The sequence below is a fragment of the Vibrio crassostreae genome, assembly GCF_041439375.1.
GTDB lineage: Bacteria > Pseudomonadota > Gammaproteobacteria > Enterobacterales > Vibrionaceae > Vibrio > Vibrio crassostreae_D.
The window spans coordinates 1-57671 of the sequence record NZ_JBGONY010000003.1 but is presented as its reverse complement, the minus strand read 5'-3'; the positions used below and the strand labels follow the sequence as shown (position 1 = coordinate 57671).

The 57671-nt window shown below is 44.0% G+C and carries 54 protein-coding genes (1 of these 54 running past the window's edge); 26 read left to right on the top strand and 28 right to left on the bottom strand.

Annotated features, from left to right (window positions below; translation table 11 throughout):
* The 7 genes from sucC to sdhC form a co-directional block, all read right to left on the bottom strand.
* Positions 1-1001, bottom strand: the 5' portion of a protein-coding gene (sucC, locus tag ACED45_RS02405) for an ADP-forming succinate--CoA ligase subunit beta (protein WP_010436793.1). The gene continues 166 nt to the left of window position 1, outside the view; only the first 1001 of its 1167 coding nucleotides appear in the window; it begins with the start codon at positions 999-1001; its stop codon lies beyond the left edge, outside the window.
* A gap of 206 nt (positions 1002-1207) precedes the next feature.
* Entirely contained in the window at positions 1208-2416 is a 1209-nt protein-coding gene (odhB, locus tag ACED45_RS02400; RefSeq protein ID WP_017056410.1) for a 2-oxoglutarate dehydrogenase complex dihydrolipoyllysine-residue succinyltransferase, read from the bottom strand.
* A 21-nt stretch (positions 2417-2437) separates the two neighbouring features.
* Complete coding sequence (sucA, locus tag ACED45_RS02395; RefSeq protein WP_017061946.1) at positions 2438-5254, bottom strand: 2-oxoglutarate dehydrogenase E1 component; 2817 nt, start codon at positions 5252-5254, stop codon at positions 2438-2440.
* A 97-nt stretch (positions 5255-5351) separates the two neighbouring features.
* The gene (locus tag ACED45_RS02390; protein ID WP_010436773.1) at positions 5352-6065 is read right to left on the bottom strand and encodes a succinate dehydrogenase iron-sulfur subunit; all 714 of its coding nucleotides are present in this window, start codon (positions 6063-6065) and stop codon (positions 5352-5354) included.
* Positions 6066-6077: 12 nt separating this feature from the next.
* Positions 6078-7844, bottom strand: a complete 1767-nt coding sequence (gene sdhA, locus ACED45_RS02385; protein WP_048606450.1) for a succinate dehydrogenase flavoprotein subunit — start codon at positions 7842-7844, stop codon at positions 6078-6080.
* Complete coding sequence (gene sdhD, locus ACED45_RS02380) at positions 7845-8192, bottom strand: succinate dehydrogenase, hydrophobic membrane anchor protein (protein ID WP_010436768.1); 348 nt, start codon at positions 8190-8192, stop codon at positions 7845-7847.
* A complete protein-coding gene (gene sdhC, locus ACED45_RS02375; RefSeq protein WP_019820486.1) occupies positions 8186-8578 on the bottom strand; it encodes a succinate dehydrogenase cytochrome b556 subunit in 393 nt (130 codons plus the stop codon). Before sdhC ends, sdhD begins: the two co-directional genes overlap by 7 nt.
* A gap of 417 nt (positions 8579-8995) precedes the next feature.
* Here sdhC and ACED45_RS02370 point away from each other — a divergent pair, with 417 nt between their 5' ends.
* A complete protein-coding gene (locus ACED45_RS02370) occupies positions 8996-10285 on the top strand; it encodes a citrate synthase (protein ID WP_019820487.1) in 1290 nt (429 codons plus the stop codon).
* 103 nt (positions 10286-10388) lie between these two features.
* Here ACED45_RS02370 and ACED45_RS02365 read toward each other — a convergent pair whose 3' ends face one another.
* Positions 10389-11147 (bottom strand): Nif3-like dinuclear metal center hexameric protein, encoded by a 759-nt coding sequence (locus ACED45_RS02365; RefSeq protein ID WP_371713255.1) that lies wholly within the window; start codon positions 11145-11147, stop codon positions 10389-10391.
* 90 nt (positions 11148-11237) lie between these two features.
* Here ACED45_RS02365 and ACED45_RS02360 point away from each other — a divergent pair, with 90 nt between their 5' ends.
* Positions 11238-11996: a DUF1853 family protein gene (locus tag ACED45_RS02360; RefSeq protein WP_371713254.1), complete on the top strand. Its 759-nt coding sequence runs from the start codon at positions 11238-11240 to the stop codon at positions 11994-11996.
* Between the two features lie 126 nt (positions 11997-12122).
* On the opposite strand, the gene pgm is transcribed toward ACED45_RS02360, so the two are convergent.
* Positions 12123-13769 (bottom strand): phosphoglucomutase (alpha-D-glucose-1,6-bisphosphate-dependent), encoded by a 1647-nt coding sequence (pgm, locus tag ACED45_RS02355; RefSeq protein WP_019820492.1) that lies wholly within the window; start codon positions 13767-13769, stop codon positions 12123-12125.
* 91 nt (positions 13770-13860) lie between these two features.
* A complete protein-coding gene (seqA, locus tag ACED45_RS02350) occupies positions 13861-14400 on the bottom strand; it encodes a replication initiation negative regulator SeqA (RefSeq protein ID WP_019820493.1) in 540 nt (179 codons plus the stop codon).
* Positions 14401-14493: 93 nt separating this feature from the next.
* On the opposite strand from seqA, the gene ACED45_RS02345 reads away from it, so the two are divergent.
* The 3 genes from ACED45_RS02345 (at position 14494) to fldA (ending at position 16174) form a co-directional block, all read left to right on the top strand.
* Positions 14494-15255, top strand: a complete 762-nt coding sequence (locus ACED45_RS02345; RefSeq protein WP_048660854.1) for an alpha/beta fold hydrolase — start codon at positions 14494-14496, stop codon at positions 15253-15255.
* Between the two features lie 108 nt (positions 15256-15363).
* A complete protein-coding gene (locus ACED45_RS02340; RefSeq protein ID WP_004737900.1) occupies positions 15364-15582 on the top strand; it encodes a DUF2788 domain-containing protein in 219 nt (72 codons plus the stop codon).
* A gap of 58 nt (positions 15583-15640) precedes the next feature.
* A complete protein-coding gene (gene fldA, locus ACED45_RS02335; protein ID WP_010436745.1) occupies positions 15641-16174 on the top strand; it encodes a flavodoxin FldA in 534 nt (177 codons plus the stop codon).
* 96 nt (positions 16175-16270) lie between these two features.
* On the opposite strand, the gene ACED45_RS02330 is transcribed toward fldA, so the two are convergent.
* Entirely contained in the window at positions 16271-16777 is a 507-nt protein-coding gene (locus tag ACED45_RS02330) for a DUF4442 domain-containing protein (RefSeq protein ID WP_019820496.1), read from the bottom strand.
* Between the two features lie 207 nt (positions 16778-16984).
* On the opposite strand from ACED45_RS02330, the gene fcrX reads away from it, so the two are divergent.
* Together fcrX and ACED45_RS02320 are read left to right on the top strand one after the other, a co-directional pair.
* Positions 16985-17434 (top strand): ferric iron uptake transcriptional regulator FcrX, encoded by a 450-nt coding sequence (gene fcrX / locus ACED45_RS02325; protein ID WP_048606469.1) that lies wholly within the window; start codon positions 16985-16987, stop codon positions 17432-17434.
* A gap of 54 nt (positions 17435-17488) precedes the next feature.
* Positions 17489-18106: a prepilin-type N-terminal cleavage/methylation domain-containing protein gene (locus ACED45_RS02320; RefSeq protein ID WP_102432779.1), complete on the top strand. Its 618-nt coding sequence runs from the start codon at positions 17489-17491 to the stop codon at positions 18104-18106.
* Between the two features lie 119 nt (positions 18107-18225).
* Here the strand turns inward: ACED45_RS02320 and glnS are convergent, their stop codons facing one another.
* Both glnS and nagE read right to left on the bottom strand, forming a co-directional pair.
* Positions 18226-19893, bottom strand: a complete 1668-nt coding sequence (gene glnS, locus ACED45_RS02315) for a glutamine--tRNA ligase (RefSeq protein WP_108082620.1) — start codon at positions 19891-19893, stop codon at positions 18226-18228.
* 302 nt (positions 19894-20195) lie between these two features.
* A complete protein-coding gene (gene nagE / locus ACED45_RS02310; protein ID WP_048612171.1) occupies positions 20196-21755 on the bottom strand; it encodes an N-acetylglucosamine-specific PTS transporter subunit IIBC in 1560 nt (519 codons plus the stop codon).
* 475 nt (positions 21756-22230) lie between these two features.
* On the opposite strand from nagE, the gene nagA reads away from it, so the two are divergent.
* The 4 genes from nagA to asnB all read left to right on the top strand — a co-directional run bounded on the left by nagA (position 22231) and on the right by asnB (position 28161).
* The gene (gene nagA, locus ACED45_RS02305; RefSeq protein ID WP_019820501.1) at positions 22231-23367 is read left to right on the top strand and encodes an N-acetylglucosamine-6-phosphate deacetylase; all 1137 of its coding nucleotides are present in this window, start codon (positions 22231-22233) and stop codon (positions 23365-23367) included.
* A gap of 2 nt (positions 23368-23369) precedes the next feature.
* The gene (gene nagC / locus ACED45_RS02300) at positions 23370-24584 is read left to right on the top strand and encodes a DNA-binding transcriptional regulator NagC (RefSeq protein ID WP_061019534.1); all 1215 of its coding nucleotides are present in this window, start codon (positions 23370-23372) and stop codon (positions 24582-24584) included.
* 84 nt (positions 24585-24668) lie between these two features.
* Positions 24669-26255 (top strand): cation:proton antiporter family protein, encoded by a 1587-nt coding sequence (locus tag ACED45_RS02295; protein ID WP_065675885.1) that lies wholly within the window; start codon positions 24669-24671, stop codon positions 26253-26255.
* 235 nt (positions 26256-26490) lie between these two features.
* A complete protein-coding gene (asnB, locus tag ACED45_RS02290) occupies positions 26491-28161 on the top strand; it encodes an asparagine synthase B (protein ID WP_017062196.1) in 1671 nt (556 codons plus the stop codon).
* Positions 28162-28242: 81 nt separating this feature from the next.
* On the opposite strand, the gene rfaH is transcribed toward asnB, so the two are convergent.
* Positions 28243-28749: a transcription/translation regulatory transformer protein RfaH gene (rfaH, locus tag ACED45_RS02285; RefSeq protein WP_371713253.1), complete on the bottom strand. Its 507-nt coding sequence runs from the start codon at positions 28747-28749 to the stop codon at positions 28243-28245.
* Positions 28750-29250: 501 nt separating this feature from the next.
* Between rfaH and ACED45_RS02280 the strand changes: the two genes are divergently transcribed.
* On the top strand, positions 29251-30645 hold the full coding sequence (locus tag ACED45_RS02280) for a peptide MFS transporter (protein WP_123311293.1): 1395 nt from the start codon (positions 29251-29253) through the stop codon (positions 30643-30645).
* Positions 30646-30750: 105 nt separating this feature from the next.
* On the opposite strand, the gene hemH is transcribed toward ACED45_RS02280, so the two are convergent.
* The 3 genes from hemH to htpG all read right to left on the bottom strand — a co-directional run bounded on the left by hemH (position 30751) and on the right by htpG (position 34930).
* Complete coding sequence (gene hemH, locus ACED45_RS02275) at positions 30751-31713, bottom strand: ferrochelatase (protein WP_048660859.1); 963 nt, start codon at positions 31711-31713, stop codon at positions 30751-30753.
* A 279-nt stretch (positions 31714-31992) separates the two neighbouring features.
* The gene (gene adk / locus ACED45_RS02270; protein WP_048660860.1) at positions 31993-32637 is read right to left on the bottom strand and encodes an adenylate kinase; all 645 of its coding nucleotides are present in this window, start codon (positions 32635-32637) and stop codon (positions 31993-31995) included.
* Between the two features lie 388 nt (positions 32638-33025).
* On the bottom strand, positions 33026-34930 hold the full coding sequence (gene htpG / locus ACED45_RS02265) for a molecular chaperone HtpG (protein ID WP_371713252.1): 1905 nt from the start codon (positions 34928-34930) through the stop codon (positions 33026-33028).
* A gap of 272 nt (positions 34931-35202) precedes the next feature.
* Here htpG and ACED45_RS02260 point away from each other — a divergent pair, with 272 nt between their 5' ends.
* From ACED45_RS02260 to ACED45_RS02250, 3 genes are all read left to right on the top strand, one after another.
* On the top strand, positions 35203-36114 hold the full coding sequence (locus ACED45_RS02260; protein WP_048660862.1) for a transcriptional regulator: 912 nt from the start codon (positions 35203-35205) through the stop codon (positions 36112-36114).
* 1 nt (position 36115) lies between these two features.
* Positions 36116-36631 carry a regulatory protein ToxS gene (locus tag ACED45_RS02255; RefSeq protein ID WP_017066005.1) on the top strand — a complete coding sequence of 172 codons (516 nt, stop codon included), beginning with the start codon at positions 36116-36118 and terminating at the stop codon, positions 36629-36631.
* A 134-nt stretch (positions 36632-36765) separates the two neighbouring features.
* Positions 36766-37077 (top strand): SelT/SelW/SelH family protein, encoded by a 312-nt coding sequence (locus ACED45_RS02250; protein ID WP_165886706.1) that lies wholly within the window; start codon positions 36766-36768, stop codon positions 37075-37077.
* A 25-nt stretch (positions 37078-37102) separates the two neighbouring features.
* Here the strand turns inward: ACED45_RS02250 and yfcE are convergent, their stop codons facing one another.
* Genes yfcE through ACED45_RS02225 form a run of 5 tightly spaced genes read right to left on the bottom strand, consistent with a single transcriptional unit; the run spans position 37103 to position 39965 of the window.
* Positions 37103-37648, bottom strand: coding sequence for a phosphodiesterase (gene yfcE, locus ACED45_RS02245; RefSeq protein ID WP_371713251.1), 546 nt, complete (start codon positions 37646-37648; stop codon positions 37103-37105).
* 47 nt (positions 37649-37695) lie between these two features.
* Complete coding sequence (locus ACED45_RS02240) at positions 37696-38103, bottom strand: CBS domain-containing protein (RefSeq protein ID WP_048660865.1); 408 nt, start codon at positions 38101-38103, stop codon at positions 37696-37698.
* Entirely contained in the window at positions 38100-38450 is a 351-nt protein-coding gene (locus tag ACED45_RS02235) for a P-II family nitrogen regulator (protein WP_048660866.1), read from the bottom strand. Before ACED45_RS02235 ends, ACED45_RS02240 begins: the two co-directional genes overlap by 4 nt.
* Complete coding sequence (locus ACED45_RS02230; RefSeq protein ID WP_371713250.1) at positions 38440-39234, bottom strand: DUF1538 domain-containing protein; 795 nt, start codon at positions 39232-39234, stop codon at positions 38440-38442. Before ACED45_RS02230 ends, ACED45_RS02235 begins: the two co-directional genes overlap by 11 nt.
* Positions 39231-39965: a DUF1538 domain-containing protein gene (locus ACED45_RS02225; protein ID WP_048660868.1), complete on the bottom strand. Its 735-nt coding sequence runs from the start codon at positions 39963-39965 to the stop codon at positions 39231-39233. Before ACED45_RS02225 ends, ACED45_RS02230 begins: the two co-directional genes overlap by 4 nt.
* A 288-nt stretch (positions 39966-40253) precedes the next feature.
* On the opposite strand from ACED45_RS02225, the gene ACED45_RS02220 reads away from it, so the two are divergent.
* The 6 genes from ACED45_RS02220 to ACED45_RS02195 all read left to right on the top strand — a co-directional run bounded on the left by ACED45_RS02220 (position 40254) and on the right by ACED45_RS02195 (position 45384).
* Positions 40254-41168 (top strand): TIGR01777 family oxidoreductase, encoded by a 915-nt coding sequence (locus ACED45_RS02220; RefSeq protein WP_048660869.1) that lies wholly within the window; start codon positions 40254-40256, stop codon positions 41166-41168.
* A gap of 43 nt (positions 41169-41211) precedes the next feature.
* Positions 41212-42039, top strand: a complete 828-nt coding sequence (locus ACED45_RS02215) for an SDR family oxidoreductase (protein ID WP_123961864.1) — start codon at positions 41212-41214, stop codon at positions 42037-42039.
* Between the two features lie 398 nt (positions 42040-42437).
* Entirely contained in the window at positions 42438-43292 is an 855-nt protein-coding gene (locus tag ACED45_RS02210) for a co-chaperone YbbN (RefSeq protein WP_371713248.1), read from the top strand.
* A 210-nt stretch (positions 43293-43502) separates the two neighbouring features.
* Positions 43503-44432 carry an SPFH domain-containing protein gene (locus ACED45_RS02205; protein WP_017063395.1) on the top strand — a complete coding sequence of 310 codons (930 nt, stop codon included), beginning with the start codon at positions 43503-43505 and terminating at the stop codon, positions 44430-44432.
* A 3-nt stretch (positions 44433-44435) separates the two neighbouring features.
* On the top strand, positions 44436-44885 hold the full coding sequence (locus ACED45_RS02200; RefSeq protein WP_048660872.1) for an NfeD family protein: 450 nt from the start codon (positions 44436-44438) through the stop codon (positions 44883-44885).
* Between the two features lie 319 nt (positions 44886-45204).
* Positions 45205-45384, top strand: a complete 180-nt coding sequence (locus tag ACED45_RS02195) for a hypothetical protein (protein WP_017061927.1) — start codon at positions 45205-45207, stop codon at positions 45382-45384.
* 64 nt (positions 45385-45448) lie between these two features.
* Here the strand turns inward: ACED45_RS02195 and cueR are convergent, their stop codons facing one another.
* From cueR to zipA, 5 genes are all read right to left on the bottom strand, one after another.
* A complete protein-coding gene (gene cueR / locus ACED45_RS02190) occupies positions 45449-45841 on the bottom strand; it encodes a Cu(I)-responsive transcriptional regulator (protein ID WP_048660873.1) in 393 nt (130 codons plus the stop codon).
* Between the two features lie 93 nt (positions 45842-45934).
* The gene (locus tag ACED45_RS02185; RefSeq protein ID WP_371713247.1) at positions 45935-46741 is read right to left on the bottom strand and encodes a DUF2057 domain-containing protein; all 807 of its coding nucleotides are present in this window, start codon (positions 46739-46741) and stop codon (positions 45935-45937) included.
* Positions 46742-46839: 98 nt separating this feature from the next.
* Positions 46840-47979: a porin gene (locus tag ACED45_RS02180; protein ID WP_048660875.1), complete on the bottom strand. Its 1140-nt coding sequence runs from the start codon at positions 47977-47979 to the stop codon at positions 46840-46842.
* Between the two features lie 525 nt (positions 47980-48504).
* Positions 48505-50517, bottom strand: coding sequence for an NAD-dependent DNA ligase LigA (gene ligA / locus ACED45_RS02175; protein ID WP_371713246.1), 2013 nt, complete (start codon positions 50515-50517; stop codon positions 48505-48507).
* 92 nt (positions 50518-50609) lie between these two features.
* Positions 50610-51653 carry a cell division protein ZipA gene (zipA, locus tag ACED45_RS02170; protein WP_102479244.1) on the bottom strand — a complete coding sequence of 348 codons (1044 nt, stop codon included), beginning with the start codon at positions 51651-51653 and terminating at the stop codon, positions 50610-50612.
* Between the two features lie 229 nt (positions 51654-51882).
* Here zipA and cysZ point away from each other — a divergent pair, with 229 nt between their 5' ends.
* The 5 genes from cysZ to crr all read left to right on the top strand — a co-directional run bounded on the left by cysZ (position 51883) and on the right by crr (position 56862).
* Positions 51883-52641, top strand: coding sequence for a sulfate transporter CysZ (gene cysZ, locus ACED45_RS02165; protein WP_371713245.1), 759 nt, complete (start codon positions 51883-51885; stop codon positions 52639-52641).
* A gap of 215 nt (positions 52642-52856) precedes the next feature.
* Positions 52857-53825 (top strand): cysteine synthase A, encoded by a 969-nt coding sequence (gene cysK / locus ACED45_RS02160; RefSeq protein WP_371713244.1) that lies wholly within the window; start codon positions 52857-52859, stop codon positions 53823-53825.
* A gap of 302 nt (positions 53826-54127) precedes the next feature.
* Positions 54128-54385 (top strand): HPr family phosphocarrier protein, encoded by a 258-nt coding sequence (locus ACED45_RS02155; RefSeq protein ID WP_004734263.1) that lies wholly within the window; start codon positions 54128-54130, stop codon positions 54383-54385.
* A gap of 136 nt (positions 54386-54521) precedes the next feature.
* Positions 54522-56246: a phosphoenolpyruvate-protein phosphotransferase PtsI gene (gene ptsI / locus ACED45_RS02150; protein ID WP_371713243.1), complete on the top strand. Its 1725-nt coding sequence runs from the start codon at positions 54522-54524 to the stop codon at positions 56244-56246.
* A gap of 106 nt (positions 56247-56352) precedes the next feature.
* Positions 56353-56862 carry a PTS glucose transporter subunit IIA gene (gene crr, locus ACED45_RS02145; RefSeq protein ID WP_004737851.1) on the top strand — a complete coding sequence of 170 codons (510 nt, stop codon included), beginning with the start codon at positions 56353-56355 and terminating at the stop codon, positions 56860-56862.
* Between the two features lie 575 nt (positions 56863-57437).
* Here crr and ACED45_RS02140 read toward each other — a convergent pair.
* The coding region (locus ACED45_RS02140) for a flagellin (RefSeq protein ID WP_371713242.1) at positions 57438-57671 on the bottom strand (234 nt) is incomplete at its 5' end.

Sequence of the window (57671 nt, the reverse complement as noted above, 5' to 3'; positions counted from 1 at the left end):
CCGATAATACCTTCAGCGATCATGTCACAACGAACGATGCCACCGAAAATGTTTACGAGTACTGCTTTAACATTGTCATCAGAAAGGATGATCTTGAATGCTTCAGCTACACGTTCTTTTGTCGCGCCGCCGCCTACATCAAGGAAGTTTGCTGGCTTGCCGCCGTGTAGGTTTACGATATCCATCGTACCCATCGCAAGGCCTGCACCGTTAACCATACAGCCAACGTTACCATCTAGTGCTACGTAGTTCAGTTCCCACTGTGCTGCGTGTGCTTCGCGCTCATCTTCTTGAGATGGATCGTGCATTTCACGTAGTTTAGGCTGACGGTACATCGCGTTTGAGTCGATGTTGATCTTGCCGTCTAGACAAAGCAGGTTGCCTTCGCCAGTAATTACAAGCGGGTTGATTTCTAGTAGAGCTAGGTCGTACTGAGAGAACATTTGGCCAAGACCCATGAAGATCTTAACGAACTGTTTGATTTGATCGCCAACTAGACCAAGTTTGAACGCCAGTTCACGGCCTTGGTAAGCTTGAGGGCCCACTAGAGGATCGATCGCAGATTGGTGAATCAACTCTGGAGTTTCTTCAGCGATTTTCTCAATGTCCACACCGCCTTCAGTTGACGCCATGAATACAATTTTACGCGTTGCGCGGTCAACAACAGCACCTAGGTAAAGTTCGTTAGCAATGTTTGATGCTTCTTCAACTAGGATCTTTGTTACAGGCTGACCATTAGCGTCTGTTTGGTAAGTCACTAGGTTTTTACCTAGCCACTTTTGTGCAAACTCTTTAACGCCTTCTTTGGTGTCATGTAGCTCTACGCCGCCCGCTTTACCGCGGCCACCAGCGTGTACTTGACACTTAACGACTTTCTTGGCTGTACTGATACGACCTGCAGCTTCGAAAGCTTCTTGTGCAGTATCACATGCGAAACCTTCTGGTACAGGCAAACCGAATTCTGCAAACAGCTGTTTGGCTTGGTATTCATGCAAATTCATTTTGATATTCCGTTTATTTTCCCTTAAGGGATTATTATTTCCATAACGACACAGTTTCCTGTGTTACGTCTGTAGGGTCTTCTCAAAACAACTGCTGTCCATTTTCTAATGGCTTTACAGTTCAATTGAAGGCCAGACGTTGAGCAGCCTAGCCTTTGAAACTTTTTACGTCTAGCTAACGGGGTTAACTAGACGTTTTAGCGATACTAAACGTCTAATAGCAGACGTGCAGGATCTTCTAGAAGCTCTTTGATGGTCACTAGGAAGCCAACTGATTCACGGCCATCGATTAGACGGTGGTCGTAAGAAAGCGCTAGGTACATCATTGGTAGAATCTCTACCTTGCCATCAACAGCCATTGGACGGTCTTGGATTTTGTGCATACCCAAAATTGCCGCTTGAGGCGGGTTGATGATTGGCGTAGACATTAGAGAACCAAATACACCACCGTTTGTGATAGTGAAGTTGCCGCCCATCAGTTCATCAACCGTTAGCTTGCCGTCACGACCTTTGATTGCTAGCTCTTTGATGCCTTTTTCGATATCAGCGAAACCTAGTGTGTCACAGTCTTTGAGTACTGGAGTCACTAGACCACGTGGCGTAGATACCGCCATGCTGATGTCGAAGTAGTTGTGGTAAACGATATCTGTACCATCAATAGAAGCGTTAACTTCTGGGAAACGCTTCAGTGCTTCTGTTACTGCTTTCACGTAGAAAGACATGAAGCCAAGACGCGTATCGTGACGTTTCTCGAATTGGTCTTTGTACTGCTTACGAAGGTCCATGATTGGCTTCATGTTCACTTCGTTGAAAGTAGTCAGCATTGCTGTGCTGTTTTTCGCTTCTAGAAGACGGTTTGCAACTGTCTTACGCAGGCGAGTCATAGGCACGCGTTTTTGGCTGCGAGCCGCTGCTGGCGCTTCAACTGCTGGTGCAGATGCTGCTGCCGGAGCCGCTTTCGCTGCTGCTAGGTGTGCGTCGATGTCTTCACGAGTAATACGACCACCAACACCAGTGCCTTTAACGTCAGCTGGTTGTAGGTTGTGCTCAGCAAGCAGGCGACGAACAGCTGGGCTTAGCGCGTCGTTGTTCTCTTCTGTTAGCGCAGCTTTATGGCGCTTATCAGGAGATGCTTCTGTATCTTCAGTGGTGTCTTTCGTTGGTTCACCAGCGACAGCACCCGGCTTGATTTTAGCCAGAAGCTGCTTAGAAAGTACCGTAGCACCCTCTTCTTCGATGATAGCTTCCAGAACACCCGCTTCAGGAGCTGGTACTTCTAGAACTACTTTATCTGTTTCGATATCTACAATGACTTCATCACGTGCAACCGCTTCGCCCGGTTTTTTGTGCCAAGTAGCAACTGTTGCATCAGCCACAGATTCAGGTAAATCTGGAACCAGAATTTCAATTGTCATGTGCGTATTTTCCTTTTACTTCTAGTTCTTAAGTAGGGTCAAAGCGTCGTCAACTAACGCTTTTTGTTGTTTCAAGTGTACCGACATATAGCCAACAGCTGGTGACGCTGATGCAGGGCGACCTGCGTATTGAATATCAGCACCCACTGGGATAGCAGCTCGGAAATTATGTTGGCTACTGTACCAAGCACCTTGGTTTTGTGGCTCTTCTTGACACCAAACGTAATCGACTACATTTGTGTACTGTGCGATGGCAGCTCTCACGTCCTCGTAAGGGAACGGGTAAAGTTGCTCGATACGCACAATAGCGACATCGTCTTGCTCGTTCTTACGTCGTTGGTCAAGCAGGTCAAAGTAAACCTTACCTGAACAGAACACAACGCGTTTTACGTTCTCAGGCGCCAGATCATCAATTTCTGCGATAGCTGGTTGGAACGTGCCTTCTGCCAAATCTTCAAGAGAAGAAGTACACAGAGGGTGACGAAGCAATGACTTAGGTGACATTACGATCAGTGGACGACGCATTGGTCGAACAACCTGACGGCGAATCATGTGGTAAACCTGCGCCGGTGTTGAAGGAACAACAACCTGCATGTTTTGTTCAGCACACAACTGAAGGTAACGCTCAAGACGTGCAGAAGAATGCTCTGGGCCTTGACCTTCATAACCGTGAGGAAGCAGCATAGTTAGACCACATAAACGTGCCCACTTTTGCTCACCTGATGAGATGAATTGGTCGATAACAACTTGTGCACCGTTTGCGAAGTCACCAAATTGTGCTTCCCAAAGGGTTAGACCGCTTGGTTCTGCTGTTGCATAACCATACTCAAATGCGAGTACCGCTTCTTCAGATAACACAGAGTCAAACACTTGGAATGGCCCTTGTTTATCATGAATGTTCGCAAGAGGAACATACGTGCTTGCATCTGATTGATTGTGCAGTACTGAGTGACGGTGGAAGAACGTACCACGACCTGAATCTTGGCCAGAGATACGAATACGCTTACCGTCGTCAACAAGCGTTGCGTAAGCCAGAGTTTCAGCCATACCCCAATCGACTTGTTTCTCACCATTCACCATGGCAGTACGATCGTTGTACAGTTTATTGACTCGGCTTTGCAGCTTGTGGCTGTCTGGGTATTGGCAAAGTTTAGTACCAAGCTCTTTTAGGCGCTCGATATCAATCTTGTTATCCCATTCGATGTTCCAGTCGTGACCTAAGTAAGGAGACCAGTCTACTGAGTGAAGTGCCATAGGGCGCCACTCTTTAACCACAACTTCACCGTGATCAAGTGCATCACGATATTCGTTAACGAGTTGAGTTGCCGTATCAATACCAAACTCACCGCGCTCCATTAGCACATCAGCATAAAGCTTACGTGGTGTTGGATGCTTCTTGATTTTTTGGTACATCAAAGGCTGTGTTGCATTCGGCTCATCGGCTTCGTTGTGACCGTGGCGACGGTAACAAACCAAATCAATAACAACATCACGCTTAAACGTATTACGGTAATCCAATGCCAAACGAGCGACGAAAGCGACCGCTTCTGGGTCATCAGAGTTAACGTGGAAAATCGGAGCCTGAACCATCTTCGCGATATCAGTACAGTACATCGTAGAACGAGTATCGCGTGGGTTAGACGTTGTAAAACCAACTTGGTTATTTACAACGATACGAACCGTACCACCCACACAGAAACCACGCGCTTGAGACATGTTAAACGTCTCTTGTACTACACCCTGACCAGCGATAGCTGAGTCACCGTGGATAGTAATTGGAAGTACACGGCTACCGTCATTATCACCAAGGCGATCTTGACGCGCGCGTACTGAACCGATAACTACCGGGTTTACGATTTCTAAGTGAGATGGGTTAAATGCAAGTGCTAAGTGAACGTTGCCGCCTGGCGTTGCGAAGTCCGCAGAGAAACCTTGGTGGTATTTCACGTCACCAGTACCCCACGTGTCATCGTGCTTGCCCGCAAACTCGTCAAACAGGTCTTGTGGCTTTTTACCAAGCACGTTGACCAACATGTTTAGACGACCACGGTGAGCCATACCAACAACAACTTCGCGCATGCCTTGTCCGCCAGCATGACGAATAATTTCTTTCGTCATTGGGATAAGCGCATCACCACCTTCCAACGAGAAGCGTTTTGCGCCTGGGAATTTCGCACCAAGATAGCGCTCAAGACCTTCAGCAGCAGTTAGCTCTTCTAGGAAAGCTTGTTTTTCTTCTTTGTTGAAAGAGGGTTGACCAGATACAGACTCTAAACGTTGTTGGATCCAACGCTTTTGCTCTGTATTTGTCATGTGCATGTATTCTGCACCAATAGAGCCACAATAAGTTTGCTTTAGAGATTTGTAGAGATCTTTAAGCACCATCGTCTCTTGGCCAATGGCGTAAGAGCCGACGTTAAACGTCTCATTGAGGTCATCTTCGGTAAGAGTGTGGAAAGAAGGGTCCAGTTCATCAACTGTCGCTCTTTTCCATAAACCTAGGGGGTCTAGATTTGCTGCTTGATGCCCTCGGAATCGATAGGCATTAATAAGTTGCAGAACCTTTACTTGTTTCGCATCGACATCTGGATCACTAACTTGGACACTGTAATGCTTTGTTTCTTGAGCGAGTCGACGGAAGTATTCACGAACACGAGAGTGTGGTTGTTCCACTGTCTCTGAAGCTTGCACAGGCAGTTCTTCAAAAACACTTCTCCATTCGTCACTTACCGAATCTGGGTCACTTAGATACAGTTCATAGAGTTCTTCTACGTACGTTGCATTGGCGCCAGCCAAGTGTGAAGACTCGAGCCATGCCTTCATCACGCCGTTGTGCATATTTTCCCTTAACCAGTAGTTTTCACGTTTGCTGCGGTCTATGCCGAGCTATTAAAAGGCCGCCCCAAAACTTCTAGGGCGGCAATTTTTATATAACTTAAACCGAACGATTCACTAGCATGGTCTTGATGTGACCAATCGCTTTCGTCGGATTTAATCCCTTAGGACAAACACTTACACAATTCATGATGCCATGGCAACGAAAAACGCTAAATGCATCATCAAGATCGGACAAACGTTCGTCTGTCGCTGTATCTCGGCTATCAATTAGCCAACGGTACGCTGCAAGCAGGCCTGCTGGTCCGATGAATTTGTCAGGGTTCCACCAGAACGATGGGCATGACGTTGTACAACATGCACACATGATACATTCGTACAATCCATCTAAATGAGCACGCTCATCAGGGCTTTGTAAGTTTTCGCGAGCCGGTGGCACATTGCCATCAGACACTAAGAATGGCTTCACTTTTTCGTAGTTATCGTAGAACTGAGTCATGTCTACAATTAGGTCACGAACAACGGGTAAGCCAGGCAGTGGGCGAATCACAATCTTGTCTTGGCCAGAAAGCGCAGACAATGGCGTGATACACGCTAGGCCATTTTTACCGTTCATGTTCAAACCATCAGAGCCACATACGCCTTCACGGCATGAGCGACGGAATGAGATTGTTGGATCTTGCTCTTTCAACAGAATAAGCGCATCCAAAAGCATCATGTCTGAACCTTCATCCACTTCTAGAGTGTATTCCTTCATATAAGGCTTCTGGTCGACATCTGGATTGTAACGGTATAAAGAGAAATTCAGTTTCATGGTCATATCTCCTTAGTACGTACGTGCTTTTGGTGGGAACGCTTCACGATGGATAGGTTCCATGTTTACACCACGCTTAGTCATGCTCTCTGACTCTGGGTTGTAAAGTGAGTGGCATAGCCATTGCTCATCATCACGGTCAGGGAAATCGAATCGAGCGTGTGCGCCACGGCTCTCTGTACGGAAGTTTGCAGCAACAGCCGTTGCGAATGCCGTTTCCATCAAGTTTTCAAGCTCTAGACACTCGATACGTTGAGTGTTGAACTCTGTCGACTTGTCAGATAGGTGTGCATTCTTCAGACGTTCGCGAATCGCTTTAAGCTCTTCTAGGCCTTCAGCCATTGCTTTACCTTCACGGAATACCGAGAAGTTGTTCTGCATACATTGCTGAAGATCTTTACGAATTTGCGCTGGATCTTCACCGTCTGTGCTGTTTTCCCAACGGTTGTAACGCTCTAGTGAACGTTCAATGTCAGCTTCAGTTGCAGGCTTAGCTTCGTCTTGCTTCTTCAGTGTCTCACCTAGGTGTAGACCTGTCGCACGACCAAATACCACTAAATCAAGCAGTGAGTTACCACCTAGACGGTTAGCACCGTGTACAGAAACTGATGCAATTTCACCACAAGCAAATAGGCCTTGTATTTCAACATCGCTTCCGTCTTCAGTTTGCTTAATAGCTTGACCAGAAACTTGTGTTGGAACACCACCCATCATGTAGTGACATGTTGGGATTACTGGGATTGGCTCTTTCACTGGATCAACGTGAGCAAAGGTACGAGAAAGTTCACATACACCAGGAAGACGAGATTCAAGCGTCTCTTTACCTAGGTGATCAAGTTTCAGCTTGATGTGTGGACCCCAAGGGCCATCGCAGCCGCGACCTTCACGGATTTCAACCATCATTGAACGAGCAACAACATCACGACCCGCTAAGTCTTTAGCGTTTGGTGCGTAACGTTCCATGAAACGTTCGCCGTCTTTATTGAGAAGGTAACCACCTTCACCACGACAACCTTCCGTTACCAATACACCAGCGCCAGCAATACCCGTTGGGTGGAACTGCCACATTTCGATGTCTTGCATTGGAACGCCAGCACGAATCGCCATACCAACACCGTCACCAGTGTTGATGTGTGCGTTAGTTGTCGAAGCGTAGATACGACCAGCACCACCAGTAGCAAGGATTGTTGCCTTCGCTTTGAAGTAGCAAACTTCGCCAGTTTCCATACAAAGCGCGGTTGTACCTAAGATTGCACCATCTTCGTTCTTCACAAGATCCAGTGCATACCACTCAGAGAAAACCGTCGTTTTGTGTTTAATGTTTTGTTGGTAAAGCGTATGAAGCAGTGCGTGACCAGTACGGTCGGCTGCAGCTGCGGTACGAGCCGCTTGCTCACCACCAAAGTTTTTAGATTGACCACCGAAAGGACGTTGGTAAATAGTACCGTTCTCAAAACGTGAGAAAGGTAGGCCCATTTTTTCAAGTTCGATTACCGACTCAGGACCGTTTTTACACATGTACTCGATAGCGTCTTGGTCACCGATGTAATCAGAACCTTTTACTGTGTCATACATGTGTTGTTCCCAATGGTCTTCGTGCGCGTTACCAAGAGCAACAGTGATGCCGCCTTGCGCAGAAACCGTATGAGAACGAGTAGGGAAAACTTTAGAAAGCAATGCACAAGATAGGCCTTGCTCAGAAATTTGCAGTGCGGCACGCATACCTGCACCACCAGCGCCGATAACTACGGCATCAAACTCACGAACAGGAATAGTCACTTACGCACCCCACAAAATAAACAGACCAGAGAAGAAATATCCAAGAAGAACTGCAACAACACCAACTTGAAGACCAACACGCAGTTTTGCGCATTTGATGTAGTCAGTTAGTACTTGCCATAGGCCGATCCACGCGTGAACCAAAACAGAAGTAAGCGCTAACATGGTGAAGACTTTAGTGAATGTTCCACCAAAGAATTGCGTCCAAGATGCGTAAGAGATATCACCAGAGAAAGCACAGAAGCTTACTAGGTAGATAGTGTAAAGAGTCATAATGATGGCAGTTGCACGAATCAGTAGATAATCATGAACACCATTACGACCAAAAGTAGAAACGTTGTTTACCATACTAAGATCCCCGCTAGTAGAGACAATACCGCTGTTGCTGCGAATGCAACCTTAGCGCTCTTAGCGCCAGATTCCAGCTCTTCAAAGTGACCTAGGTCCATAAGAAGGTGACGAATACCACCAGCAATGTGGTAAGCCAAAGCGGTTAAAATGCCCCACAGAATAAACTTCACGAAGAAACCATCGACAATGTCGCTAGCTTCCATAAAGCCTACTGGGGATGAGAGGGAAATGGATAGTAACCAAAGCAAAATTCCAATCGCGACAAAAGTTATCACCCCAGACACACGGTGTAGGATGGAAGCTATTGCTGTGATTGGAAAGTGGATGGTCTGTAAATCTAAATTAACAGGTCTTGTCTTTCTTTCTTTCACGGGCTTGCTCACTCAGCTCCATTGAGCATTATGGTCATTAAATAACCTTATGATATTGTTATGGACAAAATTTGATTGCTAACCTTCAAAATTTAACATTAACTTAACAAATAACTGAAGTTGAGCCTTAGATAATTGTAAAATAATTGTTAACTGCTCGATTAAGAAAGACACCTCACATTTCTTCTTAGCCTTGCATTTATAAGGTTTTAACCAAACTTTTCAGCGCCACTATACGGCTGGCAACATTCTAATACAATTGATGTAACAAATAATGCTACACAGACCAGATTTTTAACGAATTTAATGTAAAAAACACTAACAAGTGCACACAAAGCTGCAGAAAAATTGACTTTCCCACGTAAGACCAGTAAAAAAATGGCACATAAACATCCTGGACGGATTAAATAATAAACAAAGGAGATTGTTATGGCGGATAAGAAAGCTACCCTTCACATTGAAGGTCAAGCGCCAATCGAGCTGCCGATTACAGAAGGTGTACTTGGTACTCCAGTGATCGATGTTCGTACACTAGGTTCTAATGGTTTTTTCACTTTTGACCCTGGTTTTCTTGCCACTGCATCCTGTGAGTCTCAAATCACTTTTATTGACGGTGGAAAAGGTATTCTTTTACATCGTGGTTACCCAATTGACCAACTTGCCAATAACGCTGATTACTTAGAAGTATGTTACATACTTCTTTACGGTGAAGCCCCATCTCGAGCTGAGTACGAAAAGTTCAAGACTACCGTGACACGTCACACTATGGTGCATGAGCAAATTGCTAGTTTCTTCCACGGCTTCCGCCGTGACGCTCACCCTATGGCTGTAATGTGTGGTGTTGTAGGTGCTCTAGCGGCGTTCTACCACGACTCACTTGATGTAAACAACGATACACACCGTGAAATTGCGGCATACCGCCTGATTTCAAAAATGCCGACACTGGCAGCAATGTGTTACAAATATTCAATCGGTCAGCCGTTTATCTACCCACGTAACGACCTTGGCTACGCAGAAAACTTCTTACACATGATGTTTGCAAACCCATGTGAAGAGTATGAAGTGAACCCTATCGTCGCTCGTGCAATGGATAAAATCTTTACTCTACACGCTGATCACGAACAGAATGCTTCTACGTCTACAGTACGTCTTGCTGGTTCATCTGGGGCTAACCCGTTTGCATGTATCGCTGCAGGTATCGCATCACTTTGGGGCCCTGCTCACGGCGGTGCAAACGAAGCTTGTCTGCGTATGCTTGAAGAGATCGGTAGCGTAGATAACATTGAAGAATACGTTGCGAAAGCAAAAGACAAAGATGACCCATTCCGTTTGATGGGCTTCGGTCACCGTGTTTACAAGAACTACGATCCACGTGCAACAGTAATGCGCGAAGCGTGTCACGAAGTACTTAAAGAGCTAAACATCCAAGATCCACTACTAGACGTAGCAATGGAACTTGAGCGTATCGCTCTATCTGATGAGTACTTTGTTTCTAAGAAGCTATACCCGAACGTAGATTTCTATTCAGGTATCATTCTGAAAGCAATCGGCATTCCAGTGTCTATGTTCACAGTAATCTTCGCGATGTCTCGTACTATCGGTTGGATTGCACACTGGAACGAGATGCACAGCGATCCGACGAACCGTATCGGTCGCCCTCGTCAGCTATATACTGGTGAAGAACAACGTGACTTTAAAGCACTTTACGAACGTGAATAGTCGCTATAAAGCATAATGTTAAAAGGGGTTGATGTAAGAACATCAACCCCTTTTCTTTTCTACGGGATACAATCGACTCGTATCCCTCATCTCGCATCTGTTCTTAAACCGGATTATCGATATCGATAAACTCAACATCCAATCCATGCTCTTTTGCTAACCACTCGCCCAATGCTTTAACACCGTCGCGTTCTGTTGCATGGTGACCTGCGGCAAAGTAATGGATGTCTTGCTCACGAGCCGAGTAAGTTGTGCGCTCTGAAATTTCACCAGAGATAAATGCATCAATACCTTGAGAAGCCGCCAGCTCAATGTAATCTTGACCACCACCAGTACACCAACCTACCGTTTCAATCATTTTATCGGCGTTTTCAGGAGCAATATGCAGTGGTTTACGATTTAGAACATGATCAATTTTTTCTGAAAACTCAGCACCTGTCATTGATTTTTTTAATTTACCAAACATTGCAACCGATTGTGGGTGCCCTTCCAAGCCACCTTCTACCTCAATATCAAGCAGCTCAGCGAGCTTGGCGTTGTTACCAAGTTCAGGGTGGATATCGAGAGGTAAGTGATAACCTAGAAGATTAATGTCATTCTTAATCAGAGTACGAATGCGCTTGCCCTTCATGCCACGAATCGCTTCTGACTCACCTTTCCAAAAGAAACCGTGATGAACCAACAAAGCATCGGCATTCAATTCTACCGCTTTATCAATCAGAGCTTGAGAGGCTGTTACACCAGTAACGATGCGCTTCACTTCAGATGCACCCTCGACTTGAAGACCATTCGGGCAGTAATCTTTAATCTGTTGTGGCTGCAGTTTTTCGTTAAGTAGCTTTTCTAATTGTAAGTTATTCATTTTTATTTCCAGCTTACCTTTATAATAACGTCGTTATATCAATTTACGGGTAGAATGTCGAAAGCCCCACGATGAGTTTATGAGGAAGAGATGACAGCACTGCAACGTTTTTACCAATGGGTCATCGACTCACCACCATTACTAGAAATCAAGCCACCGATTTCTGATCTCACAGCATTCTCAAACCACCAAGAGCTCGACGACGCACATACTTATGATGGTAATCCTAGATTAGGCTTTCTCTACCAACACTTATGTGAACAAGTCATCACTGCTTCGGATAATTATTCAATCAAGCACGATGAGATCCAGATTAATGTTGAGGGTAGAACACTCGGCGCAATCGACTTTATTCTCGAAAAAGCGAACGACCAAAAGTTAGAACACTGGGAAGTGGCGATTAAGTTTTATCTGCTCCACGAACAAACTTGGTTTGGCCCCAACTCTCACGATCAATTGGATAAGAAGCTCGAAAGGATGCTCAGCCACCAGCTTGGTATGTCATCTTCATCCGCTTTTATTGGGCAGTATCCAGAGATCGATGTCGACTCAAAACATCTCCTCATGCAAGGTCGTCTATACACCAACCCATTCTTAGAGCAAAACGTACCTACTGAATGTTTGGGCTACGACATTAACCCGAGCCAAGTAAACGGCTTTTGGTGCTATCAAAACCAAGCTCATCTAATCACTGAAGCGCTCTACCCTCTCACCAAAGAACAATGGGCGGCAGGGACGGATGATTTCAGCAGTAAGCCTATCACCGAGTTTGGTGATCGCTTCGTCCATGGGCAAACCAAGTCCGGGCAATTCTGGTTTGTGATGCCACAAAGTTGGCCACACGGTTAGTCGTCTAAGCTAACTCACTTACCTTTTCCCGCTTATTACACGCAACCAGCACAAATAAAAAGGGCTGATGTTTTCACATCAACCCTTCTATCTATTTAGCTTTTATATCCAGTAATCAAATTTCGATTACAGACCAGCCGCTGCAAATACTTGGTTCACAATCTCTTGAGCTTCTGCTTCGATTGCTTTCAGGTGCTCTTCACCCTTAAAGCTTTCACAGTAAATCTTGTAGATGTCTTCAGTGCCTGATGGACGAGCAGCAAACCAACCGTTCTCAGTGGTCACTTTCAGGCCACCAATCGCAGCGCCATTACCTGGAGCATGCGTTAAGCGAGCAGTAATCGCATCGCCAGCAAGTGTTTCAGCAGAAACCATCTCTGGAGATAGCTTTTTAAGCACGTCTTTTTGTGCGCCATTTGCTACCGCTTGAATACGGTTGTACTTAGATTCACCGTGTTTAGCGGCAAGTTCTTCGTAGTATTCTTGTGGGTTCTTACCTGTCACAGCTGTGATCTCAGCCGCAAGTAGGCAAAGAATCAGGCCATCTTTATCTGTTGACCAAGGCGTACCGTCTTTACGTAGGAAAGAAGCACCTGCACTCTCTTCACCACCAAAACCAAACTGACCGTTATATAAGCCATCAACAAACCATTTGAAACCAACTGGCACTTCACAAAGTTCGCGACCTAGGTCAGCAACAACACGGTCAATCAAAGCGCTTGATACTAGTGTTTTACCAACAGCAACATCTTTGCCCCAACCTTCACGGTTACGGTATAGGTAATCAATACAAACTGCTAAGAAGTGGTTTGGATTCATCAAGCCTTTAGGTGTCACGATGCCGTGGCGATCGTAATCAGGGTCGTTACCAAACGCTAGAGCGTACTCGTCTTTAAGAGCCAGTAAGCCTGCCATTGCGTATGGAGAAGAACAGTCCATACGAACCACGCCATCTTTATCTAGAGACATAAATTGGAATGAAGGGTCAACCGCTTCACTTACCAGAGTAAGATCTAGATTGTACGCTTTACCAATTTGACGCCAGTAATCAATACCGCTGCCACCCAGTGGATCAACACCAATCTTGATGTTTGCTTTCTGGATCGCTTCCATATCAACGACGTTAACCAAATCAGCGACGTATGGCGCCACTAGGTCGACTTCTTTTACTAGCTCAGACTGTTTAGCCTGTGCGATAGGCGTACGCTTAACACCTTGCATTTGCTCAGCAATGATCACGTTCGCACGGTCTTCAATCGCTTGAGTCAATTCAGCTTCAGCTGGGCCACCGTGTGTCGGGTTGTATTTAATACCGCCGTCTTGAGGTGGGTTATGTGAAGGCGTGATAACAATGCCGTCGGCTTTTTTGTCATTCACTAGGTTGTGCGTAAGAATCGCGTGCGAGATACCCGGTGTTGGAGTAAAGCCGTTGTTTTCTTGAATAATAACTTCAACACCGTTCGCTACAAGCACTTCGATAACCGTAGAGAACGCAGGCTCAGATAGAGCGTGAGTATCTTTACCTAAGAAAAGAGGGCCAGTTGTACCTTGCTCGGCACGAACTTCAGCAACCGCTTGTGCAATTGCTAGAATGTGATTTTCGTTAAATGTTGATTTGTCTGCTGTACCGCGGTGACCTGAAGTACCGAAAAGTACTTTATGATCTGGGTTCGTAGCATCCGGTTGCTGTAAGAAATAGTTAGCAACTAAAGCCGGGATATTATGAAGATCTTCCTGCTGAGCTTTCTGCCCAGCACGAGGGTGCATAGCCATTTTCGACATCCTTATATATAAAATTTAAAAACAAAAAAACCTCATAATATCTTCTTATCCATGGATATTATGAGGTTTAAATCAGATTTCGTTAAATTGAACCTGTTACTTTTTCTATCAATTCTGCTTGGAAACTCATGCGGCTCATAAGCTGCTCAACCATCTGTCTTTTTCGGCTTGTATTGTTATTAGTAATAACCCAAAAAGGACTTTGTGGAATAGCTTTAGGCTTAGTCGTGTTGCCGTTTGCTAGCAACGTCGCTTCGTTATCTGCAAAGTAAACGCGCTTACGGCCTTTTACTTGAGTTGCTTCTGAAAAGCTTAAAGGGTCGATTTTATGCAGTGTTGATAACACAAGCATGAAACGATCAATGGCTTTCTTTAGTGATGCAAACTCATCTGATATTAGTAGTGAGCGCATTTCTTTAACGCCATCGAACTTCTCTGGAGTAAAGCCTACCTCTTTGCTAACAACGATACCTTTTGGCTCAACGATCTCTTCGATCGGAGCCATGCCTTGGCTATCAACCTGTAACAAGCGGCGCAGAATATCTGAAGCGCTTTCGCCAATACGTTCTGTCTGACCCGCAATAAAACGGTATAGGTCCTCATCAACCTCAATTGTTTTCATTCGCTTTTCACAATCTCAATGTTTAAACTCTGGGGGATTATAGCGAGATCCGCGCGGATACTCTACGTCAAACCCACCATGAATAAGATAAAAATGTCAGTACAGCTCAACTATAAAATTGAAGGTGAGGGTCACACCATTGTTTTGATCCATGGATTATTCGGTAATCTGGACAACCTTGGCTTGCTCGCTAGGGATCTAAAAGCCGATCATCAAGTGCTTAGTATCGATCTACGTAACCACGGCCAATCTTTCCATAGTGACACTCATGACTACCAAGCGATGGCGCAAGATGTCTCTCAACTGTTGAAAGATCTCGAGTTAGACGACGTCACTGTGATTGGTCACTCGATGGGTGGCAAGGTTGCCATGGCACTCACCCAACACCTAGAGCTACGTAAACTGATCGTACTGGACATGGCACCGGTCGCTTACACCCAAAGTCGCCATGATAACGTATTCGCAGGCCTTCAAGCCGTGATAGAAGAAAAACCAGAATCTCGCTCTGAAGCACTTAAAGTACTCGCAAAACATATTGAAATCGACGGGGTTCGCCAGTTCTTAACGAAATCACTATTCAAGTCAGAACAAGGCATTATGGAGTGGCGCTTTAACGTCGCGTCACTACTTGCAAACTACGCTCACATCATTGGTTGGGAACCGATCGACAAAACCTCGGTCAAAACCTTGCTAATAAAAGGTGGGGATTCTGACTACCTCACGGCTGAGCACCAAACTGCAGTTCAGCAGCAATTTTCTAACGCAAAGGCGCACGTCATTGCCAATACGGGTCATTGGCTACACGCAGAAAAGCCAGCTGAAGTACTCAGAGCAATACGAAAATTCATCGCTTAAGCGCGCTTTTTCATGCCGATAAATGAGAGCTGAGTAATCACTGCAGATTAACTTTATCTCGCAACAGTGATATAGTGCGCCCAAGCAAAATTGGTATATAAGGTTCCCATGCTTTACGACTACATGAACATCATTGAATCTGTTGGTTTAGATCTCCTGTTTGCCGCGATTTTCTTTTTAATCGGTATGGCAATTAAGGACGTTCTCAAGCAGGGAAATGTTCCTCCATTTGGTCGTCGCATCGTATGGTTAGTACTTTTCCTTGGCTGTGCGGGTTTTATCGCCAAAGGGATAATCCAACTAAGCTGGGAAGGAACTGGGATCTAACGATTCTCTTCCGAACTTTATCACACCGACAACAGACAAAATGAAAGGTAATGATTCTATGGCAAGTGTAGGTCTCTTCTTTGGTAGCGATACAGGTAACACTGAAGCTGTTGCTAAGATGATTCAAAAGCAATTGAGCAAACAGCTCGTTCACGTTCAAGACATTGCAAAAAGCAGCAAAGAAGATATCGATAACTTCGATCTACTGCTGCTTGGTATCCCTACGTGGTACTACGGCGAAGCACAATGTGATTGGGATGACTTTTTCCCAGAGCTAGAAGCTATTGATTTCTCAACTAAGCTTGTTGCTATCTTTGGTTGTGGCGACCAAGAAGATTACGCAGAATACTTCTGTGATGCTATGGGTACTATCCGTGACATCGTTGAAGCGAAAGGCGGTACTATCCTAGGTCACACATCAACTGAAGGCTACGAATTCGAAGCATCGAAAGGTTTAGTTGAAGGCGATGACAGCCAATTCGTTGGTCTATGTATCGATGAAGACCGTCAACCTGAGCTAACTGATGAGCGCGTATCTAACTGGGTTAAACAAATCCACGAAGAGATGTGCCTAGCAGAGCTAGAAGACTAATTCTCTAGTGGTTGTTAATTGTTACAATTAATAACCATTATGTAGATATGAAAAAACCTCCTTATGGGAGGTTTTTTGCTATTTAAAATCTATTAATTAGCACTCAGCTTCTAATGCTTCATCATCATCTCTAAATTGCGGCTTCTTTCTTACATAGAGGGTGCGTTGAATTTCTGAGACCACATTACCCTGCTTATCTTTCACGTGAATAATAAATTCAGGAAAACACTTTTCACCGAGCTGTGTCTGACGATAGATATCGTCAAGCTGCCCTTGGCTTATCTCAAAATCTGCATACAAGTCCGATTGCCCCGGCTTGATGAAGTTAATGCTCGCTTCTTTATCCCAAACATAATATCGCTCACCTAAAATTCCCATTAACATCAATGAGTAAACGGGATCGGTAAGAGAAAAGATACTGCCGCCATATTGAGTACGATTGGCGTTCTTATTCCACCAGCGTAGCTTAAGTACCGTCTTAACAACCCTAAAGTCAGCGCTAATGTGGGCTATTCGAATACCCGCTCCCCAAAAGGGAGGCCAAATATTAAGAGCAAATTTTACAATGTTGGGTTTATATATTTTTGCGAGTTGCTTATTCATAACAACATTCCATGTTCATATCAGAAACACCGCCACCTTGACTGGTCGTACCTCCACTATAAGTGAGATACTTCCAATTTACAAAACAGATTGTGATGTCAGTAAGTAACCCTTTGAAGTTCGTGGTTTATTGTTATGCCTGACTAAACTATAATGGTATTAATATTGAATTCTGTTAATTGCTGCAGATCATCAACAGGAAAGTATATGTCAGACAATAATCAAGCGCTAAAAGATGCAGGTCTTAAAGTGACCCTTCCACGGCTCAAAATTTTAGAAGTATTACAACAGCCAGACTGCCAACATATTAGTGCTGAAGATTTATATAAGAAGCTGATCGACCTAGGTGAAGAAATCGGTCTTGCAACCGTTTATCGAGTACTTAACCAATTCGATGACGCTGGCATTGTAACTCGTCACCACTTCGAAGGCGGCAAGTCTGTATTTGAACTTTCTACACAGCACCACCACGACCACCTTGTATGTTTAGATTGTGGCGAAGTGATCGAATTCTCTGATGACATCATCGAAGAAAGACAGAAAGAGATTGCTCAGCGTTACAACGTGCAACTGACAAACCACAGTTTGTACTTGTACGGCAAAAGCATTAGCGGAGATTGCAAAGGCAATCCAGACGCCCATAAAGCGAAGAAGTAATACAGAACGCTGGCTTAGGCCGGCGTTTTTTATATAGGGCTCCATAAAGTATCCATGAAAAGAATCCCGCTAGTTAAGGCTTTTACTTTAATTGAGATGTTGGTTGTTGTGGTGATTATCGCCGTACTTGCTGTTGTTGCCCTTCCCCGTTTTCTTAACATTCAAACTGATGGCCGTATCGCTCTGTTTGATGCTTCTCAATCTCAATTTCAAACTGCGATAACGTTCGCGCATAGTAAATGGCTAGTGAATGGAGGCGGTAATTCAGAAATGAACGACCTTCCAGGCTTCGGCGAGGATGCTAACGGTAACCCACAGCTAGATATCAACGATGAGGGTTACCCTTTAGGTGTTGATAAAAATTCGCCAATGGGCGCGCCCTACAATATAGGTCAAGGCCATCAAGGTTGTGTCGCTATCTGGGACGCGATTATGAACAGCGATCTTACGGTTACAACCGATCGAGACAATTTTGATGGATTCGATTTTGTATCGCGCCGCCAAAATCTAACCTTTTTAACTAAAGAGGGCGATTCTGTTACTGCTCAAGCGCTCTGCTATTACATCTTCACAGCTGAAGGTCATCATAGAAATCCAGACAGAGCTGAATACGTATTTTGGTATAACTCCCGCACTGGTGAAATCACGAACTCTCGACCAGATGATATATAACTTGAGCGAGTAGAGTAAATTAGCAACGTCCTCTCTAGGCACATATCCGCAGACACAAAAAAACCGGCTCTAAGCCGGTTTTTTATTGGGTCGTTTTTAACAAACTAAATGCTCAAGCATTAAGCTTCAGTTTTACCCCAAGTATCACGTAGACCAACCGTACGGTTGAAGACTAGTGCATCTGCTTTAGAGTCTTTCGAATCCACACAGAAGTAGCCTGTACGTTCAAACTGGTACGCTTGCTCTGCAACACCTTCTGCTAGGCTAGGTTCAACAAAACCGTTTAGCGTAACAAGTGATTCAGGGTTTAACGTTGCAGCGAAGTCATCAGCAGCGGCTGGGTTTGGCACTGTGAATAAACGATCGTACAAACGAATCTCAGCAGGTAGCGCTTTATCAGCCGACACCCAGTGGATAACGCCTTTCACTTTGCGGCCATCTGCAGGGTTCTTACCCAGTGTTTCATTATCGTAAGAACAGAAGATAGTCGTAATGTTGCCTTCTGCATCTTTTTCGATACGTTCAGCTTTGATCACGTAAGCGCCACGTAGACGAACTTCTTTGCCTAGAACCAAACGCTTGTACTTCTTGTTTGCTTCTTCACGGAAGTCATCACGCTCAATCCAAACTTCACGGGTAAATGGTACTTCGCGAGTGCCCATTTCTGGCTTGTTTGGATGGTTTGCAACAGTTAACGTTTCTACTGCATCTGCTTCGTAGTTTTCGATAACGATCTTAACTGGCTCCAGAACGGCCATTGCACGAGGTGCATTTTCGTTCAGATCATCACGAATGCAAGACTCAAGTGAACCGAACTCAATCATGTTCTCTTGCTTTGTCACGCCAATACGCTTACAGAATTCACGAATAGAGCTTGAAGTAAAACCACGACGACGCAGGCCAGAAATAGTAGGCATACGTGGGTCATCCCAACCTTGAACTAGGTTTTCAACCACAAGTTGGTTCAGCTTACGCTTAGACATCACTGTGTATTCAAGATTCAGGCGACTAAACTCGTACTGACGAGGTTGGCAATCAATCGTGATGTTATCTAGAACCCAATCGTACAAACGACGGTTATCTTGGAATTCAAGCGTACAGATAGAGTGCGTAATACCTTCCAGCGCATCAGAGATACAGTGAGTAAAGTCGTACATTGGGTAAATGCACCACTTGTCAGCTGTTTGATGGTGGTGAGCAAAACGAACACGGTAGATAACAGGATCGCGCATAACCATGAACGAAGAGCTCATGTCGATCTTAGCACGCAAACACGCTTTACCTTCTTCAAAGCCACCGTCACGCATTTTTTCAAACAACGCTAGGTTCTCTTCAGGGCTGCGGTCACGGTATGGGCTCGCTTTACCTGGCTCTTTTAGCGTGCCACGGTACTCACGGATTTGATCAGGACTTAGCTCGTCAACATACGCTAAGCCTTTATTAATTAATTCCACAGCATAAGCGTAAAGCGTATCGAAGTAGTTTGATGAGTAACAAATATCACCAGACCATTCGAAGCCTAACCAGCTTACATCATTCTTAATTGACTCAACGTATTCAACGTCTTCTTTTTCAGGGTTTGTATCATCGAAACGAAGATTACATTGTCCCTGGTAGTCCTGAGCAATACCAAAGTTCAAGCAAATAGATTTAGCGTGACCAATGTGCAGGTAGCCATTTGGCTCCGGCGGGAAACGAGTATGCACGCTACTGTGTGTACCATCCGCTAAATCTTTATCAATAATTTGGCGAATGAAATTCGATGGACGAGCCTCAGCTTCACTCATCTATAGCACCTCTATGTATTTAGTATTGTCAGAGAAAGTTATCTTTCGTCCCCAAGAAAACGGTCGCTTTTAGCACCGGTCAAAGATTGAAAGATCATTGTTGCTAATCATCCACAATTCTTTGCCTTTGCACAATAAGAACCGTCCGTTAATTGCGAATATTTCTGCTATTCGATGAAGAATAGAACGAACCGTGTTCAGTAGCCTTAAACAGCAGGCACAAAAAAGCCTCCCATGTGGGAGGCTTTCAATTTGATACTTACTTAAGAGTAACTTTACGTCTTAATTAAGTACTTCCTTTACTATGGAAGTTTTACATCAGATAGGTCTTCACCTGCACCGATAGCTTTCATTTCGCCAGCTACGATTTCAGCTAGTGGGCCTAGGATAACCTGTAGGTTGTTTTCACCTAGTTTTACCACACCTTTAGCACCTAGTTTCTTAAGAACAACTTCATCAGCGACAGAGCGGTCTTTAAGAGTTAGGCGTAGACGAGTGATACAAGCGTCGATTGAAGTTAGGTTGTCGTGACCACCTAGAGCTTTCAGGTATTGACGTGCAAGGTCGCCCTTTGGTGCGTCGCCAGCAGGAGCTGCAACAGCTTCGTCATCATCTTCACGACCTGGCGATTTCAAGTTGAAAGCGCGGATTGCGAAAGAGAAAGTGAAGAAGTATAGAGCACCGAAACCAAGACCGATTAGTAGTAGTACGAATGGTTTAGTTGCTAGACCCCAGTTCAATACGAAGTCGATAAGACCAGCAGAGAAACCGAAACCGTGCAGAGTACCAAACATGTTAGCAACTACTAGAGACAGACCTGTAAATACAGCGTGCATTGCGTATAGAGCAGGAGCTAGGAATACGAACATGAATTCTAGCGGCTCTGTGATACCGGTTAGGAATGAACAGAATGCAACTGAGAATAGTGCGCCACCAACTTGGCTACGTTTTTCAGCAGGAGCAGCTAGGTACATTGCAAGTGCAGCACCTGGTAGACCGAACATCATTACTGGGAAGAAACCGTTCATGAATACGCCAGCGCCTTTATCGCCGCCGAAGAAACGGTGTAGGTCACCAGATTTAACAGTTTCAGTCACTTCTTTAACTACAGTAGTGATTTCTGGAGTTACAGAGTTAGCGAATGTGAATGTGTGCTCTTGGCCAACAACTAGAGTTTTAGCCAGTGCTGGGTCAACACAAAGTTGAGTGATGTTAGCGAATGCGCCTTGACCAGCAACGATGATCTCTTGACATGTACCCATACCAAACCAGAAGTATGAGTTCAATACGTGGTGTAGACCTACAGGGATAAGTGCACGGTTAAGAGTACCGTAAACGAATTGGCCGATAGCGCCAGACGTTGATACTGCGTGAGCCAGTGCGTCTAGACCAGATTGAACACCAGGCCAAACCACACCAGACACAGCACCCGCAACAAGTGCAAATAGACCGGCCATGATAGGTACTAAACGTTTACCCGCGAAGAAAGCCAGCCACTCTGGAAGGCGTGTCGCGTGGAAAGCGTTGTAAGAGTGACCTGCGATGATACCTGCGAAGATACCGCCGAAGAATGACATGTTAACGTCTGCGTTAATTGTCGTTGCTGTAGCAGTTAGTACGAAGTAAGCAACTGCACCAGCAAGACCTGCTGCGCCGTTACCGTCTTTAGAAAGACCAATCGCGATACCTAGACCAAAGAGCAATGGTAGGTTACCGAAGATAGCACCACCAGCTTGCGCCATGAATGGAATATCAAGTAGATCGCCTTGACCTAAACGTAAAAGAAGCGCCGCAATCGGAAGCGTTGCGATTGGTAGCATTAACGCCTTACCAAGCTTCTGTGCATATCCTAGAATATTCACCAGTTGTTTCCCCCTATAGGATTTTTTAGAATTCGTTTGAGAAACTTATTTTAGTCGCTCAATTTAGTCCTATTCAGTGTATTCAATTAATTTTGCTCCGCAAATTAAAACCTTACCATTTGTGATCCTAATCACCAGTTTTTACCAAATCCAGAGGTTTTTGCTAGCGAGATCATAAAACTTATTTTATCATTCAAAAAAATGAACATTTATAGATAAAATCCAAATCTAATCATTAGGTAAAAAGATGGTATCTGCGGGCTTCTATTGCCGTATGAATAATCATTAACAATGAACCTAAATGTATAATAACGATCAGTTGTTCATATATTTTTCAACTACTTAAATAGCTTCCCATATTGAAGCCGTTTGCCCATAAAAGATAAATCGTTACGTAAATGATGCTCGCAAACTAAGTCCGCATTTAGGTAACGAACGAATTTAAAAGATCTCACGAAATAAGGATTAGCTGACTATGTACGCGCTAAGTAACTGTAAAATTTACACTGGTAGTGATGTTCTGACCGATCATGCTGTTGTAATCGAAAACGAACTGATCAAAAAAGTCTGTCCTATCTCTGAATTGCCAGAGGGAATCGAGGTTCGCGACCTAGACGGAGCAAACCTAAGTCCAGGTTTCATTGACCTACAACTGAACGGTTGTGGCGGTGTAATGCTTAACGATGAGATCACTGCAGAAACCATGCAGATCATGCACAAAGCAAATCTGAAATCTGGCTGTACTAGCTTCTTACCAACGCTTATCACCTCTTCAGACGAAGATATGCGTGCCGTTATTACGGCAGCTCGTGAGTACCACAACCAGTACCAAAACCAATCTTTAGGTCTGCACCTAGAAGGTCCGTACTTGAACGTTGCGAAAAAAGGCATCCACAGCGTCGATCACATTCGTAAGTCTGACAACGAAATGATTGAGCTTATCTGTGACAACAGTGACCTTGTTGCAAAAGTTACATTAGCTCCAGAGTTAAACGACCCTGAACACATTGAACGCCTGCACAAAGCTGGCGTTGTCGTTTCTATCGGCCACACCAACGCAACTTACGCAGAAGCACGCCAAGGTTTCGAATCTGGTATCACGTTCGCTACTCACCTATTCAATGCAATGACCCCTATGGTTGGTCGTGAACCGGGCGTTGTAGGCGCGATTTACGACACACCAGAGGTTTACGCTGGGATCATTGCCGACGGTTTCCACGTTGATTACGCAAACATCAGAATTGCGCATAAAATCAAGGGAGAAAAGTTGGTATTAGTGACGGATGCCACAGCTCCTGCAGGTGCTGACATGGAATACTTTATTTTTGTCGGTAAGAAAGTATATTACCGTGATGGTAAGTGTGTTGATGAAAACGGCACACTGGGCGGCTCAGCTCTGACTATGATTGAAGCAGTTCAGAATACAGTTGAGCACGCTGGTATCGCTTTAGACGAAGCTCTTCGCATGGCTACGCTATACCCAGCTACGGCTATCGGTGTAGAAAGCAAGCTAGGTCGAATTAAAAAAGGCATGGTTGCAAACCTAGCTGTATTTGACCGAGACTTTAACGTTAAAGCGACTGTTGTTAACGGACAATACGAGCACAATTAAGTATGAATGGCGGACAAATAGGTAACGTAGACTTAGTTAAACAACTAAACAGTGCGGCGGTATACCGACTTATAGACCAACAAGGGCCTATCAGTCGTATACAAGTGGCTGATGTAAGCCAACTCGCACCGGCAAGTGTTACAAAAATTACCCGCCAACTTTTAGAGCGCGGCCTAATTAAAGAGGTTGCGCAGCAAGCGTCTACTGGCGGTAGACGCGCTATCTCCCTAACCACAGAAGTAGAACCTTTTCATTCTGTCGCTGTGCGTTTAGGTCGAGACTACATTCAAATAAGCCTTCATGACCTTGGCGGTCGTGAGTTGGCTTTCCAACAGCAAGACCTGAATTATTCAGACCAGTCAGACCTTACCCAAGGCTTGGTTAATAATTTGAAGGCTTTCATTGCTGAACACCAACCAAAGATCGATCAGCTGATTGCTATTGGTGTCACGCTTCCAGGCTTGGTTAACCCAACGACAGGTGTTGTTGAGTACATGCCAAACACGGATATCGATAACCTGGCTTTAAGTGACATTATTCGCGACACATTCCATGTCGCTTGTTTTGTTGGGAATGATGTTCGAGGAATGGCGCTTGCTGAGCACTACTTCGGAGCAAGTAAAGACAGTCAAGATTCTATTTTGGTCAGTGTTCACCGTGGTACAGGTGCAGGTATTATCGTTAATGGCCAAGTTTTCTTAGGCCATAACCGTAACGTCGGTGAAATTGGTCACATCCAAATTGATCCGCTAGGCGAGCAGTGCCAATGTGGTAACTTCGGCTGTCTTGAAACCGTAGCCGCAAACCCAGCTATCGTTGAGCGAGTACAGAAGCTGATTAAGCAAGGCTACGAGTCTTCTTTAACAGAGCTTGAACGAATTACGATCCAAGATGTTTGTGATCACGCGATCAATGGTGACGAACTAGCCAAGCAAAGCTTAGTTCGAGTAGGAAACCAGTTAGGTAAAGCTATCGCGATGACGATTAACTTATTTAACCCTCAGAAAGTTATCATTGCCGGTGATATTACCAAGGCACAAGAGATTGTTTTCCCTGCAATTAAGCGCAATGTAGAGAATCAGTCGTTAACGACTTTCCATAGCGGCTTGCCTATTGTAGCATCACAGATCGATAAACATCCTACGATGGGAGCTTTTGCAATGATCAAGCGCGCTATGCTCAACGGTGTGTTGCTTCAAAAGCTTCTCGAAGACTAAAGAAAAACAATTCTGATTTTCCGCGGGCCGTGTTTGTATGAACACGGCCCGTTTTTTTAAGCTAGGGAACTACAACAACAAGTTATGGAACTTATATTAATATCCACTGCGTTTATCGCAGGATTTATTGCTTTAAAGTGTCACCTTCCCCCATTAGTTGGTTTTTTGGTTGCAGGCTTTGGGCTTTTTGCCTTTGGCTTTGAAACCAATGACACCATCATTACTTTAGCTGACCTTGGTGTCACGCTGCTTCTATTTACTATCGGCTTAAAGCTCGATATCAAAACCCTACTCTCTAAAGAGATCTGGGCTGGCGCGACAATCCACAACCTTTTGTCCACTCTGTTTTTCGCCGTCGCCCTGTTTGGCTTTAAGTTCTTAGGTATTTCATCGCTAGCTGCCATGTCGGTAGAACAGATCGTTCTGCTCGGTTTTGCTCTTTCATTCTCTAGTACGGTATTTGCGGTTAAGACTCTGCAAGAGAAAGGCGAAATGAATGCGACCTACGGAACGTTAGCGATTGGTATCTTGGTCATGCAGGATATCTTCGCCGTAGTATTCTTAACGGCTTCTACGGGCAAAATACCTGAGTGGTATGCGATTGCTCTGTTTGCCCTACCCTTATTACGCCCACTGTTCTACAAAGTGCTCGATTGGGTTGGTCACGGTGAGATGCTGGTTCTTTCAGGCATCTTCTTCGCATTAGTCGTCGGTGCTGGTTTATTCCATTTGGTTGGTGTGAAACCAGACTTGGGGGCTCTTGTTTTAGGTATGTTACTTGCTGGTCACCCAAAAGCCTCAGAATTATCAAAGTCGCTGTTTAACCTTAAAGAACTTTTCCTTGTCTGTTTCTTCTTGAACATTGGTTTGTCAGAGCAACCAACCATTCAAGGCTTTATGCTCGCAATCTTGTTCTTGCTGATGCTGCCAGTGAAAGGTGTTCTCTACTTCTTGGTACTCAACCGCTTCAAGTTCCGTGTTCGAACGTCTCTACTTGCCTCGCTATCACTGTTTAACTATAGCGAGTTTGGCCTCATCGTTGGTGGTCTCGCCTTCAAGATGGGCTGGATGTCAGGCGACATCTTGGTGGCTGTGGCGATTGCTGTTTCACTGTCGTTCTTAATCGCAGCACCTTTAAACCGAGCTGGTCACAAGCTTTATCAGCAGTCAGGTAAATGGCTAAAAGAGCATGCGTCAGAAAAGCTTCACCGACGTGATAAGCGAATTGACCCAGGTCGTGCCCAAGTGCTGATTCTTGGTATGGGACGAATTGGTACTGGTGCTTATGACGAATTACGCACTCGCTATGGCAAAGTCAGCCTAGGTGTTGAAGTTCGCGAAGAAGCCGCGCACAATCACAGAAGCCATGGCAGGAACGTGATCTCTGGTGACGCGACTGACCCGGATTTCTGGGAACGAATTCTAGATACAGCAAACGTAAAGCTAGTGATCCTGGCTATGCCTCACCACCAAGGTAATCAAACCGCTTTAGAGCAATTGAAGTCACGTAACTTTAAAGGCCAAATTGCGGCTATTGCTGAATATCCAGATCAACTCGAAACACTGAAAGAGAATGGCGTTGATGCGGCATTTAACATTTACAGCGAGGCTGGTAGTGGTTTTGCTCGCCACGTTTGCGAACAGTTAAATCCAAATATCAATAAAATCTAGTATTAGACCGTGTTCAACTAAACCTCTCAAAACTGACTATTTTTCGCACTTTTGAGAGGTTTTTGTTTAAAAAACCAACCGCAATTAAACATCACACACCAAAAGCACATAAAAATTAGATAATTTCTAACAGAACACCCTTTATATTATTTTTTTGCTCACATCCGGTTGCTTTTTTTAGCCAGAATGGCAAATTGAATGCAGTTGATTTAGAAATTATTTAAAAGGAAGTTCTATGTGTTCAGTATTTGGCATTCTCGACATTAAAAGTGATGCCGCAGCACTTCGCCCTATTGCTTTAGAAATGTCTAAGAAGCTTCGTCACCGTGGTCCGGACTGGTCTGGTATCTATGCTGGTGAAAAAGCAATCCTTGCTCATGAACGTCTTGCTATTGTTGGCTTGAACAGTGGTGCTCAACCACTATACAGCCAAGACAAAAAGCACATTCTTGCAGTGAACGGTGAAATTTATAACCACAAAGAACTTCGCGCACGCTATGAAGATAAGTACCAGTTCCAGACTGATTCTGACTGTGAAGTTATCCTAGCGCTATACCAAGAGATGGGTGCAGACCTTCTAGAAGAGCTTAACGGTATTTTCGCCTTCGTTTTATACGATGAAGAGAAAGACGAATACCTAGTGGGCCGCGACCATATTGGTATCATCCCGCTTTACCAAGGTTACGATGAGCACGGTAACTACTACGTTGCTTCAGAGATGAAAGCATTGGTTGAAGTATGTAAGACGATCAGTGAATTCCCTCCTGGTAGCTTCTACTCTTCGAAAGATGCAGAACCTCAACGCTACTACATCCGCGATTGGAACGAGTACGCTGCGGTACAAGGCAACAGCACAAGCAAAGAAGAACTGACTGAAGCACTAGAAGCAGCTGTTAAACGCCAACTAATGACTGACGTTCCTTACGGTGTACTTCTATCTGGTGGCCTTGATTCATCAATTACTTCAGCGGTCGCTAAACGCTTTGCTGCAATGCGTATCGAAGATGATGAGCAATCTGAAGCTTGGTGGCCACAACTGCACTCATTCGCAGTTGGCCTTGAAGGCGCACCAGATCTTATCGCTGCTCGTGAAGTTGCGGACAAGATCGGTACTGTGCACCACGAGATGACTTACACCATTCAGGAAGGCTTAGATGCGATCCGTGATGTTATCTACCATATCGAGACTTACGATGTAACGACGATTCGTGCATCAACGCCAATGTACTTACTTGCTCGTAAGATCAAAGCAATGGGCATCAAAATGGTATTGTCTGGTGAAGGTGCTGATGAAATCTTTGGTGGCTACCTTTACTTCCATAAAGCGCCAAACGCAAAAGAGTTCCACGAAGAAACAGTACGTAAGCTACTTGCTCTAAGCATGTTCGACTGTGCTCGCGCAAACAAATCATTGGCAGCATGGGGCGTTGAAGGTCGTGTACCATTCTTAGACAAAGAGTTTATCGATGTCGCAATGCGCCTGAACCCTGAAGACAAGATGTGTGGTAACGGTAAGATGGAGAAGCACATCCTGCGTGAGTGTTTTGAAGACTACCTACCAGATTCAATCGCATGGCGTCAAAAAGAGCAGTTCTCTGATGGTGTTGGCTACGATTGGATTGATACATTGAAAGCAACGGCTGAAGCAAAAGTAACGGATCAACAAATGGAAGCTGCTAAGTTCCGTTTCCCTTACAACACGCCAACAACCAAGGAAGGTTATGCTTACCGTGAAATCTTTGAGGAGCTATTCCCTCTAGAATCTGCGGCAGAGTGTGTACCAGGTGGACCTTCAGTTGCTTGTTCATCAGCAAAAGCGATTGAGTGGGATGAGTCATTCAAAAACTGTGTCGACCCATCGGGCCGTGCAGTACAAGCCGTTCACAACGATGCTTACAACGCTTAGAGCGTTTTGAACAAACCCTAAAGACTAAAAAAGGCGCATGATGCGCCTTTTTATTTTTAAGCCTATTTTTTATTGTTGCAGTTATGCGTGAGCTTGTAGTGCTTCGTTCTCAATACTGATAGGAACCACGTGGCTGATCATTTTTACCAACATAATCGATCGAGCCTCACCGTCTTTCTGATCGAAAATAGCCTCAACCCCGGCAAACTGGCCACTCTGAATCTTAACCACCTGCCCAGATTCAAACTCAACACAACAATCTTCAGTTTCTATGCTGCAGCACTTCTCGAACTCTTTGAGCTCAAACACTAAGTCTCCTTGGACCTCGTGCGGCCGAGCACCGAACTTAATAAAGTCCACAACGCCACGTGTTGAACGAACGGTCGTGAAGCTAGGACCTTGCTCATAATCGAAGCGAACAAAGATGTAAGACGGAAACAGCGGTTCTTTGACCTGCTTTTCTTTCCCTCTCACCACCTTTTCGACTTCTATTTGAGGGTAAAAGCACTCTACCCCTTGATTCTCTAAGTGCTGCTGAGCGCGTTTTTGATCACCTCGCTTACAGTAAAGCAAATACCAACGTTTCATTTAACTAGCCATTTTATATTTTTAGATATTTTACCACATGCCTAAAACGGTTGAATCGCCATTAATAAAATGAATCGTTGCTAACGAAAAATAATGCGTAGCAGACCAATTTATCAACAAAAAGTTATAGGTGTCGGAGTGGTTAAGCATTGTACAGAGATCATTTAGAGATCAAAAGACTCATTGTTGTAAGCATATGTATACCCCACCTAATGAGCACACCACTCCCTTTAAACTCAAAATGATACACCAGAGCAATGCATCTAAAGATTTTTATTCAACACGACTTTAATAAAGGTTATTAACCAACCAGCTCAAATCTGGAAAATTAGTTTGCAGCACACTTAAAATGGGCAACATTAAAAGTAAAGATGATTAATATCAATACCTTAGCTAAACCAAGTTGTCGTAACCATAAAATACGTCTATTGCAGACTTTTATCCCACTGTGTATACATGAATGACTATAAAATCTTTTAATACCTAAAATTAGTAAAACTTATGCCAAGCAACCACAACATCTTTGGCCACCCTAGAGGCCTATTTCTACTATTTAGCACAGAGCTATGGGAACGTTTCTCCTACTATGCAATGCGTGCAATTCTTGTTTTATTCTTAACTGATACCACCCTTAATGGTGGCCTTGGTTGGTCAACAAAAGACGCACTCGATCTCTACGGGATCTACACGGGTTTAGTCTACATCACACCATTAATTGGTGGCTGGATTGCCGATAACTACCTAGGACAACGTAAATCGATCCTGATTGGTGGTGTATTAATGGCTCTAGGCCAATTCACACTTGCCCTACCTAACGGTTTTATTGGCTTAGACCAAGTCAACGCTCTGTACCTTGGTTTAGCACTGCTTATCAGTGGTAACGGTATGTTTAAGCCAAACATCTCGACCATGGTTGGCGACTTGTACCAGGAAGGTGATAACCGCCGTGATGGTGCTTTCACCATTTTCTACATGGGCATCAACTTAGGCGCACTACTTGGTGGCTTGATTTCGGGTGCAGCAGTCGATTCATTCGGCTGGAAAGCAGGTTTCTTGGCTGCTGGTATTGGTATGGTTATTAGCTTGATCATGCAGATGACGATGGCTCAATCTTGGTTAGGCAACATCGGTTCTGTACCTGCGGCTGCTCGAGCAAAAGAGCTGAACAAATCGAAAGAGAAAGCGCCACTGACTAAAGAAGAATTCGACAGACTAAAAGTTATTCTGATTATGGGTCTGTTCGTAATCGTTTTCTGGGCTGGCTTTGAACAAGCTGGCGGCCTAATGAACATCTACACTCAACAATATACTGACCGTATGATTGGTGGTTTTGAAGTTCCTGCTGCTTGGTTCCAATCTCTGAACCCATTCTTCATCATTACACTTGCACCGATCATCGCTGCGTTTTGGGTGAAACTAGGTAAGCGTGAACCCAACTCACCGGTTAAATTTGCGATGGCGTTGTTCTTCTTAGCACTTGGCTTTGTGTGCATGATGGGTGCGGTAATGGAACAAGGTGGCGACCTAACAGTGAAAACATCGATGTTATGGCTAGTAGGTGCATTCTTCTTCCATACCCTTGGTGAGCTTTGTTTATCGCCTATTGGCCTGTCGTTGGTCACTAAGCTAGCTCCACTTCGTTTAGCATCACTAATGATGGGTGCTTGGTTTGGCTTCAATGCGGTTGCAAACTACGTAGCAGGCCTAGTGGGTTCTCACGTTGGTGAGCTTGGCGCGATGTCTATCTTTGGTGGTATCGCGATTACAGCAACAATTAGTGGCGTATTACTGCTTCTTTGTGCTGGTAAGCTTGTATCCTGGATGCATGGTGTAGAAACCAACATGACGCTTGAAGCAGAGCCAAAAGCTGAGACAGCAGAAACGTCTGTTGCTTAATATCTAGAGCTATTTCAAGAAGAAACTTCAAGTTCAAAAAGGGCTGCTCAATGAGCAGCCCTTTTGTTATTTATGCGATAAGCCGTAATCAAGGCTCAGCAGCTGCTAGCGATATAGAGCGACTAACTCTGCCATCATATCGATGTGCGAGTCTCTGTCGTTCAAACACATAATGTAGCTAAAGTCCGAACCACCAGCGTCAATGAAAGTATCTTTACACTGGTCTGAAATCTCTTCCAACGTTTCCAAACAGTCAACCGAAAATGCAGGTGCCATGATGTCGATCTTCTTGATACCTTTGCTTGGCAGTGATTCAAGTGTCTCGTCAGTGTATGGCTTCAACCACTCCTCTCGACCAAATCGCGATTGGTAGGTCATGGTGATGTCTTCTTCAGATAAACCTAGCTCAGCAGCAAGCAGCTTTGTCGTTGCTTCACAATGCTGTGGGTAGATATCGCCTTCATCAGCTAAGCGCTTCGGAATACCGTGGAACGAACAAACCAAGTGATCGGCTCTGCCATTTTGTTCCCAATGGCTACGAACGCTTTCAGCCAATGCTTTGGCATAGCTAGGGTGTGAGTAGTAGTCACGAATAAAGCGATAGCTTGGGATAACTGGCATCTGTTTAAAGGCTTTGGTTAAACCATCAGAAACTGCCGCTGTGGTTGTGCCAGAGTACTGAGGATATAAAGGCAGTACGATGATGTCCTCAACACCCTGATCCATCAGTTGCTCAACACCAGTCTTAATGCTTGGGTTACCATAGGTCATACCCAGTGCAACCGGCATCTCTAGTTTCTTCTGGAGCTTTTCAGCTTGTCTTTGAGAATACACAAGCAGTGGTGAGCCTTCATCCATCCAGACAGATTGATACAACTTGGCTACTTTGGGTGCTCGAATCGGTAAAATCACCCCGTGCAAGATTGGGCACCAAAGCCAACGGGTTAGGTTTACTACTCGCTTGTCGTGTAAGAATTCACTCAAAAATCGACGAACGCCAGCTGGGGTCGCCGAATCTGGTGTTCCTAAGTTCACCAGTAAAACGCCCTGCTTTTTATTATTTTCCATAGATACCTGAGACCAATATGTGATTTTCTGGAAAGTAATATACTAATCTGCATAAGTTTAAGATCATTGGTTCCCACTAAATGTCTGAATAATCATTCTTTAAATGGGATATCGCAACATCTACTCTCGATTGTGAGCCACCTTCATCAAAAACGGTTTCATCTTGAATGGTGTGTAATCGAATTATCTAGATTGGTATCGTACTAAAAACTGAAACAAAAAAAGCGACCCTTAAGGTCGCTTCCAATATATCAAATTCTAAAACTGGCTGTTAGCCAATTATGCTAGTGCTTTCTCAAGTTCTGCACTAACTTCAGCAACTTGCTTAGTACCGTCAAACTTAAGGTACTGAGTGTTGCCTGCTTCAGCTTCTTTACCGTAGTAAGAGATCAGCGGAGCTGTTTGATCGTGGTATACGCCTAGACGTGCACGAACGGTTTCTTCTTTGTCGTCATCACGTACAACTAGCTCTTCGCCAGTTACGTCATCTTTGCCTTCTTCTTTAGGCGGGTTGTACACAGTGTGGTATGTACGGCCTGAAGGAAGGTGAGCACGACGACCAGCCATACGCTCAACAATCACATCGTCAGCTACGTCGAATTCAACAACGTAATCAACAGCGATGCCCATTTCTTTTAGGCCATCAGCTTGTGGGATTGTGCGTGGGAAACCGTCTAGTAGGAAACCTTTCTCACAGTCATCTTGAGCGATACGCTCTTTGATAAGACCAAGGATAATTTCATCAGAAACTAGCTGACCAGCGTCGATTACTGATTTTGCTTGCTTACCAAGCTCAGTACCCGCTTTGATAGCAGCACGTAGCATGTCACCAGTTGAAATTTGAGGGATACCAAATTTGTTCATGATGAAGTTAGCTTGAGTACCTTTACCCGCGCCAGGAGCACCTAGAAGAATGATGCGCATGTTTAATCCTCTTATAAAATTATGATTTATACCGAAGCTCACTATCCCACCTTCCTCGTTCATATTTAAGATAAACAGGAAAAGTTAGGTAACAGCTGAGGTTAAGCAAAACTGTAAACAGAAGCAAAACGGTAAGTTTCGGTATAACGTTTAAAAATCATACAACTGGAAGGAATTAGTTCCTAGCTCCAGCTGATTAGGTCGAGCATTCTATCACATTAATATTCAATTAGGCTGAATTTACGACTAAAGAATGTATCGACAACATTTGTTGTGACGATAACGGTGACGTTGACCACGTTTAATGGATTTTCAGCGACGTTCATAAAAAAAGCCCGCATTTGCGAGCTTTTTATTACAATTTTGGGCTTAACCTAAAGTCGAAAGACTAACGCTTTGTCAGTAGCTCGTTGATTGCACCCAAGAATTGTGACGGATCTTCCATTGAGCCCTTTTCAGCCAGCATCGCTTGCCCAAGTAGCAACTCAACCCAACGACCAAACGCTTGCTCGTCTGCTTCATCGGCCATCTGTTTAACCAGAGCGTGCTCAGGGTTAATCTCGAAGATGTACTTCACTTCAGGCGCAGCTTGACCAGCAGCTTCAAGAAGCTTAGCCATTTGCGTGCCCATTTCGAAGTCGTCCGTTACTACAACCGCAGGTGTTGTTGCTAGCTTGAAGGTCGTACGAACTTCTTTAACACGACCACCTAGGTAAGATTGAGTGCGCTCTACAACAGACTTGAACTCTTCTTCAGTCTCTTTCTGCTTCTCTTTCTCTTCTTCACCTTCAAACTTGCTTAGATCTAAGCCTGCTTTTGTGATCGATTGGAATTGTTTGCCATCAAACTCAGTTAGATAGTTCATTACGTACTCATCAATGCGATCGTACATTAGAACCACTTCAATACCTTTCGCTTTGAACTGCTCCAAGTGTGGGCTGTTCTTAGCTGCAGCGTAGCTATCCGCTGTTAGGTAGTAAATCTTATCTTGGCCTTCTTTCATGCGTTCAACGTAAGATTCAAGGCTGATGGTTTGTTCAGCAGAATCCACTTCCGTTGACGAGAAACGGAGTAGACCAGCGATCTTCTCTTTGTTCGCCATGTCTTCAGCTGGGCCTTCCTTCAATACTAGGCCGAACTCTTTCCAAAACTCTAGGTACTTGTCATTGTCATTCTTTGCCATGCGCTCAAGCATAGTTAGTACACGCTTGGTACATGCGCCACGAAGAGACTGAGTTACCTTGTTGTCTTGCAGGATTTCACGAGACACGTTCAATGGCAGATCGTTTGAGTCGATCAGACCGCGAACGAAACGCATGTAAGATGGCATGAACTGCTCTGCGTCATCCATGATGAATACACGCTGCACGTAAAGTTTCAAGCCACTCTTGTGGTCACGGTTCATCATGTCCCAAGGTGCTTTCGCTGGGATGTAAAGCAAGCTTGTGTAGTCGTTCTTACCTTCAACCTTGTTGTGGCTCCACGTCAGTGGATCAGCAAAGTCGTGAGATACGTGCTTGTAGAACTCTTGATACTCTTCTTTCTCGATATCAGATTTGTTACGAGTCCAAAGCGCTTGCGCCTTGTTAATCTGTTCCCAATGCTTCTCTTCGGTGTCTTTACCTTCGTCATCTTTCACGGCTGTGAAGATAGAAACAGGGATACCGATGTGATCAGAGTACTTACCAATCACTTCACGCAGGCGCCATTCGTTTAAGAACTCTTTACCGTCTTCACGCATATGCAGAATGATGTCAGTACCGCGAGATTCTTTAGTGATGTCTTCGATGGTGTAATCGCCTTCGCCAGCAGAGTGCCATTGAACGGCTTCATTGTTTGCTAGGCCAGCCGCACGAGTGCGAACCGTTACCGCGTCAGCAACGATGAACGCAGAATAGAAACCCACACCAAATTGACCAATCAATTGAGAGTCTTTGCTTTGGTCTTCAGATAGCTTTGAGAAAAAGTCTGCTGTACCTGATTTAGCAATCGTACCTAAATGCTCAATAACGTTGTCACGGCTCATGCCGATACCGTTATCAGAAATCGTTAAGGTGTTTGCTTCAGCATTGAATGAAAGTTTCACACCTAAATCAGCATCACCTTGGTAAAGGTCACCATTAGATAGAGCTTGAAAACGAAGCTTGTCAGCCGCGTCAGATGCGTTAGAGATCAGCTCACGTAGGAAGATTTCCTTATTTGAATACAGTGAGTGAATCATTAGATGAAGTAGTTGTTTTACTTCAGATTGAAAGCCACGAGTCTCTTTATTTTGCGTTGCCGTTTCGCTCATTTTTACTCCAAAACATCTATACTTTATGTTGAATAACCATAGGGGGAGTAACACTTGATGCCACTCTTATGTTCATTAACATGAGGATGACAAATGTAAATTCAAGGTCAAAAATCATAAAAACACTGTTTTTTTGATCTGTTTTTATTATCCTTGAGTCTGATAAATATAAAAGAACATAAAAGAAGCCATGATTTGGTGAAGAATTAACTGAACTTCACCTGAGATTTGTCTATTTCGCACCCCAAATCATCCAAAAGTAGAAGAATTCAATGAGCAATATCGGCACAAAGTTTATTCTCGCACAGCGGTTTGTCTTCGATCCAAACAGCAACTCACTTGTTGACCAAATGAGCGACGGCGAAGTCGTACGCCTTGGCAGCAATGAAAGCCGCATTCTCCTGATGCTGTCAGAAAGACCCAATGAAGTTATCACTCGTAATGAATTACACGAGTATGTTTGGCGAGACCAAGGCTTTGAGGTTGATGACTCTAGCTTAACGCAAGCAGTATCGACACTAAGAAAGATGCTGAAAGATTCGACCAAATCTCCAGAATTCGTAAAGACCGTGCCTAAACGCGGTTATCAATTTATTGCAACCGTTGAGCGCTCTGCCCCACTTTCATCAAATGATCAGCCAGTAGCTGCTGAAATTACCGAAAATGACGTAGAACCTATCTTGACGTTTGCAACGCCTGCAGCGACTGAAGAAACGATCACTGAAACGGTTGAATCAGAGCCAATTGCAAAAGTTCAAGAGACCAAGGTAGAACTAGAACCAGCAACCGCTCCTGTTACGGCTCCCGCTAAAAACACCAATAAGTGGCTAACATTTTGGTTACTGCTTGCCGCCTTCATCATGCCGATTCTCGTTTTGACGTTTACCAACCCGGCAGAGTCCGAGTTCAAAACATTGGCTGAAATAGATGGCGTAAAGGTTCAATCACCGATTAACCACCCAGATCTTAGCAGTTGGCTGCCAGCGATAGAGAAGTGTGTATTACGTTACAACACGAATCACACTGGCATGCTAAAGCCGACTGAAGTGATTGCAACAGGTGGGCAAACCAATAACCTTGCCCTCAACTACATTCACCCGCAAGAATACTCAAGCGAAAATGTAACTCTAAGAATTTACGCAAACCAGTCGGATGTAAACGACATTTGTAACGGTGGTCAGTAACATGAAATTAAAAGTATCGATTATTTTACTGGTTCTATCTGCATTTTTGAGTGGTTGGTTGTATTGGGGCAGCGATGCAAAAGTAGAGCGCTTGCTCACTCAGCATGAATGGCAATCTAAGATGGTGACGCTGATTAGCGATAACAAGCAAGCTGACTCAATCGGCCCACTTCGTAGAGTTGAACTATCATCGAATGCGAAGTACCTGCCAAATGGTACATATTTGAGAATGTCAGTGGTTAGACTTTACGGTAATCAAACTGAGCCTGCGAATGTCATCAACATCTCTGAAACGGGTCAGTGGGATATTAACGACAACTACTTACTGGTTTCGCCAACGGAGTTTAAAGATGTGACTTCGGCTCAGCGCCAAGACTTTTCAGAAGAGCAACTAGAGCTTATCACTCAAGTCATTAAGATGGACGCAGAGCAAAGCCGCCGCATAGACATTGTTAACCCGAAGGCACTGTTACTGACTAGCTTAAATCATGGTTCTACCGTATTGTTTTCGAACTAAAATCGAATAGCTCTTTACGGCATAGTAATAAAAAAGGAGCATGATGCTCCTTTTTTATTACCCTTAGCATCTGTTTTTTCATTGATGCAGTGATATTGGTATTAAGAATTTACTCGCATTTAAAAGGATTACCCATGAGTACAGAGTCAGATCAAACAGCTTCCCCTATCGCTAAAGCAACAATCACCATACACTATTGCCGTCAATGCAATTGGATGCTTCGTTCTAGTTGGCTATGCCAAGAGCTACTGCATACCTTCAGTGAAGAAATTGAACAAGTCAGTTTACATCCAGACACAGGAGGCAGGTTCGAAATCTTTTGCAATGGTGTGCAAATCTGGGAAAGAAAAGCAGATGGCGGCTTTCCTGAGGCGAAAGTTCTGAAGCAAAGAGTGCGAAACATCATTGCTCCAGACAGAGACCTCGGCCACGTAGACTCAAAATAAGCCCTTTTACCGCCGATCCAATGGTTTAAAGCTGGCCACTCACGAGAGCATCACCTTCAAGGCTAATGACTTTGAAGGTATTGTTTTCATAGATGCCATAGCTCGCCGCGTGTCCCTCTCGTGGGAATGTCACCGAGCTAGGATTAAAGATAAAGATGTCATTTTGGTATTCGGCGACAGGAATATGGGTATGGCCGTGTGCAATAATATCGCCTGCCTTCAGCGCAGGGCGTTTATTGGTATTGTACAAATGACCATGGGTTAAGAAGATACGTTGGCCTGATTCTAATAGCACCCACGAGTAATCCATCATCATTGGAAAAGCCAACAACATCTGATCCACTTCGCTATCGCAGTTACCACGAACGGCAATGATCTCTTGAGAAAACGCATTCAACTTATCTGCAACCGCCGGCGGGTTGTATCCCTCTGGGATCGGGTTTCTTGGACCATGATTCAGAATATCACCCAATAGAACCAAATATTGTGCACCAGAGGCTTGGTATAGCTCTAATACTTTTTCTGTTGCTGGCAGCGAACCGTGTAGGTCTGAAGCAAAAAATAATTTCACACGTACTTCTCCATAAAATTTATCAGCCTATTGTACGTATCAAAATGCTACACGTCATCTCTCGCCATACCGTTGATTACGATATTATTGTAACTAACCATACCGACTATCTTGTTGTCACAAACGACTGGCGCACGACTGATACCAAAGCGTTCAAATAGGCGAGCGCAGTATTTTACGTTCATCTCAGCAGACACGCTTAGCGCTGGCTTGGTCATGATCTCATAAACATTGGTTCGCTTCGGAGAACGGTTCTTAGCCAGTACTTTCTTAGCAATATCATTCATCAATACGATGCCGTATTCGTCATCTTCGTGGCGCTTATCGACAATGATGGCTTTCACTTTATGCTTCTTAGCCATCTCTATCGCTTCTAACACTGTAGTTAGCCCATCAATAATCACATAGGTGTTGGCCATTACGTCACTGACTCGAATCTTGTCATTGGTATTCATAGTTCATCCTCCACAACCTTAGTTAATGTCTCGACCTGGTGTGCAACCCCGACTGCATCTTCGACATCAATCTGCACTGCTATACCTTGTCCCGATTCTTGGTCAAACTCACCCACGTCACTAATTCTTTCGAGAATATGCCTTGCTAGATGCTCCTCGACGACAAACAGCAACACATCTTTTTGCACCTCTAACGTTAAGCCAAAGAAGGTGGTTTTTTGGTTTAAGCCCTGCCCTCTGGCATTATTAATCACGGTTGCTCCGGTTGCGCCCGCATCACGCGCGGCATCGAGCACACTGTCTGTCTTGCTCTCTTCTACAAACGCTAAGATAAGTTTAAAGCGCATCTTTGCTCTCCTTAGAGGTGTGTAAACGGTTTAACCATTGTGTTATTTGGGCATAGCTCATCACTGAAATAATGGGAAATAAGCTGGCAAAAGCGATCAATCCAAAACCATCAATGACAGGGTTTCTTCCTGGTACGGTTGAAGCAAGCCCAAGCCCGAGCGCTGTCACCAAAGGGACTGTCACCGTTGATGTGGTTACACCGCCCGAGTCATAGGCCAATGGAATAATGAGTTTTGGGGCGTAAAAGGTTTGAATGACCACGACGACATAACCAAAAATGATGTAGTAATGGATCGGGTCTCCAGCAACAATCCGATAGCTTCCAAGCGAGATACCAATAGCGACACCCAATGCCACGGCGATTCTCAGCCCATTAACACTGATACTGCCGCCCGAGACTTGATTCGCCTTAATTGCCACAGCAATCAACGAAGGCTCGGCGATTGTGGTGCTAAAACCAATACAGAATGCAAAAAGATAAACCCAATAATAGTCAAACCAAGCCAACGTAAGGCCAGAGCTGACCTTAAACTCAGTCAGGAAACTTAGCTCGGTCAGTTGCATGGCCATCGTCTCCCCTAAGGGAAACAGTGCAAGTTCCAATCCCATCAAGAAAAGAGACAAACCAAGGATGACGTAAAAGAAACCAATCAGCACCTTAGCTAAATTGTTCACAGGCTTACGTAATACCGCCAACTGAAAACCAAAGATGATCACCGCAATCGGAATTACATCCATCACGGTATCTAAAAAGGTGTCGATAAATTGCTGCACACTGATCATGTCACCACCATCCCATAAACCATGACAAACATCATCGGCAACAACGAAGCAAATGCAATCAATCCAAAGCCATCAATCATAGGATTTCGTCCTTTAATCGCCGAGGCTAACCCCACCCCCAGTGCCGTCACCAGTGGAACGGTGATCGTCGATGTTGTCACTCCACCAGAGTCATACGCAATCCCAATAATGTTTTCCGGGGCAAATGCAGTAAGCACCACAACTCCAATATAGCCACCGATGATCATGTACTGAATTGGCCAACCTTTTAAGATTCGCAGCACCCCAAGTAAAATAGCGATACCGACAGACAATGCTACGGTGAAACGCAGACCATCTGCATATTCTTCCATTTCATCTAACGTATTAGGGATGACGCCTCCCTCGGCGGCCACTTCCGCGGCTTCGGCCGCCACTGCGGTTAACGCAGGTTCGGCAATGGTGGTACCAAAACCTAAACAGAAAGCGAAGGTCAATAGCCAGAACACACTGCCCTTTCGCGCAAAAGCTTGAGCCATCGATTCGCCAATCGGGAACAACCCCATTTCAAGGCCAAAGATAAAGAAAGTCAGACCAAACACCACCAGCACTAAGCCAGTTAGAATTGATAACAGATGAGGAAGTGGCTCTTGCAAGACTGCAAGCTGGAAAAAAGCGATCACCGCCACGATCGGCAATAGATCTCTCAGGCTACCTAACATGGCTCGAAACAAAGCAAGCACCGCCGTCATCGCAATTCCTTGTCGCTGATTATGAGTTACTAATAATCATGGCAAATCCTTATCATTCCTTATGTGATAAATATTACGCAGTTGGTAACATATCCGAGTAAAGCCCATAAATGTGATAGCGGTATACTTCCTAGCCAAATGAATTTTATTTCACTCATTCTTAAATTTAAAAGGCGTAATTCGGGGATCACACTATTGAAACCAACTGATCGTTATAGTGATTTTTTCGTATTGATTGGCGATTAAAAACAAGCCGTGTCTATAATTATGTTTAATAGGGAGATTGGTATGAAGATATTGTTAACGGGTGGTACTGGATTTATTGGATCTGAATTGGTCAAGAGTTGGAACACTGACGACGTAACATTGCTGACGCGGAGTCCTGAAAATGCGAAACAAAACCTAAACCACCTCAACCAGAACAATCTTCATTACATTCAATCCCTTGATGAGCTCAGTGATCTCAATGATTTTGACGTTGTAGTCAACCTCGCAGGTGAACCGATTGCAGATAAGCGTTGGAGTACAGAGCAAAAAGAGAGAATCTGTAATAGTCGCTGGCACATCACTGAAAAACTGGTCGAATTAATTCAGGCCAGTAGCAACCCACCACAAGCTTTTATTAGCGGGTCAGCCGTAGGTTACTATGGTGACCAACAACAACACCCGTTTGACGAATCACTGCAAGTAGAAGATGAAAGCTTTCCTCATAAAGTGTGTGCTCACTGGGAAGAGATAGCTAAGAGAGCACAATCAGAAAGCACACGCGTGATACTATTGCGAACAGGGATTGTGCTTGGCGAAAATGGCGGTGCACTCAAGAAGATGCTTATGCCGTACAAGCTCGGAGTAGGCGGCCCATTAGGCTCTGGGGAACAATACATGCCTTGGATTCACATGCTTGATATGGTGAGAGCCATCAACCACTTATTGTCGATTCCTCACGCTCAAGGGGAGTTTAATATGTGTGCTCCGCACCCTGTCACCAATAAACTGTTCAGCAGCACACTAGCCAAGCAACTACGCCGACCGCATTTCTTGTTCACTCCGAAATGGGCTATGTCGCTTCTGATGGGAGAATCATCTTGTTTGCTATTTGACAGCATTCGATCCAAACCGAAGAAGCTCACTGAAACGGGATTCAACTTTAGTTACTCTAGGATCGAACCTGCATTAAAAAACTTGTTACAACATCAAGACTAATTCTTTACCCTAGAGCGATAGAGACTCTAATAAAGGATTAAGTGTGAACAAGTCGATTCTTATTACCGGTTGCTCAACAGGTATTGGCTATACATGTGCCCATGCACTTCAAAAGCGCGGCTTTCATGTCATTGCATCTTGTCGTGAACCACAAGATGTTCAACGCCTTCAAGATGAAGGTCTCACCTGCATTCAACTCGATCTTTCCAACCAAGAAAGTATTGAAAATGGTGCCAAGCTTGCGATTGAACTCGCACCTGACGGGTTGTATGGATTATTCAACAACGGTGCTTACGGCCAAGCGGGGGCGCTAGAAGACTTACCGACTCAAGGCCTCAGAGAGCAATTCGAAACCAACTTCTTCGGCTGGCACCATCTTGTTTGTCAGATCCTTCCGCATATGCGTGAACGTGGCGAAGGCCGAATCGTACAAAACAGTTCAGTGTTAGGCTTCGCCGCTATGAAATATCGCGGTGCTTACAACGCTTCAAAGTTCGCTATTGAAGGTTGGACTGATACTCTACGTTTAGAACTACATGGCAGCGGTATACATATTTCATTACTTCAGCCCGGCCCTATCGATACCCAGTTTAGAGCCAACGCCCTAAAGGCCTTTAATAAGTGGATACGCATCGAAGGCAGTGTCCACCAAGAAGCTTACCAACAACAAAAAGACCGACTTGAAAAAGAGTCGTCGAACAACGCTTTTGTCCTGCCTGCTGAAAGCTGCATTGAACCCGTTTTTCATGCGCTGACTGCGAATAAGCCGAAGTTAAGGTACCGAGTTACGACACCAACCAAGGTATTCGCTGTGTTAAAAAGGCTTCTACCAAGCCGCTTGCTAGACCCTATTTTAAGAAAAGCAGCATAAATTAGTAACTTTGAATGCACAGTCGCAAACTTTAATGTAACGATGTAATTTATTCGTAACAATAAGATGTCATGATTTAGCCTATCTCATCAATTATTCCCAATTGATGAAGCTACTTCTGGATATTTCATGACTTTAAACCGCCTTAATTGGGTAGGTGTGAGTTTGGCTATTACGTTGTTTATTCTGTTTTGAATATCTTAAGTAATACCTCACTGACCACCTCAATGAGAACGCTGTGTCTTCCGTGTTGAGATAACAACTCTATCAACATTGAAGCATGGCGTTTTTCTATTTTTGGCGCTTTTTATCTGAGATAACTGAGTTAGATCTTGAAGTTACCGACTTCTCACCCCATATTTGCAACGTATCCACAAAACAAACCTCAAGGAACGTAAATGCAATCTCCGCATATTGTTGAACTTAATGAGCAGAACTTTCGTCAAGTATTAGAAGGTTCGATGCAGACCCCTGTACTCATCCATTTTTGGGCACCAATGAGCCAAGAGAGCGCCCAAGTCATTCCTGAACTCCAAACATTAACTCAGCAATACAACGGTGCTTTCACGTTAGCCCTACTGAATTGCGAGCAAGAACAAGCGATTGCTAGCCAGTTTGGTGTTCAAGCACTGCCTACGATTGCACTGTTTGTTAACGGTCAACCTGTCGATGGATTGGGTGGTCCTCAAAGCTTAGACGCGATTGTAGAGATGCTAAGCAAACACCTTCCTAGTCAAGATGAACTCGCGCTGCGCCAAACTCTTGAGTTAATGCAAGCAGGCGATCACACTCAAGCTCTAGCAGCAATGCAGCAACTTCCAGCTGAGCTTACAAGCAAAGGTGAAGTAAAACTGGCGATAGCAGAGTGTTTGTTAGAAACACAACAGTTTGACCTTGCTGAAACTCAGCTAGCAACCATCCCTCTTGAGTACCAAGATAATTACTACAAAGGCTTAGTTGCGAAGCTTGAACTTCATAAACAGGCTGCAGACAGCCCTGAGATTCAAGCCCTAGAATCCGCTCTTCAGCAAAACCCAAGCGATGCTAAAACGGCCTCTGAATTAGCACTGCAATACCACCAAGTGAACCGTAGCGAAGAAGCAATGGATCTACTGTGGTCTTTCCTAGCAAAAGATCTTAATACTCTCGATGGTGACATGAAGAAAGAATTCATGGATATCTTGAGTGCGCTTGGACAAGGTAACGCGGTTGCGAGTAAATACCGTCGACAGTTGTACTCTCTGCTTTACTAGTCAGGTTCTGTAACAGCTGAGTCGTAAGTTAACTATCAAATCTAAATTCAAGCAAATCCACCTATTAGATTTTCGAATGTAAAACATCACAATGGGCCATAAAATCAATGTTTTATGGCCCATTTCTCATTTATAAATTTGCCCCACCTTTAAATATGCGCCAGTATGAGTAATAAACATTCAAAAACTTAAACTTGCAAAGGACTTTGTATGCCTATTGATACCTTGATTACTATTGGCGTCTTTACTGCCGTCGCACTGTTATTTATTTTCGCCGGCGTAAAAACCGTTCCACAAGGCAACAACTGGACCGTTGAACGCTTCGGACGATACACACATACTCTCAAACCGGGTCTTAACTTAATCATTCCATTTATTGATAAAGTTGGACAGCGCATCAGCATGATGGAGCGTGTACTCGACATCCCAGCACAAGAAGTCATCTCTAAAGACAACGCGAACGTAGTTATTGATGCGGTGTGTTTTGTTCAGGTTATCGACGCCCCTAAAGCAGCTTATGAAGTAAATGACCTTGAGCACGCGATCCGTAACTTAACCCTCACCAATATCCGTACTGTACTTGGCTCGATGGAGCTGGATGAAATGCTCAGCCAACGTGACATGATCAATACCAAATTGCTTAACATCGTCGATGAAGCAACTAATCCTTGGGGCGTAAAAGTTACGCGTATTGAGATTAAAGACGTACAACCGCCAGCCGATCTTACCGCTGCAATGAATGCTCAGATGAAGGCAGAACGAAACAAACGTGCTGATATCTTAGAAGCAGAAGGCGTAAGACAAGCAGAGATCCTAAAAGCAGAAGGTCACAAGCAGTCAGAAATCCTGAAAGCGGAAGGTGAAAAACAAGCTGCAATACTTCAAGCCGAAGCTCGTGAACGTGCTGCAGAAGCAGAAGCGAAAGCGACAGAAATGGTATCGACGGCGATTGCTCAAGGCGACATGCAAGCTGTAAATTACTTTATTGCACAAGGCTACACCGACGCACTGAAATCAATTGGCCAAGCAGAAAACGGCAAGATCATCATGCTACCGCTTGAAGCAACAGGCCTAATGGGTTCTGTGGCTGGTATTGCAGAGATGTTTGCACATAAGAATGACAAAGGTAGTAAGGACTAACTTATGGTCGAATTACTAGAACAAGTAAACCACTGGCACTGGCTGGCATTTGGTCTAGCACTGCTTGCACTTGAACTGGTTGGAACCGCTGGTTACTTTTTATGGATAGGCATATCTGCCATGTTGGTCGGTGCACTTTTGGGTGCTCTACCAATTGGTTGGCAGATGCAATGGCTGTCCTTTGCAAGCTTCTCACTTATCACGACTTGGTTGTGGTGGAGAAGACAACTCTCGAATGACAAGCAATCGGATGCAGGGCGAGAGTTAAACCAAAGAGAAAAGCAACTGGTAGGTCAAACCGTTATTCTAAGTGAAGACGTAAAGAAAGGTAGCTGTCGAATTAAGTTCGGTGACTCTTCTTGGTCTGCAAAGGCGAGTCAAGATATTCCATCTGGCACCGAAATTAAGATTGTCGCTTTAGACGGAATAGTTCTAATAATAGAACCTTTATAATCAAGTGCTATATGGAGCCTGCATTTTCAATAAATGCAGGCTTTTTCTATTTTTGAACCTTAATAATATTCGAATTATCATTGCGATAGATTGAATTGAAAAAAAAATAAGTTCTTATTTCGTAAAGCTAAAAAGTTTGATTAAGCTAAAAAGGTATAAGAAAGCCAGATTTCTTGCCCAAGATATATATGAATAATTAGCCTGACTCTCGCTTAATTATAATTATTAAAAATGTTAAGTCCGTCCAATTTTTGAAATTTTCTTTCCCTTGTCCATACTTTCATTTATCTCAATCAGAGATAAACCTAATGGAGTTTGTATGAGACATTTTTTAATCATTCTAACGGCTATTTTCAGCTTATCATTCGGAAGTGCTCTCGCGAGCAGTCAGTCTCCTGGTAACGGAAACATGGGGCCAATTGTAAAATGCTCAGATGGTAATGCAGTCACTCACGTACCATTGCTGATCTGTAAACATTACGGCGGAAAAGTGCTGTGATAGGAGACTAAAGTCAGGCTAGTAATGTAATTGCGGCCTGACGATTCTTTTTAGCTGACATAACCTAACTGCGGCCAGATAAATTGTTTAAGATAGGACATTCCGTTGAAGCATCACCAGGGCAATCATGAACCCAAGATTGCAGTTGAGCTTTCATCTTATTTAATTCAGCAAGCTTCAACTCTATTTCGTCTAACTTCTGCGTTGCCTTCTTTTTTACCTCGTAGCTTTCTCTATCGGGGTTCATTGCCAAATCAACTAGTGCTTTACACTCATCAAGGGTAAATCCAACCATTTTAGCTCTTAGTACAAACTCCAACTGTTCGATGTGAATCTCGCCGTATTGCCTATAGCCGTTTTCTGAACGATGTGGAGGACTCATCATGCCTTTACTTTCGTAAAAACGAATGGATTTCGCTGTTGTACCAACACGCTTCGCTACTTCACCAATATTCACAATCTTACCTGTAAGCCTAAAATGAAAAACCGCAGTACTGCTGTTATACAATACTGCGGTTGAAAAACATAGCTAGAGACTTACGTTAGAAGCCTACTCTTGCTCTAACAGCCAAATCATAGTTTGAGATTTTTCTTCGCTATCTAGCTTATTAAACCAATATGAAACCATTTCGATTTCTTTTGAGCCTTCTAGTGATGCAGGGTTAGCGTTCTTACGGTTCTTGAATGCCCAATCTGTCACTGCAGATTGTTCTTCTTTTGTTGCTTCGCCGTACCAGTAGTTAACCATCTCTTGTGCTTGCGAGGCTTTTGGTTCCTCTGCAGAAACTGCTGCTACTGGCACTGCAGCTAAAGGAGCAACCGCAATAGCTGTATGATTATTCGCACCGTTGTAGATTGTGTCGATATACGCTTTCGGCACAATAAAAGTTGTACTCATTGTTGAGTTTTGTCCATCAAGCGTAAACTCTAAATTCTTTTCTCTTGATTGCTGAATGTCAGCATCACTTAATGGAAATTTAATATATTGAGTCTTTGTACAGTGCTCACTGCAGCTTTCTCTTGGAACTTGTCTCTCTTCTAGCTCTATCGTCTTACCAAAAAAGCTAACAGTTTCGTACTCTTTATAACTTTGGAAGTAGCTTACATCCATAGTGATTGAAGATTCTGGAGCTGAATTCTGTGTTACTTCTTTGTTATACGTAAAGTAAAGTGACGATTTCAGGATATCCGCCCCTACATTAGCTTTACTTTCAGCCACATAAGATTGTCCAGTCACTTGAATGTAACCACCTTTTGGCTGTACATCTGCAACTGAGTCTGCAAAATTACTTTGTGAATCGAGTGAACTACAAGCTCCCAAAAATAATGATAATACAACTACACTAACTTTATTCATTATGACTAATTCCTTATGTTCACTATGGAAAAACGCTGGCAAACAAAATTTACCAGCGTTTTGATTTTTATCTAACTGTTTAAGCTAAAGATTCTAGCTTAGAAACCGTACTCAAGACCAACGCGAGTTACGATATCTGTATCAGCGTCACCAACAGTACGACCCGCTACACGTAGGTAAGGTACGAAACCGTTATGAACAGCCATTAGCTGACCAGAAATAGTGTTGCTGTCTGAGTTAGCATCTTTAGAACCATTTGTTTCAGACTCAAGGTTAGCTGCGTAACCTAGTTTGAAACCGATTGGACCATTCCAGTATTGACCAATGATTGAGTAAGAATCTTGAGTCACTTTACGGATTCCGTTATCTAGCTCTTCACCTTTATATGCTGCTGCGATACCGAAACCAGCTGGTAGACTAGCTTCAAAACCTACGATGTATGCGAATGTATCGTCATCGTAACCAGCTACAGTATCAGTTAGGTAAATTTCACCTTTAGGCGTAGTTACGTTGCCGTTTGCATCTTTAATGTCTTCTTGAGCTACAACATACTCACCACCAGTCTCCGCTACTACACGAGTACCAGATTCAACCGCACCCATGAATGTTACTTTTTCGAAGCTGTACTTAGCACTTGCACCAACAAAGTTTGCATCACGAGTCGCTGCACCGCCACCGTTGTCGTTATCATCACGACCAACAGAAGCTGCAAAAGAGAAACCACCAAATTTAGCTGAATCGTAACGTACTTGGTTAGATTGACGATCGTAGTGACCGTTGATGCCGCCCCAATCGAATACAGAACCTAAACCAGGGTTAGAGAATGGCCAGTCGACGATTTCGTATAGTGGTGTAAGAACACGACCCACACGAAGGTTACCCCAAGAGCCAGAAGCACCAACGAACGTATCACGGAAACCTAGAACACCACCTGAAACGCCACCGTGAGACCAGTCTGTGCTATCTACGTAGCCAGATTCGATCTGCATTGTGATAGTAACGTCTTCAAACATATCTTTGTGAGCACGGAAGCCGATACGAGATTCGTTCTCTACTGCGTAACCAGAGCTAGAGTCATTGTTGTCAGTTGTGTTGTAGTTCACTAGAGAGATAGCTGCAACACCGTAAACGTCAACGTTGAAGTCAGAGTTGATACCAACTTCTTTCGCCATTACGCCTGTCGATAAAAGTGCAACAGATGCACCTAGTAGAGTACGTTTGAAAATTTTGTTTTCCATGGAATAAAACTCCTAAAAATGGATATAGCTGTTTGAATATTCCCCGCCTAAAGTTGGCCGCCGTAGAGAGAAATACCTTTTCTTGTTTGAGAACCCTAAACTCTGAATTCTCTATTTCCTTTCTGGTTATACACATCGTGTGCATCCATGGCATTAAGACTAACTTCGCCCTCAAAAAGATCAATGAGAACTTAATTTTCACCTAAAAAAATATGAGTTGGTGCAAATTTAGTAGGTACTTAGTGATCCAGATCGATAAATTGTAAAGCTCACAACCAAAAACAATAAAAACAATAAATATCAACCACTTGAATGGAGTGCGCTCTTATAAAAATAGAAGTGACTCGCATTTTTGATACAACTACAATGGTATTTCATTAATGTTGAGCTGCGTCACTGTCCTGATTTTAGAGTTCGTATAGGAACAAAATTCTCAACAATTAAAAAGCCCTAATTTTTATATCAGAAACAAAAAAGGCACTCCCTTGAAAGGAGTGCCTTTGAGCTTTTTTTATCTGTATTTACTTACGAAATAAGGGCTATTAGATCTTCTTCTGTTCTTATTTCGATACCTAAATCTTGTGCTTTAGTTAATTTAGAACCCGCAGCTTCACCGGCAAACAAGATGTCCGTTTTCTTCGATACGCTACCCGTCACTTTCGCACCTAATGCTTGTAACGCAGCTTTAGCTTCACTTCGACCTAATTGCGACAATGAGCCTGTTAACACAACGACTTTACCTTCTAATGGTAGATCTTGGTCATCGGCAGCTTCTTCGATGATTGGCCAATTCACACCTAGCTCTATCAGCTGATCGACGACCGCTCTGTTTTTCTCTTGTGAGAAGAAGCTGGTGATATGGCTAGCAACGATGTCACCAATATCTGACACTTCAACTAATTGTTCATGAGTAGCTGCTTGAACCAGTTCCAGCGTCTTAAAGTGTTGCGCTAAGTTCATCGCTGTCGCCTCACCGACTTCACGAATACCGAGTGAATAGAGGAAACGCGCTAACGTCGTGTCTTTAGCTTTATTCAACGCACTCACGACGTTCTGTGCCGATTTAGGCCCCATTCGGTCAAGAACAGTAATCACGCCAGCACTTAGCTTAAATAAATCAGCAGGTGTTTCGACCATTTCACGGTCCACAAGCTGCTCAATAACTTTCACGCCCAGTCCATCAACGTCTAGCGCCTTTCTAGAAACAAAGTGTTTAAGTGCTTCTTTACGCTGCGCCTGACAGACTAAACCGCCAGTACAACGCGCTACAGCTTCACCTTCTACACGCTCAACCGCAGAACTACATACTGGGCAAGCATCAGGGAAAACAATGTCTCTAGCCGTTTCAGGGCGACGATCTAGTACAACAGCCACTATTTGTGGAATAACGTCACCTGCACGGCGAATAATAACGCTGTCTCCTACCTTCACGCCTAAACGCGCAATCTCATCGGCATTGTGTAAAGTGGCATTGCTGACTGTCACGCCGCCAACGAAGATAGGTTCCAGTTTAGCAACCGGCGTAATAGCGCCAGTACGGCCCACCTGGAACTCAACATCGTTAAGCAGAGTGATTTCTTCTTGCGCTGGGAATTTGTAAGCAATCGCCCAACGAGGAGCCCTAGCAACAAAGCCAAGTACTTCTTGAGCCGCGATATCATCGACTTTAATCACCACGCCGTCGATTTCATAAGCTAGTGCATCACGACGAGTCATAATATCTTGGTAATAGGCTTTTACGTCTTCAAGAGAGCTCAATTGCTTGGTCTCAGGACACATAGGTAGACCCCAACCTTTAAGCTGTAAAAAGCGTTGGTAGTGACTATTTGATAGCTCAGCACCTTGTACAACACCGACACTGTATGCGTAGAAAGCCAGTGGACGCTTCGCTGTAATACGAGAATCAAGCTGACGCAGGCTACCTGCAGCGGCATTACGTGGGTTAACAAAGACTTTCTCGCCTTTCTTCAGCGCCATTTCGTTCAGTTTATCGAAGCCGGCTTTTGGCATAAACACTTCGCCACGCACTTCAATACGTTCTGGCCAACCTTCGCCTTGTAGCTTAAGTGGAATTGAGCTAATCGTACGTACGTTTTCCGTGATGTTTTCACCCGTTGCGCCATCACCACGAGTCGCCGCTTGAACTAATGTCCCGTTCACGTAAAGCAAGCTCACAGCGAGGCCATCGAGTTTAGGCTCGCAACAGAAAGTTTTAAGGTTCGCGGTTGGTGCTCTATCGGACATACGCTTATTGAACGCATCCAAGTCTTCGTCAGAGAATGCATTGTCTAGAGAAAGCATTGGGATTTCGTGAGTCACTTGCGTGAAGCCATCTAAAGGCTGACCGCCAACACGTTGGCTTGGTGAATCCACCGTAACAAGCTCTGGATTCTCTTCTTCGATCTTTAGCAATTGCTGCATTAATCGATCGTACTCGACATCAGGGATCTCATGGCTATCTTCTACGTAATAACGAACGGCGTGATAATGCAGAGTTTCTCTTAACTGCTCTAAGGTAACTTGAATCGATTCTTTCATATCATTCTCTGTCGTGATTGAAATATCAAAAAGGGCTCCCTTAGGAGCCCTTTTCTATAAATATAGATTATTTACAAGGCTAAACAATACGGCTAGGCGTTCGATGCCGTCATAAAGTCTCTGATTTGCTTGCGGTAATCAGATAAACGGTTTGGTGTCATTAAGTTACGTGACTCATCCAATACGTTTCCGCCCATATCATCAGCAATTTTCTGCGCCGCACTCAACATTACATTGAAGTTTTGATCAGCCTGACCGTAACAAGGTAACGTCATAAAGAACGAAATACCTTTAGTCGTGAAGTCAGCAGGGTCGTCATGTTCTAGAGTACCTGGCTGCATCATGTTCGCTACGCTGAAAATAACTTTTGGTTCGTCACTCGATTGTGCAAAGCAGTGGTAGATAGACATCTCACCATAAGTTAGACCGTTGTTTTCCATGCTGCGGAACAGCTCAGTACCCACGAATGGGATCTCTCCAGCACAGTGAACATTAAGAACGATAACTTCTAAACCAAGTTCTTCATCTGACTTCGCTTCTTCAACAGGCGCACTTTGCGGAGTAACAACTTCTTTCGCAACAACAGGCTCACCAGGGGTGAACGTTTCGTTTGGAACAAGTGGCTCATCAACCGTCTCAGAAGTTTCTTCAAACGAACCGTACTGCTCTTTAAAGCCTGCATGGTTTTCTTTTTGTTCGTCGGTCAACTCAAAGCTTGGAACTTCAGGCTCAATAACCTTCTCCTCCTTAAGCTCTTCCGGTTCACTTTCAACCTTGATTGGGTCTTCAACGCTGAAAGAAGGAAGATCATTCAATTCGATGTCGTCTTCGTGAACTTCTTTCACTTGTGGCGCTGTAAGCGGATCTGAATCGATTAGAGGATCAGTCGCAGATGGCGAAACAGCAAAATCCGGTTCTTTGCGTTCTTTTCGGATTATCTCAAAATCATCTTCTGGGGCGAATGAACGATTTGGGATAGTTTCTGCTTCATCTAAGCTATCGTTATCAAGCTTACCAAGCGGCTTATCTCCAAACTTTGCTTTCCCTTCTTTTTTACTCGTCCATAGACCATGGAACAATAATGCGGCGATAGCTAATGCGCCAACAATAATGAGTACAAATCGCAATTCCTGCATTTTTCGCTCTCAGCTTTCTTAGTCAACTAGCGATAAACACGCTGTCACTAAGTTGGTTTAATTTGGCTAATCTCACTACTCTATCAAAAGTAGCTACTATTTTAGAACAACTTAATACAATTAGTTCCTTACATGGTGTGATTTTCACCACGCTTTTTTTCTTAATTTTGGTCGAGTACACTAGACATGTTTGCTATTTAATCAAATTCACATGTGACCTAATTTAAATATGACTATTGAATCTGTTCCCCGCTCCGGCTTTGGCTATTTTATTTTCGGAATAAAAATCGCCTTGTCGCCGAGCATTCGTAAGTTTGTACTCATGCCACTTATCGCGAACGTGTTACTCGTTGGCGGTGCTTTGTTTTATATCTTCTCCAACCTAAACACTTGGATTGAGGGTTGGATTGGTACATTACCAAGCTTCTTATCGTGGTTGTCATACATTTTATGGCCATTACTTGTGTTAACCGTATTGGCCACTTTCTCGTATTTCTTTAGCACCCTCGCGAACTTCATTGCCGCGCCTTTTAATGGATTGCTCGCTGAAAAGGTAGAAGAGTTACTCAGTGGCAAAAAAGTCAATGACGATGGTTTACTGGATGTACTCAAAGATACACCACGTATTTTAGCGAGAGAATGGCGCAAGCTTGTCTACGTTCTGCCAAAAGCGATAGGTTTATTCCTACTTTTGTTAATTCCAGCACTAGGGCAAACCGTTGCACCGTTTTTATGGTTCATTTTCACAGCATGGATGTTAGCGATTCAATACGCCGACTACCCATTCGATAACCATAAAATCAAGTTCGATGACATGAGAAACAATTTGAAACAAAAACAAGGTAAGAGCTACAGCTTCGGTGCGCTTGTTTCTGTTTTCACGACCATTCCAATTTTAAACCTGATTGTAATGCCCGTTGCCGTTTGTGGCGCAACAGCAATGTGGGTTGCTGAGTTTAAAGACCAAGCCCTACGCTCACGTCTATAACCCTTCTTAGTTTCGCCTATCTTTTTGAAGTTCTGATTTCAATAAAGATAGGCGTGAATTCTGCTACATATCTATATGATATAACTTTTTAATCCTTTTACCTTTTTTTCAACTTGTTTAATCTAAATTCAAGCTGAACAAACATCGAAAGACACTAGACGGTAAAGTGATTGATATACTACGTTTAGTTCTGTCATTAAATGAAGGAATATCGCATGAGCAAGATCTACGAAGACAACCCCCTAACGATTGGTAACACACCTCTAGTCCGCCTTAACAAAGTAAGCAAAGGTAACGTCCTAGCTAAGATCGAAGCTCGTAACCCAAGCTTCAGTGTTAAGTGTCGTATCGGTTCAAACATGATCTGGGAAGCAGAAAAAGCAGGTACGCTGAAGCCAGGTATTGAGCTTGTTGAACCGACTAGTGGTAACACTGGTGTTGCTCTTGCATTCGTAGCTGCAGCGCGCGGTTACAAGCTAACACTAACGATGCCTGAGTCAATGAGCCTAGAACGTCGTAAGTTGCTTAAAGCGCTTGGCGCAAACCTAGTGCTGACTGAAGCGCCAAAAGGCATGAACGGCGCGATAGCTAAAGCAGAAGAGATTGTTGCTTCAGATCCAAGTAAATACCTACTACTACAACAATTCAATAACCCAGCAAACCCACAAATTCACGAGCAGACGACTGGTCCTGAAATTTGGGAAGCAACAGACGGCGAAATCGACGTGTTTGTAGCGGGTGTTGGTACGGGTGGTACTATCACTGGTACAAGTCGTTACATTAAAGGTGAAAAAGGCAAAGCGATTACTTCAGTAGCAGTTGAACCAGCTGAGTCTCCAGTCATTGCACAAGCGCTTGCAGGCGAAGAAATCAAGCCAGCTCCACACAAAATTCAAGGTATCGGTGCAGGTTTCATCCCTGGAAACCTAGATTTAGATATTATTGACCGTGTTGAATCGGTAACTTCTGAAGAAGCGATTGAGATGGCTCAACGCCTAATGAAAGAAGAAGGTATTCTTGCAGGTATCTCATCTGGCGCGGCAGTTGTAGCTGCGAACAGAATCGCAGAACTACCTGAATTTGCAGGAAAAACTATCGTTACCGTACTACCAAGCTCTGGTGAGCGTTACCTAAGTACAGCCCTATTTGCTGGCATCTTTACGGAAAAAGAGAACCAACAATAATATGTGGTCAAATCAATTTTTCGTCCAAAAAAGCCCCGTTTAGGGGCTTTTTTGTTGATCCCTGCCCCACCTTTGGTAATATCGGGTCTGTTTTATTTTTCGCTTCAAAATAAAAGAAGCAATAAACAAATTCTGAAAGTCATGAGTACTCAACAAAAGACGACCATGGCTGGATAAAAATTTATAACCAGTCTAAGTTCTAACACGAACATGGCGTACTAGCCTCTAGCGCATTTGGGCTAAAGCAGTTAAGCTAATCTGGTTACAAACTTACAAAAAATAAATTAATTGGGGTATATAAAATGTACGAGAAGCAAGTAGAAATCACAGCAGAAAACGGTCTTCACACTCGTCCAGCTGCACAGTTCGTTAAAGAAGCAAAATCTTTCGACGCTGACATCACAGTGACTTCTAACGGCAAAAGCGCTAGCGCGAAAAGCCTGTTCAAACTACAAACTTTAGGCCTAGTAAAAGGTACTAACGTTACTATTTCAGCTGAAGGTCCTCAAGCTCAGCAAGCAGTTGACCACCTAGTTGCTCTTATGGATCAACTACACTAATACGGTCTCCTTCTTTCAAAGCCATTTTGCATAGCAAAGTGGCTTTGTTCGAAATAGATAGGAATAAGCGCGACATTAGTCGACGACTTAAAGTCACACACTCTCCCGTTTACAGTTGAACAACTAAGGTAAGGCTATGATTTCAGGCATCCTAGCATCTCCTGGTATTGCTTTCGGTAAAGCACTACTACTTCAAGAAGATGAAATTGTCCTAAACACTCAATCTATCTCTGACGACCAAGTTGAAGCAGAAGTACAGCGTTTCTTTGACGCTCGTAACAAATCTTCTCAGCAACTTGAAGTTGTTAAGCAAAAAGCACTTGAAACTTTTGGCGAAGAAAAAGAAGCAATCTTTGAAGGCCACATCATGCTGCTTGAAGATGAAGAGCTAGAAGAAGAGATTTTAGCACTCATCAAGAAAGACAAAATGCACGCAGACAACGCGATCCACACTGTGATCGAAGAGCAAGCTGTTGCACTAGAGTCTCTTGATGATGAGTACCTAAAAGAACGTGCAACTGATATCCGTGATATCGGTACTCGTTTCGTTAAAAATGCTCTAGGCATCAACATTGTATCTCTAGCAGACATCAATGAAGAAGTTATCCTAGTAGCTTACGACCTAACGCCATCTGAAACTGCACAAATCAACCTAGACTACGTTCTTGGTTTCGCTTGTGACATCGGCGGTCGTACATCTCATACTTCAATCATGGCACGTTCTCTTGAGCTTCCAGCTATCGTTGGTACTAACGATATCACTAAGCAAGTTAAGAACGGCGACATGCTTGTGCTAGACGCGATGAACAACAAGATCATCATCAACCCTTCTGAAGCTGAATTAGCGGAAGCTAAGAAAATCAAAGCAGATTTCGAAGCAGAAGCGGCTGAACTAGCAAAACTAAAAGATTTGCATGCTGAAACTCTAGACGGTCACCGTGTAGAAGTTTGTGGCAACATCGGTACAGTAAAAGACTGTGACGGTATCCTGCGTAACGGCGGTGAAGGCGTTGGTCTGTACCGTACTGAATTCCTATTTATGGACCGTGACGCGCTTCCTACTGAAGAAGAGCAATACGTTGCTTACAAAGAAGTAGCTGAAGCAATGGAAGGCGAGTCAGTGATTATCCGTACTATGGATATCGGTGGCGACAAAGACCTACCATACATGGACCTTCCACAAGAGATGAACCCTTTCCTAGGCTGGCGTGCAGTACGTATCAGCTTGGATCGTCGTGAAATCCTACGTGACCAACTACGTGGCATCCTACGCGCATCTGCACACGGTAAACTACGTATCATGTTCCCAATGATCATTTCTGTTGAAGAGATCCGTGAACTGAAAAAAGCAATCGAAGAGTACAAAGTTGAACTTCGCGATGAAGGCCTAGCTTTCGATGAAGAAATCGAAATCGGCGTAATGGTTGAGACTCCAGCTGCTGCTGCAATCGCACACCACCTAGCGAAAGAAGTATCTTTCTTCTCTATCGGTACTAACGACCTAACGCAATACACTCTTGCGGTAGACCGTGGTAACGAAATGATTTCTCACCTATATAACCCACTATCTCCTGCTGTTCTTACAGTAATCAAGCAAGTGATCGACGCATCACACGCTGAAGGTAAGTGGACTGGTATGTGTGGTGAACTTGCTGGTGATGAGCGTGCAACGCTACTTCTTCTTGGTATGGGTCTAGATGAGTTCTCTATGAGCGGTATCTCTATCCCTAAAGTTAAGAAGGTAATTCGTAACTCTAACTTCGCTGAAGTTAAAGCTATGGCTGACGAAGCACTATCTCTACCTACAGCTGCAGAAATTGAAGCTTGCGTAGAAAAATTCATCGCTGAGAAAACTCAGTAATCGCCAAATGCTTAATAAAGTTAGACGGCTAAAAATAGTCGTCTAATTTGTTAGATTGGTATAGTATATTCTACAGAATAAAACTAAACGTTAGGAGCATGACACAATGGGTCTGTTTGACAAACTGAAAAAGCTTGTATCTGATGACAGCGCTGATGCTGGTGCAATCGAAATCATCGCACCTCTTTCTGGTGAAATCGTAAACATCGAAGATGTGCCAGATGTAGTTTTCGCTGAAAAAATCGTTGGTGACGGCATCGCGATCAAACCAGCTGGCGACAAAATGGTAGCTCCAGTTAACGGTACTATCGGTAAGATCTTCGAAACTAACCACGCATTCTCTATCGAGTCTGACGACGGTGTTGAGCTTTTCGTTCACTTCGGTATCGATACTGTTGAACTTAAAGGCGAAGGCTTCACTCGTGTAGCTGAAGAAGGTCAATCTGTTAAAGCTGGTGACACTATCATCACTTTCGACCTAGCGCTTCTAGAAGAGAAAGCGAAATCTACGCTTACTCCAGTTGTTATCTCTAACATGGACGAAATCAAGGAGCTGAACAAGCTTTCTGGTTCTGTAACTGTTGGCGAAACTCCAGTTCTTAAAGTAACGAAGTAATCTCGATTACTTATCTGCTTTAATGAAAACGCTACCTAAGGGTGGCGTTTTTTGTGCCTGCTGTTTTTTTCAATACCTCAGATAGCAATACTGACTATCACACCAAAACTCTTCTCCAAGCTCCCTCAAAGAATCACAACCACACTGACCGTTTGCGCCCTACTATCCAACTAGGTTTTGACTAAACGTTATTAAGCGCTATTCAATGCATTTCGCCTATACATCAAATTACACTTGTGATGTGTAACAAACAGCAGTTCTCTGATATCTCGTTCTACTCGATTCTGAGATGACGACTAAAGACTTCGATTCAGGTAAGCAATAGAAGATCAATACCACCCTGTAGTCGTCATTCCCTACAGTGAGGAAAAAGCGTGATAGGGAATCTCGCTTTTGCTTCTGTTTACCCGCACTACACTTTTCCAAATACACCTTCACCAAATTTCAGGCAATAAAAAACCCAGCCGAAGCTGGGTCTGTTTAGCGCTCATCTCTCACCACGAGCTAATTTGTGGAAGCCTAACGTTAACGCTTATGATCAAAAGTACTTATGGTCAACGTGGCCTTTCAATAGATTAACCTAGTAAGCTAAGTGCCGAGTTCGGTGCTTGCTTCGCTTGAGCAAGAATCGAGCTTGAAGCTTGAGAAAGGATCTGAGACTTAGTCATCTGAGTCGTTTCTTTCGCGAAATCGGTATCTTTAATACGGCTCTTAGATGCGTTAACGTTCTCGTTAATGTTGTCTAAGTTGCTGATAGCGTGGTCGAAACGGTTTTGGAAAGCACCTAGCTCAGCACGGTGGCTGTCTAC

Excerpts from the sequence above, each read along its gene's own strand:
- odhB (WP_017056410.1), bottom strand. The coding sequence starts at position 2,416 with ATGACAATTGAAATTCTGGTTCCAGATTTACCTGAATCTGTGGCTGAT.
- sucA (WP_017061946.1), bottom strand. The coding sequence starts at position 5,254 with ATGCACAACGGCGTGATGAAGGCATGGCTCGAGTCTTCACACTTGGCT.
- ACED45_RS02390 (WP_010436773.1), bottom strand. The coding sequence starts at position 6,065 with ATGAAACTGAATTTCTCTTTATACCGTTACAATCCAGATGTCGACCAG.
- sdhD (WP_010436768.1), bottom strand. The coding sequence starts at position 8,192 with ATGGTAAACAACGTTTCTACTTTTGGTCGTAATGGTGTTCATGATTAT.
- ACED45_RS02370 (WP_019820487.1), top strand. The coding sequence starts at position 8,996 with ATGGCGGATAAGAAAGCTACCCTTCACATTGAAGGTCAAGCGCCAATC.
- ACED45_RS02365 (WP_371713255.1), bottom strand. The coding sequence starts at position 11,147 with ATGAATAACTTACAATTAGAAAAGCTACTTAACGAAAAACTGCAGCCA.
- ACED45_RS02360 (WP_371713254.1), top strand. The coding sequence starts at position 11,238 with ATGACAGCACTGCAACGTTTTTACCAATGGGTCATCGACTCACCACCA.
- pgm (WP_019820492.1), bottom strand. The coding sequence starts at position 13,769 with ATGGCTATGCACCCTCGTGCTGGGCAGAAAGCTCAGCAGGAAGATCTT.
- seqA (WP_019820493.1), bottom strand. The coding sequence starts at position 14,400 with ATGAAAACAATTGAGGTTGATGAGGACCTATACCGTTTTATTGCGGGT.
- ACED45_RS02345 (WP_048660854.1), top strand. The coding sequence starts at position 14,494 with ATGTCAGTACAGCTCAACTATAAAATTGAAGGTGAGGGTCACACCATT.
- ACED45_RS02340 (WP_004737900.1), top strand. The coding sequence starts at position 15,364 with ATGCTTTACGACTACATGAACATCATTGAATCTGTTGGTTTAGATCTC.
- fldA (WP_010436745.1), top strand. The coding sequence starts at position 15,641 with ATGGCAAGTGTAGGTCTCTTCTTTGGTAGCGATACAGGTAACACTGAA.
- ACED45_RS02330 (WP_019820496.1), bottom strand. The coding sequence starts at position 16,777 with ATGAATAAGCAACTCGCAAAAATATATAAACCCAACATTGTAAAATTT.
- fcrX (WP_048606469.1), top strand. The coding sequence starts at position 16,985 with ATGTCAGACAATAATCAAGCGCTAAAAGATGCAGGTCTTAAAGTGACC.
- ACED45_RS02320 (WP_102432779.1), top strand. The coding sequence starts at position 17,489 with ATGAAAAGAATCCCGCTAGTTAAGGCTTTTACTTTAATTGAGATGTTG.
- glnS (WP_108082620.1), bottom strand. The coding sequence starts at position 19,893 with ATGAGTGAAGCTGAGGCTCGTCCATCGAATTTCATTCGCCAAATTATT.
- nagA (WP_019820501.1), top strand. The coding sequence starts at position 22,231 with ATGTACGCGCTAAGTAACTGTAAAATTTACACTGGTAGTGATGTTCTG.
- nagC (WP_061019534.1), top strand. The coding sequence starts at position 23,370 with ATGAATGGCGGACAAATAGGTAACGTAGACTTAGTTAAACAACTAAAC.
- ACED45_RS02295 (WP_065675885.1), top strand. The coding sequence starts at position 24,669 with ATGGAACTTATATTAATATCCACTGCGTTTATCGCAGGATTTATTGCT.
- asnB (WP_017062196.1), top strand. The coding sequence starts at position 26,491 with ATGTGTTCAGTATTTGGCATTCTCGACATTAAAAGTGATGCCGCAGCA.
- rfaH (WP_371713253.1), bottom strand. The coding sequence starts at position 28,749 with ATGAAACGTTGGTATTTGCTTTACTGTAAGCGAGGTGATCAAAAACGC.
- ACED45_RS02280 (WP_123311293.1), top strand. The coding sequence starts at position 29,251 with ATGCCAAGCAACCACAACATCTTTGGCCACCCTAGAGGCCTATTTCTA.
- hemH (WP_048660859.1), bottom strand. The coding sequence starts at position 31,713 with ATGGAAAATAATAAAAAGCAGGGCGTTTTACTGGTGAACTTAGGAACA.
- adk (WP_048660860.1), bottom strand. The coding sequence starts at position 32,637 with ATGCGCATCATTCTTCTAGGTGCTCCTGGCGCGGGTAAAGGTACTCAA.
- htpG (WP_371713252.1), bottom strand. The coding sequence starts at position 34,930 with ATGAGCGAAACGGCAACGCAAAATAAAGAGACTCGTGGCTTTCAATCT.
- ACED45_RS02260 (WP_048660862.1), top strand. The coding sequence starts at position 35,203 with ATGAGCAATATCGGCACAAAGTTTATTCTCGCACAGCGGTTTGTCTTC.
- ACED45_RS02255 (WP_017066005.1), top strand. The coding sequence starts at position 36,116 with ATGAAATTAAAAGTATCGATTATTTTACTGGTTCTATCTGCATTTTTG.
- ACED45_RS02250 (WP_165886706.1), top strand. The coding sequence starts at position 36,766 with ATGAGTACAGAGTCAGATCAAACAGCTTCCCCTATCGCTAAAGCAACA.
- ACED45_RS02240 (WP_048660865.1), bottom strand. The coding sequence starts at position 38,103 with ATGAATACCAATGACAAGATTCGAGTCAGTGACGTAATGGCCAACACC.
- ACED45_RS02235 (WP_048660866.1), bottom strand. The coding sequence starts at position 38,450 with ATGCGCTTTAAACTTATCTTAGCGTTTGTAGAAGAGAGCAAGACAGAC.
- ACED45_RS02230 (WP_371713250.1), bottom strand. The coding sequence starts at position 39,234 with ATGATCAGTGTGCAGCAATTTATCGACACCTTTTTAGATACCGTGATG.
- ACED45_RS02225 (WP_048660868.1), bottom strand. The coding sequence starts at position 39,965 with ATGACGGCGGTGCTTGCTTTGTTTCGAGCCATGTTAGGTAGCCTGAGA.
- ACED45_RS02220 (WP_048660869.1), top strand. The coding sequence starts at position 40,254 with ATGAAGATATTGTTAACGGGTGGTACTGGATTTATTGGATCTGAATTG.
- ACED45_RS02210 (WP_371713248.1), top strand. The coding sequence starts at position 42,438 with ATGCAATCTCCGCATATTGTTGAACTTAATGAGCAGAACTTTCGTCAA.
- ACED45_RS02205 (WP_017063395.1), top strand. The coding sequence starts at position 43,503 with ATGCCTATTGATACCTTGATTACTATTGGCGTCTTTACTGCCGTCGCA.
- ACED45_RS02200 (WP_048660872.1), top strand. The coding sequence starts at position 44,436 with ATGGTCGAATTACTAGAACAAGTAAACCACTGGCACTGGCTGGCATTT.
- ACED45_RS02195 (WP_017061927.1), top strand. The coding sequence starts at position 45,205 with ATGAGACATTTTTTAATCATTCTAACGGCTATTTTCAGCTTATCATTC.
- ACED45_RS02185 (WP_371713247.1), bottom strand. The coding sequence starts at position 46,741 with ATGAATAAAGTTAGTGTAGTTGTATTATCATTATTTTTGGGAGCTTGT.
- ACED45_RS02180 (WP_048660875.1), bottom strand. The coding sequence starts at position 47,979 with ATGGAAAACAAAATTTTCAAACGTACTCTACTAGGTGCATCTGTTGCA.
- ligA (WP_371713246.1), bottom strand. The coding sequence starts at position 50,517 with ATGAAAGAATCGATTCAAGTTACCTTAGAGCAGTTAAGAGAAACTCTG.
- zipA (WP_102479244.1), bottom strand. The coding sequence starts at position 51,653 with ATGCAGGAATTGCGATTTGTACTCATTATTGTTGGCGCATTAGCTATC.
- cysZ (WP_371713245.1), top strand. The coding sequence starts at position 51,883 with ATGACTATTGAATCTGTTCCCCGCTCCGGCTTTGGCTATTTTATTTTC.
- cysK (WP_371713244.1), top strand. The coding sequence starts at position 52,857 with ATGAGCAAGATCTACGAAGACAACCCCCTAACGATTGGTAACACACCT.
- ACED45_RS02155 (WP_004734263.1), top strand. The coding sequence starts at position 54,128 with ATGTACGAGAAGCAAGTAGAAATCACAGCAGAAAACGGTCTTCACACT.
- ptsI (WP_371713243.1), top strand. The coding sequence starts at position 54,522 with ATGATTTCAGGCATCCTAGCATCTCCTGGTATTGCTTTCGGTAAAGCA.
- crr (WP_004737851.1), top strand. The coding sequence starts at position 56,353 with ATGGGTCTGTTTGACAAACTGAAAAAGCTTGTATCTGATGACAGCGCT.